Raw genomic sequence first — 57,671 nt, 5'->3', positions numbered from 1 at the left:
GGCGGGGTCCTCTTATCATAGGCTTCTTATGCAAAGGAAACTGTGATTAATATTTCATTTCAGCATAGAGAGGATATTGATCTGTAAGCTCAGCCACCAAACGGCCTGCTTTTTCAAGCGTTGCCTCGTCTTTCGGCTGCTTCAATGTCATGGCTATAATTTTCGCGATGGTCACCATCGCTTGCTCATCCATACCCCGGGAAGTAACCGCAGGGGTACCGATACGGATACCGCTGGTGACGAACGGGCTGGTCGGATCAAACGGGATGGCATTCTTGTTCACGGTAATGCCGATGGAGTCCAGAACTTTCTCCGCGTCTTTACCGGTGATGTCCAGATTACGGGTGTCCACAAGCATCAGGTGGTTATCGGTTCCGCCGGATACGATGTTCAGACCTTCCTCGATCAGGGTATCGGCCAGCACTTTCGCGTTCTTTACGACGTTCTCTGCATACGTCTTGAAGGACGGATCCAATGCTTCGCCAAGCGCAACGGCCTTGGAAGCAATGACATGCATGAGTGGGCCGCCTTGGGAGCCGGGGAATACCGCTTTATCGATCGCTTGCGCCCAAGCTTTTTTGCACAAAATCATACCGCCTCGAGGTCCGCGAAGCGTCTTATGCGTCGTTGTCGTTACAAAATGGGCATGCGGAACCGGATTCGGATGAAGTCCTGCCGCAACGAGACCTGCAATATGGGCCATATCGACCATAAACAACGCACCAACATCGTTCGCGATGGCAGCAAGCTTTTCAAAATCAATGATGCGAGGGTATGCACTTGCACCCGCCACGATCAGGCGAGGGCGATGCTTGAATGCCGCTTTGCGGACTTCGTCGTAATCGATAAGGAACGTGTCTTCTTGCACGCCGTAGGCAACGAAATTGTACAGAAGGCCGGAAGCGTTAACCGGGCTTCCGTGAGTCAAATGGCCGCCATGGGCCAGGTTCATGCCGAGCACGGTATCTCCAGGTTTCAGGGCTGCCAAATATACCGCCATGTTCGCTTGGGCACCGGAGTGCGGCTGAACGTTGGCATGCTCGGCTCCGAACAGTTCTTTGGCACGGTCACGGGCGATATCTTCCACGATATCCACACGCTCACAGCCACCGTAATAGCGTTTGCCAGGGTAGCCTTCCGCATATTTATTCGTCAGAACGGTCCCCATGGCTTCCATAACCGCTTCGCTGACAATATTCTCAGAGGCAATCAGTTCAATGTTGCTGCGTTGACGCTTCAGCTCCAAATCCATCGCTTCCAATACAGCCGGGTCACTCTTCCGCAAATGTTCCATCATGTTCATATCCTCCCATAATCAATCATTATTTTTTCTTGCAAATTCAAAACTACAAGTTGTCATCATTAAAAAAGCGAGTTCTCATTCGAATCAATCGCACAGCGTGGAATCATCCCTCTGCTCAAGCCGGTACACCGCGCGTTCTCCGCCAATCAGCTTCGGGCGGGTATAAGCCGCGGTTACGCGCGCCTCTCCGATATAACGCTCGCTCGGCCTGAACGGAACCGCCACTCTCCGCAAATGCATGCCGATCAGCGTCTCGCCGATATCGACACCCGCATGGGCTTCAATCGATTCCGCAAGGCAAGGCTCCTTCATGCTGCGGTAAGCTGCGGAAGCCATCGACCCGCCCGCTCCCGGAATGGGAACAGCCGCCACTTCCGTCAAGCCCAGCCGCTCAAGCAGCTCGCGTTCCATGACAAGCGCACGGTTCAGATGCTCACAGCATTGATAGGCCACAGCAAAACCGAATTCCGTTTGAACCTCGGCAATGCCCTGAAGGAGCTGCTGAGCCGTTTCTAAAGCGCCTCCTGTACCGATCCGTCGTCCGACCACTTCACTGGTACTGGCTCCGATGACCAGCACTTTACCAGGGCCTAAGACGGCCGCTTCGGCCAGTTCGCGGACAATACGCGCTGTCTGTTCGTTCAAGGAAACCTTGGAGATATCCGTCATGTCACAGTCCTCCCGATGATTTTTTCACAGAAGATGCTTCATTCCCCTATCACGATAGCCGCAGCTGCTTTACGCGCGCGTTCACCTATCGCGATTCATTCTTCAGGTAACGCTCCTCGATGGCCTTGATCTTGTTCACGCGGCCGACATGGCGCTCGCCATGACTGAAATCCGTTGTCAGCCATGCGCTGACGATTTCGGCGGCAAGTCCGGGACCGACGACACGCTCACCCAGCGCAATCACGTTACTGTCGTTATGCTCGCGAGTCGCTTTGGCTGAGAACACATCATGGGTCAGCGCGCAGCGAATACCCGGCACCTTGTTGGCCGCAATGCTCATGCCGATGCCCGTGCCGCAGATTAGAATGCCGCGATCCGCTTCACCCGAGACGACCTTCTCGCACACCGGTAGGGCATAATCGGGATAATCCACGGAATCGGAACAGCCGCAGCCCAGATCCTCCACCTCGTGTCCAAGACCCCGAATGACTTCCACGATTTCCTCTTTCAGACGAATGCCGGCATGATCCGTACCCAATGCAATTTTCATCTATGAAAAACCCCCTCGTATGTTCGCTTTTGCGTTTTAGCTTGTTTCATTATAACCCAAACTCCACGCAAAAGACGAAAAAAGAGCAGTCGGCGCACGTATTGTGCTCCAAATGCTCTTTGCCCAGGCGACCGGCCGTATATTCCGATGCTCCATCGTGGTTTCATCCACTTCGTCGCCAGTTACACCGGATCTTTTGTTTTTCACCTTCATCTTAAAGCAATACCTTGTGAAAGGCAAGCGGCTTTTTTAGCCATTTGAGCACGGATGTACTCTTCGATTCCGTCTAAGCCGACCCTATTTATGCTGATCCGCTTCCAGCTTGTCCAAGAGACGAAACAACGCCGTCCGAATCTCTGCAGCCGTCGCTTCATATTCCTCCCGCGAGCCTCCAAAAGGATCGGAGATATCGAAGCTCGGGATACGCTGTCGCAGCTCAATCAGACGCTCCCGGTCACGGTCGCTGACATCGCGGCCCAGAGATCTGGCCAGCTCAAGCGCTGCATACAGACTATCCTGTTCCCGCAGATCATCCAGCACCCGGCGGTCATCCTCAACAAACTCTTTCAGAGTGTGCATCTTGTCTGCAGCATGCGGGAACTGCCTTATCGCATACTGCTTATGCGACTGGGTCAGCGTCAGAATCAGGTCTGCCCACTCCACCAGGTTCGCGGTCAATGGTTTGGACACCAAGCGTTCTTGGATATCCTGGTCTCGCAGTATGGATTCCGCATGATGGGACACCGGCATTCCATCCACGGCCGAGACACCGGCGGACTTCGTTTCCAGCGGGACGCCCCGTTGTTTGGCAAGCTTGCGCAGCATGCCTTCAGCCATCGGACTGCGGCAGGTATTTCCCGTGCAGACAAACAGTATATTTTTCACGGTCCCATTCCTCCCGTTCGTAGGTTCTTTGGGGTTATTGTAACAAATATAACGTCAAAAGATAAACATCATGCCAAAGATGACCAAAATCAGCCCGCCCAGCATTTCACCGTACTCCCCCAGCTTGTTGCTTACCTGACGGCCAAGCAGCAAGCCGAGAATGGACAGCAAACCGCCCACGATCCCGAAGGAAATCACGATCAACAATACATCATCCACAAACATCCCGAGCGAAACGCCTACCGAGAAGGAGTCGATGCTGACGCTAAGCGAAAACAGCAGCATACCTAAAAATGCGGTAGGATGGATTCGCTGTCCTTCTCCGCCCCGCAGGGCGTTATACATCATATGCCCGCCGAGCAGAAGCAGCAGCCCTCCGGCCGCAAGCCCTGTGACGTGACCCAGTAACATGCCTACATAGCGGCCGGCAAATAAACCCAGCAGCGGCATCAGCATGTGAAACAACGCGATCATGAAACTGATGCCCAGCATATGGCCTAAGCGCATACCGCCTCTCATTCCAACTCCGATTCCAAGCGAAAATGCGTCTAGCCCGAGTGCAACCGCCATCAGCAGAATCGCCGCAAGCTGTCCCGATTGGACAGACGCCTCCAGCATGCCCATTCCCCCAAGTCCCATGGTCTTGTACACCATATGCGGACAAGGGGTAAATGATGCCAAAAGCGTTCATTCGGCAGCTCAATTCACATCGATGATGTGGTGTCCCGCGGCCTTCAACAGCCGGTTCATGACGGCTGCTCCGAGGCCTTGCTCCGGACACGCTTCGGCCAGAATGAAGGTCGCGCCTTCGTCATCGAACCGGCGCAGGCCGGCGTACAGACGGCGGGCCACCTCCTCCGGCGCGGCCAGGCTGCCGAGCGAGACGGCAACGTCCGCGCGGTAGTGACCGATGTGCTCGTCGAATGACAGCACGCCGGTCACCTCCCCGCGCCGGGCGGCCGCCTCAAGCTCGGCCGCGATGCGTGCCGACACGGCGTCGGCGCACGGGCCCTGCACCACGCACATCGCACCCTTCGGTGCGTAGTGCGTGTACTTCATGCCCGGCGAGCGCGGCGCCGGGCTCTCCGCATCCCCGGCGGCGCGATGCAGCGCCGGGTCCATGCGCACGCTTGCCGCAACGGCGGCAAGCTGCTCGGCCGTGACGCCGCCCGGGCGGAGCACCGTGACGGCGCCGTCTTCGCCGACTTGTACCACCGTCGACTCGACGCCCACCCCGGCAGGGCCGCCGTCGAGCACGCCGTCGATCGCCCCGGCCAAATCCTCCAAGACATGGCTGGCCAGCGTCGGGCTTGGCCGACCGGAACGGTTCGCGCTCGGCGCAGCCAGCGGACGCCCGGCGGCGCTGATCAAGGCCAGCGCCACGTTGTGATCCGGCATCCGCACGGCAACGGTGTCGAGCCCTGCCGTCACACGTGGGGATACTGCTCCCGGTTTAACGGGCAGTACCAGCGACAGCGGCCCAGGCCAGAACCTTGCCATCAGCGCCCGTTCCGTCTCATTCACATGACGGACCAAGCCGTCGAGCTGAGTCAGCTCCGAAATATGCACGATCAATGGATTGTCCGACGGCCGGCCTTTCGCGGCAAAAACGCGCTCAACCGCTTCGGTATTGCCGGCGTCTACGCCAAGCCCGTAGACCGTTTCCGTCGGAAAGGCCACCGTTCCGCCGAGCTCCAGCACCTGCCCCGCTTCCCGCAATGCCTGCTTCGCTTCCTTCTCCGAGCCCAAGCCCTCCCTGGAAAGCGAGTTCGAGACGTGCCACACTTGAGTTGATTTTGCAGCAGCATGGCGGAAGCCGTTCTCCCGCTGCTGGTTAGGTTCCATGCCGTTCTGTTCCATACCTATCCCAATCTTTCTGTATATGAAATATATAAACTTCAATGCGAGTTTTGCCTATGTCCCAAAATAAAAAGCGCTTTTCGTTCTTCAGTCCCGTGCCGGTCCCCATTCAAACCAGTCGCGCCAAAGAGAAAGCACTCTTCTACATTAAAGTTTATCATACCGGGTCAGGATTGAAAATCAGCTTACTCATAATCCTAGAACAAGCTTACCACCCAGTTCCAAATGCCAAGGAACATATCCCACAAGAAGAAGCGGACCTCCGGTTCGCTATCGCCTGCATTCTTCGGTGCTTCCTCTTGGGAAGTTTCACCAGCCTCTGCAGAAACCGTTTGGATACCTGTGTCAACAGGCTGCGCCGCCGCATCCCCGCTGCCACCATCGATGAAACAAAGCGGTGGGAACAAGACGCACCACCAGTTCTGCCCTTGACCTTCCCCTAATGTGATTCGCAGCGCATCGTAATCGCCGGCCGGATACACCGTGCCCCCGTATAACTTCGTCGGGAACGGCACGACGCCAAGCTCTACGGTGTAACTGTACGTAATTCCTCTTTTCTTCAACTCTTCACCCACCAATTGGCGGATTTCCGGAAGATGCTGCCGGGTTAATTCTTTGGCGTCTTCCAGGCTTTGCGGGTTCTCCAGCTGCAGGACCCAGAGCTGCATTTGCTCAACAACCGAATCACGAATCTCTCGTTTGACCAGCTGATCGGACGGGCTATCGGAATTCGCCAGAATGCGAAGACGTATCGATTCCTGGGGGATCGGACCGCCAACAACGGAAGCGTCAATCTGCTGTCCTTCCCAAGCCATGATGACCATAAACATACACGATAAGAGCACAACCATTTTTTTCACGATAATACGGAGGGTTTCACTATAATTTTTCATCTCGGACAACCGCCTCTCTATGACGAAACTCTATGATGCTATCAGTATGTCCGCCGGAAAAAGATATAAACGTAGAATCTAGCAATTTGATATAAAAATCATAGATGGGTGCGGCACGAACCAAAAAAGATGCGATCCCCATTCGGAATCGCATCTTCGCCAAGCTCGATTATTTATTGTCTGTTCTCCATGCCCACATTTTTAAACTAGAGATGGAGCGGTTATTGAGCTTCCCGCAAGGAAAAGTTTAGGCCTGCTTAGAAGCCGCCGGGCGATATGCATGCGGATCCGGCATATCTTCCTCCACTTCCTGTCCATGCAGCTTCACGCTCATGGCTACCCCCAGACTGGCCATACTGATCACAAGGGAGGTTCCCCCGTAACTGATGAAGGGCAGCGTGATCCCGGTCAGCGGCATTAAGCCGATAAACATGCCGATATTTTCGAAGATCTGATATAAGAACATAGCCACGATCCCTATAATGAGAAACGGTCCCGCACGCTCCCGAGATTCCAAGGAAATCAGGATCAGCCGATGGATCAGGATGAAATATAACAGAAGCAGAACGGAAGATCCGATAAAACCGAATTCCTCGGCAATCTGCACAAATATGGAATCGGAGTACGCATAAGGAACTCTGCCCGACTGGATCGACGATCCCTGCATGTAACCCTCGCCGCTCATACCGCCCGAGGCGATGGCAAGCTTCGCATTCGTTGTATGGTAGCTTGCCTTGGCGGTCGCCTTCTCCGGATAGAGCCACGGATCAATCCGTTCCACCCAGTGCGGCTTCAAAATTTTCGATTCCAGCAGCTCATCATGATAATGAATATAGGCCTGTGCTCCTCCAAAGGCCACGCCTGCCACAAGCGCAAGCCCAATGAGCGCATGGGAGAACTTAACGTTCCCGATCCAGAGCAGCCCCAGCAAAATCACGACATAACTGAGCGCGTTACCCAAATCATTCTGGGCCATGACAAGCACAAAAGGCACAAATGCCAAAAGTCCAATCGGAACAACGTCCTTCCAGAAGGACAGCAGCGGTTTGTTTTTGCGCACCAATACAAAGGAAAGAAAAATAATCAGGATCAGCTTGAACAATTCGGCAGGCTGTATACTTAAACTGCCAATGTAAATCCAGCCTTGGGCGCCGTTGATATCCTTACCGATAAACATAACGAGGACCAACACGGCCAATCCGCCCAAGTAAATATATTTAGCATATTTAATCAACAACCGGTAATCCAGCAGGCTTATTCCAAAAAAAGCAATGAAGCCGACAATGTAAAAAGCAATCATGCGGAGATGAGAGCCCTCGAATTTGGTGTCAACGGTTGTGCTGTATATCGACGTAATGCTGATACCCATCATCAAAACCAGTACGAAAACAATAACGTAATCCATCTTCTTAAATTTCTGAAGCATGCTTTATGGTCCCCCTGTGCCCGGAGCTGTTAGCCCCCCGGTTTGCCTATACAGGCATATAACGATTATTCGGAAAGAAAGTTTGACAAACGCTTATCGTTGATACAGATGATATCCGTTAAAAACGTCTAACGGCAGCATTACAATGGAGCGTTTCAAGGAGTATGCCTACTGGCCCCTAATGAATTATTCTAAAAGATTTCCTTCTCTAATACAATTCACGGGCCCTCCTGTAGATACCAACAAAAAATACAAAAGAGATGCTGCTTTCGATAGCATCTCTTTTGATTCTAAATCCGATAAATCGAATCAAGCCTGTTTAGGTGGTGCGGAACGGTACGTTTGAGGATTAGGCATATCTTCCTCCACTTCTTGTCCATGCAGCTTTACACTCATGACGACCCCGAGACACGCCATGTTAATGATGAGCGAGGTCCCGCCATAACTGATGAAGGGCAGCGTAATCCCTGTCAAAGGCATCAATCCAATAAACATGCCGATATTCTCAAAGATTTGATACAGGAGCATGGCAACAATACCGATGATTAGAAACGGCCCCGCTTTGTCCCGGCTTTCCAATGAAATCAAGATCATCCTGTGAATGAGGATGAAATATAACAACAACAGAACGGAAGAACCGATAAAGCCATATTCCTCTGCAATTTGCACAAAAATCGAATCCGAATACGTATAAGGTACACGTGAGGATTGTACGGAGCTTCCCTGTAAGTACCCTTCTCCGCTCATACCGCCTGAAGCGATGGCCAGCTTCGCGTTGTTTGTATGGTAACTCGCTTTCGCCGTTGCTTTCTCCGGTATTAGCCATGGGTCAATCCGTTCCATCCAGTGGCCGCGGCTCTCCATGATTTTTGATTCTTTAATCTCATCATGGTAGTGAATATAGGCCTGTGCTCCACCAAAAGCAATACCTGCTACAAGCAGCAGCCCGATAAGAGCGTGCGAAAACTTCACATTACCGATCCATAACAACCCAAGTAATATGACAATATAACTTAGTCCATTACCTAAGTCATTCTGAACCATGACAACAGCAAACGGGATAAACGTCAAGAGCCCAATCGGTACGATGTCCCGCCAAAAAGACAACTTCGCTTTATTCTTACGAATAAGAATATAGGTAATAAATATAATCAGCACTAGCTTAAACAATTCCGCCGGTTGAAAATCCACGATACCGAGATTAATCCAGCCCGTGGCATTATTTTTGGTCTGGCCGATGAAGGACGGAAGCAAAAGGGTTAATAACCCGCCGATGTATATGTGCAGTGCGTATTTATTCCATAACCGATAATCAATCAAACTGAGCCCGAAAAAGGCTGCAAATCCGAGGATATAAAAGATCGCCATCTTGATATGGTGTTTTTCGAATCCAGTGGTGTCGAGCGTGGCACTATATATCGATGTAATACTGACAACCATCAGCATCAACAGTACAAAAACGATAACAAAATCAATCTTCTTGAATTTCTGAAGCATGCTTTGGTCCCCCTGTGCCCGGAGCTGTACACACTGATTTGCCAATTGAGGTAATGTAGCGATCTGAACAACAGCAATAATGTAATCGGCTCAGCCCATCATCTATTTTAAAAGAAATCCACCCAGAACACAATTAACGGGATATTCCCAAGACATGCCTGTCAATCCCCGCCAAATCCGGCACCGTGACGATTTCCTCCCAGTGCCCTGCACTTCGCAGAAGCTCCGCCACATCCTCGGCCTGACCCATACCCAGCTCAAAAGCGATCAGCCGTGGCGGGGCTGTCAGCAAGGGCAGCTGCGCCATCATGATCCGGTACGGATTCAATCCGTCCGGCCCGCCGTCCAGTGCCGTTCGCGGCTCATAATCGCGGACTTCCGGCTGCAGCCCCTCAATATCCTCCGCCGGAATGTACGGCGGGTTGGAGACGAGGATGTCCGGGGCCATGCCCGCGAATGGCTCCAGCAGGTTCCCCTGCCGGAACTCGACATCGGCGTTCAGCTGCTTCGCATTCCGCGCGGCAACTTCCAGCGCATCAGGCGAAATATCGCTCGCATGCAAATCCCATCCTTCTGACTGCAATGCCAACGTGATGGCAATGGCCCCGCTGCCGGTGCCAATATCAATGGCCTGTAGCCTATCGGTTGATCGCGGAGTGAGCTCCTGCCCATGCTTCAGCACCGCTTCCACCAGCAGCTCCGTTTCCGGACGCGGAATGAGAACCGCTGGCGTAACTTCAAACGGCCGGCCGTAAAATTCCTGTTCGCCGATAATATACTGCGCAGGAACGCCTCGGGCTTTGCGATTGATCGCTTCTTCCAGGGCGTGGCGGCGGTCCGCCGGAAACGGCTCCGCGAGCGCCATATAGTATGAGGTTCCCGACAATCCCAGCACATGCTCCAGCAGCAGCTGCGCATTCCGCTGCGGTTCCATTACCCGCATGCCGTCTAAAAAAGAAGAAGCCTCTACAAAGGCTTCTCTTATGCTGCGCTGCGGCGTTAATTCGAATATCGTCCGCTTCAAAGCGTTATACTCCTTTTTCCATCATCTCAGCCTGCTCCGCAAGGGTCAGCGCCGAAACGATCTCTTCAATCTCCCCGTTCATCACTTGATCCAGCTTGTGAACGGTAAGTCCGATCCGGTGATCGGTTACACGGCTTTGCGGGAAGTTGTACGTACGGATCCGCTCACTGCGGTCACCTGTACCTACCTTGCTCTTCCGCTCCCCGGCATACTTCGCTTCTTCCTCTTGGCGCATCATATCAAAGATACGAGCACGAAGCACCTGCAGCGCCTTATCTTTATTGGAGTTCTGCGATTTGCCGTCTTGACACGTAGCCACAATCCCCGTCGGGATATGCGTTACGCGTACCGCCGATTTGGTGGTGTTAACGGACTGACCGCCTGCACCACTGGAGCAGAAGGTATCCACGCGGATGTCCTTGTCATGGATTTCGATATCCACTTCTTCCGCCTCCGGCATGACCGCCACGGTGGAGGTGGAGGTATGGATACGACCGCCGGATTCCGTAGCCGGAATACGCTGCACACGGTGCGCACCGCTCTCAAATTTCATTTTACTGTAAGCGCCGCGGCCATTGATCATGAAGATCACTTCCTTGAAGCCGCCCAGATCGTTCGTGTTGACATCCATCAGTTCAACCTTCCAGCCCTGGGTATCCGCATAACGGGTATACATCCGGTACAGGTCGGAAGCAAACAGTGCCGCCTCGTCGCCGCCGGCCGCGCCGCGAATCTCGATGATGACGTTCTTATCATCATTCGGGTCCTTCGGCAGCAGCAAGATCCGAATCTTCTCCGCCAACTCGCGCTCGCGCTGGGTAAGCTCCTCGATCTCCATTTTCACCATTTCGCGCATGTCGTCGTCCAACTTTTCGCCCTGCATGGTTTTGGCAGCTTCGAGTTCTTCAATAACATTTTTATATTCAACATAAGCCTCATAAGCAGGCTGTAAATCGGATTGTTCTTTGGAATAATCCCTGAGCTTCTTGGAATCATTAGCGACATCAGGATCGCACAGCAGCTCACTTAACTTCTCGTAACGATCCGCAAGGGATTGTAATCGGTCCAACAAAGGAATTCACCTCTCTAAGATATATTCCTGAAGATATGTCTTTTTGCACTCCATTTCGCATCAACAATGAAGTGTAAACGACTTTTTATTTTACCATGAAACGACGTATTTGACTAGCAGGCAGTTGACCGGACGATAAAGGTTCTCCCCTTCAAAAAAACCACGGTCCCATGCACAAAGTGACATGGAGCCATGGCCTTTGAATCGTTCAATTGCTACACATTGAAACGGAAGTGCATAACATCGCCGTCATTCACAACGTACTCTTTACCTTCCAGACGAAGCTGTCCGCGTTCCTTCGCGCCGTTCATCGATCCGGCCGCAACCAGGTCATCGTAAGCTACGACCTCCGCACGAATGAAGCCCCGTTCGAAGTCGGTATGGATCACGCCTGCCGCTTGCGGAGCCTTCGTTCCTTTGCGGATCGTCCAGGCACGTACTTCCTGCACGCCTGCCGTAAAGTAGGTGTACAATCCCAGAAGACTGTAAGCCGCCTTAATGAGACGGTTCAAACCGGATTCTTCCAGCCCCAGCTCCTCAAGGAACATCGCCTTGTCCTCGCCCTCAAGCTCGGCAATCTCAGCTTCAACCTTCGCGCTGATCGGAACCACGATCGCGTTCTCCGCAGCCGCGAAATCACGAACCTGCTGCACGTAAGGATTGCTGTCGGCTTCCGCAACGCCGTCCTCGCTCAGGTTAGCCGCGTATAACACCGGCTTCAATGTCAGCAGGTGCAAATCACGAACAATCAGCTTCTCATCATCGCTCAGCTCCACGCTCCGCGCCGGTTGATCGTTGTAAAGAGCTTCCTTCAGGCGCTCCAGCAGTTCTACCTCCTGAGCATACTGCTTGTTGCCGCCCTTCATGTTCTTCTTCGCGCGGTCGATCCGCTTCTCCACGCTGTCGAGATCCGCAAGGATCAGCTCCAGATTAATCGTCTGGATGTCGCTGACCGGGTTCACTTTACCGTCAACGTGGGTAATGTTCTCGTCTTCAAAGCAGCGAACAACATGAACGATGGCATCCACTTCACGAATATGGGCAAGAAACTTGTTCCCGAGACCTTCCCCTTTGCTTGCCCCGCGAACCAAGCCCGCGATGTCCACGAATTCAAAAGCGGTCGGTACCGTTTTGTTCGGCTGAACCAGTTCGGTCAGTTTGTCGAGGCGCTCATCCGGCACTTCCACGACGCCGACGTTAGGATCAATCGTACAGAACGGATAGTTGGCCGATTCGGCGCCCGCTTGCGTGATCGCATTAAACAATGTTGATTTGCCGACGTTTGGCAAACCGACGATTCCTGCTTTTAAAGCCATTTATGTGACAACTCCTTATCAGGTTTACTTCTTTATGGGTAAGTATTACACAGCTTCGGTTCTTATCGCCGGAGCTACTAATCGCCTGTTAAACAATCTTATTAATTATAGCAGATACCCGATAGACTTCAACACGAATATACTGCCATCACTTTAATGTGGATCCCGCCAATCACCCCGGCCATTTAAACACGAATCAGCCGTTTGGTTGACTTCAGCGCATCGATATTCGCCGCGCCGATTCCGAACATCGCCGTCCGCAGCTCCAACTCCACCTGGGCGAGCCGCTGATCCAGCGCTTCCACCGAATCGACCGCCGATCCCAGGAGTCCACGCCCGAAGCCAGCCAGATCGGCGCCAAGCGAGAGCGCTTTGGCCGCATCGACGCCGCTCTGCAGCCCGCCGCTGCCGATAAGCGCACAGGTTGGCGCAGCTTCGCGCACCTCCACGATGCATTCCGCGGTAGGATTGCCCCACCCGGCGAAAGCCTCAGCCGCAGCGCGGCGAACCGGATCCGGGCTGCGGAATTTTTCAACCTGGCTCCATGAGGTACCGCCCGCACCAGCCACGTCGATGAAGGCCGCCCCGACATTCAGCAGGTTCCGCGCCGTTTCACCATCGATTCCCCAGCCGACTTCTTTAATGCCAACCGGTACCGAAAGCGTACGGCACAGATCCTCAATTCGCCCAAGCAAACGGCCAAACCGGGTATTCCCTTCCGGCTGAAACACCTCTTGAAGTCCGTTTAGATGAAGAACCAGCATGTCCGCGCCCGCGATATCCACCGCCCGCTGACAATCGTTAAGGCCAAAACCATAGTTCAGCTGCACCGCTCCAAGGTTGGCGATAACCGGGACGCTCGGCGCACTCTCCCGGACACGGAAAGTAGGAGCAAGCTCTTCCTTCTCCACCGCGGCGCGCACGGAGCCTACCCCAAGGGCCCAGCCGCGCCGCTGCGCGGCTTCAGCCAGACGTCTATTGATCTCTCCGGTGGCTTTGCTTCCGCCAGTCATGGAGCTGATCAGAAAGGGTGTTCGTACGGAAAAATCAAGAAATGTAGTGTCCAGCTTAATATCGTCAAAATCGATTTCCGGCAGTGCGGAGTGACGGAAGCGGTAACGTTCAAAACCTGTGGTTACTCCCACGGAGCCTACTTCCTCATTCAAGCATAAACGTACATGCTCTATTTTCCGTTCGCCCGTGGACACTTCCGGCATCAGCCTGCCCTCGGGTCTTTCCAATCCTCTGCCTGAAATGGTTTCAGCAGGTTTACCCGCAGTCTCTTTATGTTCTGAATTCATCCCGTGCCTCCTTATCCACTTCGCTCATCTTTTAAATTAACCATATATAAGCATATCATTGGCATCACAGGTTGTCCCGGCTGCATGGATATGCACATCATCCTTAAGCAAAAATATAAACCACTCGATCTTCACCCATTCTACCGCATGTTTTGAAAAAACAAACCCGAATATCATTCTACCCCGGCTTCCTAGGATCAACTCAGGCTCCAAATCTCACACTTTCTGAATTGCAGAAACGAAGAGTGCGTCAGAGCAGGACTTTCATGTTAATTAACGGTATATGACAGCGATAGGAGGATGGGCTATATTGGGTTTCCACCATTTCATTCATCACCGCAATTCAGAGGATCTACATACAACCGATGCAGGCGATCCAGGCACGCAGCTCGTACCAGGGAAACCGAATATCAAAAGCTCCCGAACGCGAACAACGATTTTCATCTGCCTTGTCCTTCTTATACTCTGGCTCATCGGCGTAATGGTCTATCAGACTCATAAGCCGCTACCGAAGGGAATCTCCTATGAAAGCCCGCTCTACCAGAGCGACGTTAAAATGTGGACCGACCTGACCTATCCCGGACCGGACGGTCAACCGGTACATGATCGTGAAATCGGACCACGCATCGGTCAAATTATCGATGAATCCCGAAAGTTCCTGGTTATCGATATGTTTCTGTTCAACGGCTACACCCATAAAGGTCAGGAATTCCCCGAAGTCAGCGAAGAGCTTGCCCATCGCCTTGTTGCCCATAAGAAGAAAAATCCCGACATGGATATCTTCTTTATTTCCGATGAAGTGAATACCGGGTATGGCTCCTATTCGCTGCCGGAATTCGAGGCCATGAAGGCTGCCGGCATTCATGTGATCATCACCGATGTCGACCGGCTGCGGGACTCCACACCCGCCTATTCCGCCGTATGGCGTACGTTCGTCCAGTGGTTCGGCCAATCGGGCCAGGGGACACTCCCCAATCTGATGGCAAGCGAAGCACCTGATATTACGGTCCGCTCCTATCTGAAGCTGCTGAACGTGAAGGCCAATCACCGTAAAGTCGTCATCAGCGAGAACACCGCTCTGGTCACTTCGGCCAACATCCATGACGCCAGTGCGTTCCACTCCAACATCGCCTTCGAAACGAGCGGGGACATCATCGGGGATATGCTTGCAGCCGAGCAAGCCGCCGTTAACCTTACAAGCCCCATCAAACTGCCGGAGTATGAGCCGGGCTCTAAGCCACCCGTGCAACCTTCTGATCAAGCAAACGATGTCGATGTTCGTTATTTGACGGAAGGGAAAATCTATAAATATGTTCTGGAGGCCATTGGGCAATCACAGCCCGGGGACACGCTCTGGATGGGGATGTTCTATCTGGCTGACAGCAACGTCATGGACCAGCTTCTAAAAGCCTCGGACCGCGGCGTTGATATACGCCTCATTCTGGATCCGAACCAAAACGCCTTCGGCCGGGATAAGATCGGCATCCCCAACCGTCCGGCTGCCGCTGAGCTCATCAAGAAATCCAAGGGGAACATCTCCATTCGCTGGTACAACACCGGTACAGAGCAGTATCATACCAAGCTCATGTACATTGCCAAACCGACAGGCAAGTCCGTGATTACCGGCGGGTCAACCAATTTCACAAAGCGGAATCTGGCCGATCTCAATTTGGAAAACAACCTGTGGATAGCCGCACCTAAGGATCATCCGCTCGCCCAGGACCTGGACCGTTACTTTCATCGGATATGGTTCAATGAAGGCGCAGCCTTTAGTCTCGAAGCCGAGGCTTATCAGGGAAAAACGACATGGATGAAGGACATCCTGTTTAAACTGCAAAAATGGCTGGGTTTCACTACCTTTTAAAATTCTTTCAATATTATGTATGTGCGCGCATAAAGGGCCGGTATGTATCGCCAGTTACCCACCTCCACCGCTTACAGCAGAGGTGACATCAGCCGGGCAGCCGACTCCAGCAGCCGGGTCATGATTCTTTTTTTACGGGTATGATTGCGGTCGTACAGGATGGCGGATTCCAGGTCCTGCTCGAAATCGGATACCAGCCTGCCTACGCTTTCCGTATGAACGAGTAAAGCATTAACCTCAAAATTAAGGTGGAAGCTCCGCATGTCCATATTAGCTGTGCCAATGGTTGCGACTTCGCCGTCAACGATCAGCAGCTTTGAGTGCATAAACCCTTTTTCATATTCATATACCCTTACCCCGGCATCCAGCAGAGCCGGAAAATAGGAGTGGGAAGCCAGGAAGGGCAGCCATTTGTCCGGTTTCGACGGAAACAGAATCCGCACATCAAGACCGGACAAGGCGGCAACTCTGAGCGCGGTGAATATGTCTTCATCCGGTATAAAATACGGCGTAGCCAGCCATACCGACTTGCGAGCCGACACAATCATGGAGAAGAAGATGTTTTTCAGGGCTCTTCGCTCATTGTCCGGTCCGCTTGCGATAATCTGGACGGCACCGGCACGGTTCTCCAGCAAATCCGGTGAATAATAGATCGGCTCACTTGGCTGCTCCCCCGTCATGTACTGCCAATCCTGCAAAAAGACGACCTGGAGCGTTCGGACAGCCTCTCCGCGAACAAGCATATGGGTATCGCGCCAGAAACCGAATGCCTTACTGCGGCTTAAATACTCATCCCCCACATTCAATCCGCCCACGAATCCGACACTGCCGTCAATAACAACGATTTTGCGGTGATTGCGGTAATTCACGCGGCTCGTGAAGAATATCGTCTTGGGACTGCCGAATACGGCAACCTGTATGCCCGCATCCCTCATCTCCTGCAGAAAGGTAGGCGGCAGCTGCAAGCTGCCAACGGCGTCCACCATGAACCGCACGGCAACCCCTTTTCTCGCCTTCCGTATCAAAATTTCCTGGATCTGCGTTCCGATGGCATCCGGCCGGTAAATGTAATATTCCATATGGATATGATGCGTTGCCTGTTCCAGCTCCGCGATCAAGGCCTCGAAGGTCTCTTCCCCATCGGTCAGCACCCGCGTTTCGCTTGAGAAGGAAATCGGCGTACGCGCCAGCCGGGCAGACAGCTGAAGGAGCTGCTGCACTTCCGGCTTGAAGCAGGAGACGTCCGGAGTGCTTTTGCGAAGGACCTCGCTGGTGTATACCAGGCCGTCCTTCCGTGCTTTTTTGTCGTACTTTCTCCGTTTGAAATAATTCTGTCCAAACAAAAAATAAAAGACAAGCCCGACGATCGGGACGAGTGCCAGCAGCAGAATCCAGGCCATGGTGCTGCTGGGATGACGATTCTCCATAAAAATCATGAATCCGATGGATACTACGGTTAAGGTGGAGAATATCCCGATAATGGTCCCGGTCGTCTTCCCGAAATAATCCATGCCAAAATAATAAAACGCGAACAAAAGCGCGGTGATCAGTACAGCCTCAATTCCCTTTCTCATGTCCGTTTACCCCTTGTTTATTCATCGTTTTTCGTCTCTTTTGTATGTACGATGCCGATCACCCATATTCTACATGATCTCCCCCAGGAACTAAAGACTGTTCTCTATGAGACGACAAGGCTCGATGCTCAAAAATAATATATTGACAACGCTAAAACTATTTGCTAAAAATTAAACTAACGATCGTTAGTTAGGAGGATGATTATGAGTGCCGCCAACATTAAACAATCCGCCCTTGCCCACTTCGCCAAGAACGGTTACGAAGGGGCATCGCTGAAACATATCGCTGATGATTGCGGGATTAAGAAGCCCTCGATTTATGCTCATTTTTCAAGCAAACAGGATTTATTCCTGCAGGTGCTTCAGGACGTATTCCAGCGTCAAGAGGACTTGATGGTAGCGTATTTCCTCGACCATGCGGATTGGCCGCTGGAGCAGCAGCTGCACGGATTTCTAGAAAGCCGTCTGCAAGCTTATCGCCTGGATGATGAAGTCCGGTTCTTCTTGCGGATGGCCTTCTTCCCGCCAAGCGCGTTGTATGACGAAGTGATGGGGATGGTGTATCCATTGCTGGACCAGCAGGAAGAGAACCTGTCAAAACTGCTTGCCGCAGGTTGCCCGGTGCACGGACGCATCATCCGTTATCCGCGGAATGCCGCAATTGCCTATATGACCTTGCTGGATGGAATCCATCTGGAGACCGTGTACGGCGGAGAAGAACGGGCCATGAGACGGCTCGTGGCCGCTTGGCCCGTGTATTGGTTAGGAGTAACGAAACAAAGGTATACCCACAAGAGTTAATGTCTCCTGTTCTACGCATGATAAAAAGGCTTAAGGAGAATAGGAATTGGTAGCCATGAGGGGTTACTGTGTTTTCATAAAAGGAGTGACAATCATAATGAATCGCAACTGGGTTTTTGTGCTGCTTGCTGGATTGGTTGAAGTGATATGGGTTATGGGTTTGAAGCATTCCTCTAACATCTGGGAATGGCTTGGAACCGTAGCCGCCATTGCAGTCAGCTTCTATCTTATTATCGAGGCAGCCAAACGGCTGCCGGTCGGAACGGTGTATGCCGTCTTCACGGGAATCGGCACAGCCGGAACGGTCGCTTCCGAAATGCTGTTCTTCGGAGAACCGTTTAAACTGCTTAAGGTGCTTTTGATCTGCGTGCTGCTGGCAGGGGTGATCGGCCTTAAGCTGGTTACGGCGGATCATGCAGAACCGGAGGTGACTAAGTAATGGCCTGGGTTGCTCTTGTATTTGCCGGATTATTCGAAATCGGCGGCGTCATCGGCATCAAAGGCGTGTCGGAGCGAAAGGGATGGCGCTATGTACTGATTTTGGCCGTATCTTTTGCCGCCAGCTTCTCCCTTCTCTCCTACGCCATGACCGTACTGCCTATGGGGACTGCTTACGCTATCTGGACGGGAATCGGGACCGCGGGCGGCGCGATCACCGGGATGTTCCTGTTCGGGGAACCAAAGGAGTGGCGGCGGGTGCTGTTTATTGCCATGATTCTGTGCTCAGCTGTTGGTCTGAAATTGATCAGCTAAATAATTTCTACAAATTTCATAAGTTTTCAGAACCCATGAAAAGGGACGACCGTAGTAAAGTTGAAACGGTCGTTCTTTTTCATATATAATAATTCTTGACCTAATGGTCAATCCAAGAACCGTAAAGTTCTCAAGCGAGGTGAGCTTTTGATTGGCTGATAAAACGGCAGAAAAACGACAGCAAATTCTCATCACTGCGATGCAGCTGTTTTCCGCGAAGGGCTCTTCGGTTACCTCCATGCAGGAAATCGCCGAAGTATGCGGGATGTCGAAAGGCAGCCTCTATCTTCATTTCAAGTCCAAAGAGGAACTGGAAAAGAGCATTTACGAGCATATCGCAAGCCGGATAAAAGACGAGATTCTCCGGGTCGACCACGATCCGCTGCTTGCGCCTAAGGAACAGCTGCGCAAGCAGACGGAAGTGCTTTTGATCCATTTTCTGGAGATCCGGGAATATCTCCTGAAGCAGTTCCATGATCAGATGCCGGGGAAACCCCCTTTTGACAAGGAAAACATGCGGCAGGAAATGCTCGCTGCATTGCAGTGGTTTAACAATAAGCTTAAAACCATTTATGGACCGGACGTAGAGCCGTATACGATGGAGATCGGCATGTTTATGGCCAGCATGCTGGGTTCGTATATCCGCTTTCTGTTCATGCCGGGATTTCATTTGAATGTTGGAATCACGGCAGATCACCAGATCCAGCTGCTCGATGACATCGTAGCCAGCATTCTTCGCAGACGGCCGGAGCCGCTGATCCCGATGGAGGCGATTGGCCAATTGGGACAATTATGCCAAACCGACGTTCGCAAACAGCGCCATCCGCTGATCGTCATAAAGGCGATGAAAAACGAGCTGAAGCAGATCCAGGGCGAGGCGGAGGACCGGGAAGATGCGATGGAATCCCTCAATATTATGGAGAAAGAGCTGCTTGCCCTCCAGCCCAGCAGGGCCGTTCTGAAAGGAATGCTTGCTAACTTGGAGGGGATCGAAGAAATCGAAACATTGTATACCGAGCTCAAAGGCACTATTTTGACTGTGCTTGAAAGCTATCTTACGCCCGGCGGCATGATGCAGGGAAATTCGTTCAAATTAGAGACATAGAGTTATGGAGAGGAGAGAGAATCGCCTAATGAAAGGAATTATCAATTTCTCGCTGCGCAACAAGTTTGCGATCTGGCTGCTGACCATCATCGTCAGCTTCGGTGGGTTATACAGCGGACTGACGATGAAGCAAGAAACCATTCCGGATATTAACGTCCCGTTCTTAAGTGTCACCGCGATCTATCCCGGTGCAGCCCCTGAAGGTGTTGTGGAGGATGTCACCAAACCGCTTGAGACGAGACTCCGCAATATCGACGGCGTCAAAACCGTAACCTCCACTTCCATGGAGAATGCAGCCAATGTCATGGTTGAGTTTGATTATGGTAGTGATCTGGACAACGCTACGGCTGCTGTTCGTGAAGCCATTAACGAGGTAAAGCTGCCCGATGACGCCCAGAAACCTACCATATCCAAATTCAGCATGAGCTCCATGCCGGTTGTCTCCCTAAGTATTGCGAACAAAGACAACATGGCATTGGATGAATTGACACGCATTACAGAGAATGACATCGTTCCGGAGTTGGAGGATTTGGACGGAGTTGCTTCCATCCAGGTAGCCGGACAATTCGTGAACGAAGTACAGCTTAAGTTTAATCAGGACAAACTGAACGAGCTCGGCCTGACGGAGGATACCGTCAAAGGTATCGTGCAGGGTTCCGCGCTGTACGTTCCGCTCGGCATGTTCGAAATGGAAAAATCCCAGAAGGCTGTTGCCATTGATGGCGGCATCATCGGCATTGACGATCTGAAGAATATCGCTATTCCGGTTATTCCGGGTGGCGGCGGCGCAGATGCATCTGCCGGAGCGGGTGCTCCGAATGCCGGGGCAGGTCAACAGCCATCGCAGCAGCCTACCGGTGACGCAGCTGGGGCAGGTCAACAAGGCGCTCCTGGAGCCGGTACGGCTGCCGGAGGACCAAGCGGTGCTCCGGCCGTTCCAACCGGCATTCCAACCGTAAAACTCAGCGAGATTGCCAAAATTGAAGTTATCGGAACCTCGGAATCCATCTCCCGCACCAACGGGAAGGAATCGATCGGTATCCAAATCGTGAAAGCCAACGACGCCAATACGGTTGACGTTGTCAATCAGGTCAAAGACAAGGCCGAAGAATTGAGAGGCCTTTATCCGGGCATGGATCTGACGATCATGCTGGACCAAGGCAAGCCGATTGAAGACTCTGTTCATACGATGCTTTCCAAGGCATTATTCGGCGCGCTGTTCGCCGTTCTGATCATTATGATCTTCCTGCGCAACATCCGTTCAACGATTATATCGATTATTTCGATTCCATTGTCCTTGCTGATTGCGGTTCTGTGCCTGAGACAAATGGATATCACCCTAAATATGATGTCGCTCGGTGCCATGACCGTTGCCATCGGCCGGGTTGTCGATGACTCGATCGTCGTAATCGAGAATATCTACCGGCGTATGTCCCTCTCGACCGAGAAGTTGACGGGCCGAGCGCTCATTAGCGCTGCTACACGTGAAATGTTTGTACCGATCATGTCCTCCACCATCGTAACCATCGCGGTATTCCTTCCGCTTACCCTGGTCAGCGGTATGGTCGGAGAGCTGTTCATGCCATTTGCATTGACGATGGTCTTCGCACTGCTCGCTTCCCTGGTCGTGGCGATCACGCTTGTGCCCGCCATGGCGCACAGCCTGTTCCGCAAAGGCTTGAAGAACAAACATGATCATGCAGAGAAACCGGGCGCAATGGCCCGCGGATATCGTTCCATTCTGAAATGGACGCTCAATCACAAAGCCATTACATTCCTGGCAGCCATCGTATTATTGGCAGGAAGCTTGTTCCTGACGAAGTACCTTGGAGTTAGCTTCATTCCTGAACAGGAAGACAAATATGCCATGGTGACATATTCCCCTGAACCTGGCGTCATGCTGGAGGATGTAGAGGAACGCGCATTACAAGCAGAGAAATTGATCCTGGATCAGCCTGGCGTGCAAACGATGCAGTACTCCATCGGGGGCAGCAATCCGCTTGGCATGGGATCGGCCAATTCCGGATTGTTCTATATTATGTATGACCCGGACACGAAAAACTTCGAAGATGTCAAAAAAGCGCTTGTCGAGGATCTTGCTAAGGAAGTACCTGATGGTACTTGGTCCAATATGGACATGGCGGCCGGCGGCTTTGGCGGCAGCCAGTTAACGGTTAACGTCTTTGGCGATTCTCTGGAGCAGATCAAGCCGGTGGCTGATCAAATCGCAGAGCTCGCAAACAAGGATACCGCAACCTTTGATAATGCAGAAACCAGCTTGTCCGATGCGTTCGAGCAGTATACGCTGGTTGCCGACCAAGAGAAGCTAAGCTCCCTTGGCCTGACAGCAGGACAACTCGCGATGAAGCTGGCTCCTGTACGGGAACGTCCGGTCTTGACCGAAGTCAAAATTGAGGACAAGACTTACAATGTTTACATTGAGACGGACAGCAAAACCTATAAGAGCATTAAGGAAATCGAGAACGAAACCGTCACCTCTCCGCTCGGGATCGAAGTACCGATCAAAGATGTGGCCAAGGTGGAAAAAGGAACGACTCCAGATTCCATTATGCGCATCGACGGGAAAATGGTTGTGACCGTCACAGCCGATATCTTGTCCAGCGATGTTGGTTCGGCCTCCACCAACCTGGAGACTGAAGTGAACAAGCTTGAGCTTCCAGACGGCGTATCCGTCCAGTTCGGAGGCGTCACCGAGCAAATCAACGAAACCTTCGGACAGCTTGGACTCGCTATGCTGGCAGCCATTGCGATTGTATACTTTGTGCTTGTGGTTACATTCGGTGGCGGTCTCGCACCGTTCGCCATCCTGTTCTCACTGCCGTTCATTGTCATCGGAGCCATTATCGGCTTGCTCGTCACAGGCGAGACATTGAACGTGTCTGCACTCATGGGCGTACTCATGCTGATCGGTATCGTCGTGACCAATGCGATTGTATTGATCGACCGCGTGATCCATATGGAACGCGAAGGAATGAGCACCCGCGAAGCCCTGCTAGAAGCCGGGGCTACCCGTCTTCGTCCAATCTTGATGACGGCACTCGCAACCATCGGCGCTCTCCTGCCTCTCGTATTCGGCTGGGAGAACAGCGCAGGCATCATCTCGAAAGGTCTCGGCATTACGGTTATCGGCGGTCTGATCAGTTCGACGCTGCTCACGCTCGTAGTGGTACCTATCGTGTACGAGTTCCTGATGAAGTTCAGCAAGAAAAGAATCGAAGATTAAGTAGAACACCAAAGCCCCGGCTTCCTACACTAGGAGACCGGGGCTTTTTTTGATGACGATGATGTTGTCTTGCTCGCTAATGTACCAGCACAGCTTCCCTGGAATGCTTCCACGTCTTCAGCATGTTCAGATCCTGTGCGAGGAACTCCTCCAGCAGACTGAATACCGACTGATACAGCGGACTTTTCGTGGATTCCTTCAAATCTTTGCAGAGAGATGGCACCCATGACAACAGATGCTCCTCCAGAAACTTCTCTTGAACCTCCATCAATTGCAGCATGCTATGTTCACAATACGTATTGTTCAGCATACGGTCATGAAGCAGTGTCATAAATTCCAGTTCAATGGCTATATGATCGTCCGCTTCGCCGTGCAGTTTATTAAAGGCAACACCGACGGATGCATAACAATCGGCTAAATCCTGAGCGCATCCATCCTTCGTATAATGAGACTCTGCCGCCTGACGCTGTTTGGACTGCTGAAGCAATCGACGGTATTCCGCCCCTTCATATTCGCAAATCCGAACCAATTCCTCAGGTGAGCGTCCACATAAATATGTCATCAGGTCCGTACCGGCCTTCGAACATTCCGCAGCCTTGCTAATTCCACTTCCGCGGCTCCATTCCGCAATCATAGACAAGCTGGGCCAATTGCCCAAAAAATCAATCAGCAGCTCGTAGACCGTCCCCCGGTTTTCAAGCCATCTGTGACAGACGTCAGGCACCTCCAAAGTTTGAACAGGTGATATCGCCATATCGAACCTCCTATTGGTAACCTTTCTTGTTGGATGTGATATCCTTGACAGTATATCTTAGATGAACGTCTAATGAAAGCAGTTTGAAATGATTTCCGAAAATTTCGGAAAAATCAGGAAACTTTCGGAAATCTAGAATGTCACTACTCGCTTTCAAGGGGAGAAAGCTTTTGTCCACAGCTTCAATATACTGGATCCCGAAAGCGTTTTCTGTGATTCTTCTCACAAAACAATGGCCGTTTTGCCGCAGCTTGTCCTGCCGGCATGACCCAAAAGGTGCATTGACTCCCGTACGGGGAATAGCTACAATGTGACCATGCATGCTATAAAGGGGGATTTCCATGATCGAACCGCTTAAAGATTCTTTCGGTCGGGTCCATGATTATATTCGTATCTCAGTGACGGATCGATGCAATCTTCGTTGTGTCTATTGTATGCCGGAAGAAGGGGTGGAATTCCAACCTCACGATCAGATTATGAGCTATGAAGAGATCGCAGCGATCATGCGCGTCCTTGCCCCTATGGGCGTCTCCAAAGTACGCCTTACCGGCGGCGAGCCGCTGGTGCGCAAGGATCTGGAGTCCTTGGTCCATATGATTGCTTCCATTGATGGAATTCAAGATATTTCCCTCACCACCAACGGGATCATGCTCCCATCCAAAGCTCGTCTGCTTAAGGAAGCGGGACTTACCCGAATCAACATCAGCCTGGATTCGCTTCATGAGGAGCGATACGCCCGCATCACGCGCGGCGGTCAAGTGCGCAAAGTGCTGGAAGGCATTGAAGCCGCTTATGAAGCCGGCCTGGATCCCATCAAACTGAACATGGTGTTAATGAAGGGCTTCAACGAAGACGAGATTCGCGACTTTATCGCGCTGACGCTCGATCGTCCCCTTCATGTCCGCTTTATTGAATACATGCCGATCGGCCAAGCATCCGATGCCTGGCGAGATTCATATATGCCGCTGAGCCGGGTATCCGAAGTGTGCCAGGAGGCGGGTTGGACCATTCAAGAAGAGCAGGGGCCATCCGGCAATGGGCCCTCACAAAATATGAAGGTGGTTGGAGCTACAGGAACCTTCGGTCTGATCCATCCGGTCAGCGATCATTTCTGCGATTCCTGCAACCGCCTCAGGCTGACGGCTGACGGCCACATCAAAGCTTGCCTGTACTGGTCCGACGAATTTAACGTGCGCCGCGTCGTCGATGATCCTTCCGCGGTGGCGAACCTGTTCCGCAAAGCGCTGGGCGCCAAACCGCTGAATCATGAAATGGCGCTCGCGCTCGAGAAAAAAACGCAAAGCCATACCCCCACCGTCCGGCGTATGTCACAGATCGGCGGATAAACCATCTGCTGTGCGTATAATAGCCGAAGGCAGTCGTTTTATCTATATTAAAATCCCCGCCAAGCATTTAGATGGCGGGGATTTTTTTAGGATGAGTACCGGTTTCATCAACCTTTGCACCTTGATGCTGCTATGAGAAACTCTACTATTGTTCCTCAGGAAAGTCCGAGTTCAGCAGGCCGCCTGCTGCCTCGTATTCCCCAGGCGTGTTCATATTAAATAAAATCCTGCGCGGATCAAGGCCCGTCATTGCCTCTAATTGCTCCTCGTGCACGAAGACGGCATCCAGCTCCTGCACCCACTCTACCATGCGCAATTGTCCCTTGATCAGCCTGCGTTCAAGGCCTTCTGCGGTTTCTTTGCGATAAGCCGCCAGCAGCGGATGCACCCTACCATCTACAACGGGGATGACCGCGGCGGCTGTGTGCTGCTTGTTCGCCAGATCCAGTAGTCCCCGAAGGAAACGCTCATGGATATGGGGCATGTCGCACGCAGCAACCATGTTCCATGTGCTTTGGGATGACTTGAGCGCTGCATGGAGTCCCGCCATCGGGCCTTGCCCGACATAAAGGTCGGGAACGCATTCCAGTCCGAGAAATGGATAAGAGTCCGGGGCATTGGTGGATAGGATTACCCGTCCGCTAACCTTGCCAAGCGCCTGAACGGTTCGTTCGATTAGACTCATTCCCTCTATGGGCAGCAGCGCCTTGTTTCTCCCCATTCTCCGGGAGGCTCCACCTGCAAGCACGATACCCGTCACCTGGTCCGGCGGAAGGCCGACATCTATGGGTTGACCGCTCATATGCTCTACCAGCCTTTCTTACACGTTGTAAAAAAACTTGATTCAGTTTATAGGTTAATAACCAGAATAATGGAAAATCATTTAAAAGATGGTTTGTATCCCTTTTCAATGCGTGATACATTGAAAGGAAAGCGGCTTATTTTTCGTTGCCGCGATTTTGGATTGCATTCGGTTTGAAAGGAATGACCTACTTGCGGAATATGGACAATGCTCAACCTTCGCTGACATCGCTCAAGCTGTTCAACTTCTTCATTTACGGAACCATGGTCATCTTCACCGGTTTCTTCCAGTTATATTTGCAAGACATCGGCATGAGCAAAATCGAAATCGGCAGCCTGATGGCCATCGCGCCATTTGTGTCCATCTTCGCAAATCCGTTCTGGGGATTCTGGGGTGATCGGGCAGCCAACATTAAACGCGTGCTGCTGATCATGATGACCGGTACACTGCTGCTGGTTCAGTTCGTATTTCAGGCGAATACCTACGCAATGATATACATGACGATGATTTTCTTTTATTTCTTCCAGACTCCGATGTTCTCACAGACGAATTCGCTGATTCTAACCTATATTGAGGGGACGCAGCAAAAATTCGGTTCGTTCCGGCTATGGGGGTCCCTGGGGTGGGCGCTGACGGCAATTGCTGCAGGACCTGTCATCGACCGGCTCGGATCGGGACGCATCTCCATCGTGTTCTCGATCATGCTGCTGGTGGCGGCGTTGTTCATGTTCACACTGCCCTCCATCCAGAAAACAACGGCGTCGGCATCGGTTAACCTTAAAGGACTCAGCAGGCTGTTCCTGAATTCCTATTTTGTCTGGTTCATTCTATTAGGCATCATGGTATCCATCCCGAACACAGCCAATAACACCTTTATGTCCCTATACATTCTGGAGCTTGGCGGTACCAAGCAGATGGTGGGCCTGGCGATCTTCTTCTCGTCGATATTCGAAGTGGTGATCTTCATTCTGTTTGACCGCTTCCTGAAGCGTAAAATCAATGTCCTGGTCGGCTGCTTGACGATTGTCAGCCTGCTCTTCGCCCTCCGCTGGCTGCTGATGGCGGAAGCCAACAGCGCGCTGGAGGTGGCCTTCATCCAGCTGCTGCACTGCGTAACCTTCGGCGGCTATTTCTATGTCGGCGTACAGCTGACGATGCTGTTTGTTCCGACGCCGTATCGCGCTTCCGGACAAGCGATCTATACCTTAAGCTGGAGCGGCATATCCGGCGTCATCGGCGGTCTCGCCGGCGGCTGGATGTTCCAAAACTTCGGGGCGCAGATCATGTACTGGACCGGCACGATGCTTGCCATTGTGGGGGCCATCGGCTTTGGCTGGATGTGGTACAACCTTCGCAAGCACGGGTATCAGCCGCTGCATCCGGACGATCCCGAAGGCGACGAGATCGAGGAGTACGCGGCGAGTTAGAACGTGGTTTGTACGCAAGCCATTCCAATTGCAAGCTGGTATCACCGTAATATAACAAGACTCGAATGAATCCTGTAACGGATCTTCGAGTCTTGTTTACGTTATAAGGGCGCGAGAGACATCTTCTACGCCGTCCATGCGGTTTATGTTGATTAGCTCTTCGGAAGCTGGAACGAGCTCTTCAGGGAGACCACGCGGTTAAATACCGGACGTCCTGGCTGCGAATACTTCGAGTCGACGTTGAAATATCCATGGCGGAAGAACTGGAACTTGTCCTGCGGTGCAGCATCCTTCATATTCGGTTCCACGAATCCTTGCACGATTTGCAGCGAGTTCGGATTGATGTCGTCCAGGAAAGACTTCTCGGCAGTTGCTTCTTCCGCTTCGCCTGCAACCTCCTGCACCAATTCGGCTTCTTCCTCTTCGTCCTTGAACAGCGGTTCGAACAGGCGGAATTCGGCAGGCACGGCCTGCGTGGCCTCCACCCAGTGAATCGTTCCTTTCACCTTGCGTCCGGTAAAGCCACTCCCGCTCTTCGTCTCCGGATCATACGTACAGTGGATCTCGATGACCTTGCCGTTCTCGTCTTTGATCACGTCATTGCACTTGATGAAATACGCATGCTTCAAACGCACCTCATTGCCCGGGAACAAGCGGAAATATTTGCTCGGAGGATCTTCCATGAAATCCTCTTGCTCAATATAAATCTCGCGCGAGAACGGAATCTGGCGAATCCCCATCTCTGGATTCTCCGTGTTATTCTCGGCATCCAGCCATTCGATCTGACCTTCAGGGTAATTCGTAATGACCACCTTCAGCGGGTCCAGCACAGCCATCGTACGCGGCGCCTTCAGCTTCAGATCCTCACGGATAAAGTGTTCCATCACTTGGCGGTCCACCGTGCCGTACGCCTTCGAAATCCCCGTCTCAAACACGAAGTTGCGAATGGCTTCAGGCGTATACCCCAGTCGGCGAAGTCCGGAGATCGTCGGCATGCGCGGATCATCCCAGCCGTCCACAACATTCTCGTCTACGAGCTGCTTCAGCTTGCGTTTGCTCGTAACCGTCTGCGCCACATTCAGACGCCCGAATTCATACTGATGCGGCGTGCTGTCCATCTCGCATTCCGCCACGACCCAATCATAGAATGGGCGTTGATCTTCAAACTCCAGAGAGCATAGGGAATGCGTAACCCCTTCAATGGCATCCTCCAGCGGATGGGCAAAAGCGTACATCGGATAAATGCACCACTTGTCGCCTGTATTGTGATGATGCGCGTGAGAGATACGGTAGATGACCGGATCCCGCAGATTGATATTCGGAGAAGCCATATCGATCTTGGCGCGCAGCACGCGTTCGCCGTTGGCGAATTCCCCTTTGCGCATCCGCTCGAACAGATCCAGATTCTCTTCCACGCCGCGATCCCGGTAGGGACTATTTTGCCCAGGCTCGGTCAGGGTTCCGCGCGTTTCGCGGATTTGGTCGGCGGATTGGTCATCCACGTAAGCTTTCCCTTTCTTAATCAGCAGCACCGCACGGTTGTACATCTCTTCAAAATAATCGGACGCGTACCGCAGCTCTTCCCAATCGAATCCGAGCCACTTCACGTCCTCCTTAATGGAGTTCACATACTCAATGTCTTCCTTCACGGGGTTCGTATCATCGAACCGCAAGTGCGTCCGTCCGCCGAATTCATCGGCCAGCGTGAAATTGATCCATATGGCCTTGGCATGTCCAATATGCAAATAGCCGTTCGGTTCCGGCGGAAAGCGGGTAACGATTTCCTTGACTTTACCGGACTTCAGGTCTTCGGTAATAACATTTTTTATAAAATTGGAGGGGGTGCCCCGATGGTTCTCCACGTTGATCAACCTTTCGTCCTGTAATTTCTGTCTATCTCCTGTATAAACGTGTTTCCCTTAAATATACCTGTAATGCCGCGATTGTTCAAGGAATTCGGCACTTCCGGACCGCAAGCTGCCGACTTGGGATGAGGATTCATATAAGCAGCCCGCTCCCAGCTTTAAACCTGCGCACAGAGATCCTCCCACAACCGAAAATGCCGGTGAGAATCGTTTTGACGGGGGCTTTTCAATAAGGTAGCATGGAGAGAAAAACAGCGATGGAAGGAGGCCTGCAATCATCTTATGAAACCTCGTAAATTCCCCAAAGAACAACGTGAACAGCTGATTGAACTGGTTCAGGAATACTTTGAAACGGAGCGCGGGGAAACCCTCGGCCATCTGGCAGCAGAAGGGGTTCTTGATTTTTTCATGGAAACCTTAGGGCCGCATCTATACAATCAAGCGCTCAGCGACTGCAGAACGGTTGTTAATCAGCGTATGATTTCCATTGAAGAAGATATTTACGCATTGGAGCAAAAAGTGAAGCGGACACGTTAAAGCTACATATACTTCACGATGGAGAACAAAGGAGATACCGTATGTTTGGATACACTTTAGATGACCATGTTGAATTGCGCCCGCTTGCCATCGAGCATGCACGGGCGATGTTCGAAATTACCGATCGGTCCCGGGACCGTCTTCGCAAGTGGCTTCCGTGGGTGGATGCTGTTACCGAGGTCAACGATACCGTCAATTATATCAAAGGCGCCATGAAGCAAGCGGCCGAGAACGGCGGCTTTTCGGCTGGCATCTGGGTCCGCGAGGAGCTGGCAGGCACCATCTCGTTTCATGAGATTGATTGGAGCAACCGCTCGGTCAGCATCGGATATTGGCTGGATCAGCATTTTACGGGGCAAGGGTTGATGACAAGCGCATGCCGGGCGTTCACCGATCACGCGCTGATGCGAATGGGCCTGAACCGGGTGGAGATTCGCTGTGCAACGGCCAACCATCGCAGCCGGGCCATTCCGGAACGGCTGGGGTTTGTCCTGGAGGGAGTCATAAGGGAAGCCGAGAAGCTCCCCCAAGGCTATGTCAACCATGCGGTCTACGGCATGATTCAGAGCGAATGGAAGCGGATGAGGTAATGCGCGATAACGTTCTAAGAACGTCCCATCGGCGCTTTTTCGCAGAACACAGGCCGCACTTAAAAGGATGTTTTTCCTGCAATTATTGAAATTGTTCAGCTTCACTTAGCACTAGAATCCCAACAAAACCGGCTTGTATCCTACGATCAGGACGCAAGCCGGTTTTTGTTGTCTGTATATGTTCCAGGACGTAGGATAACCTTGGCTAAGTGCTTGGCTGGGAGCCCGCGTCTCACTCCTGATGGTCCCGCAGGATCTCCAGCCATTTGCCGAATTGCGCCTTCAGGCTGGCTGACAGCGCATCGATCTCCAGCATGCGGGACAACCCGCGTTCATCCTTCCGCCCATCCTTCATCATTCGAAGCACGTCCAGCACCGTGATGCCGGAAGCATGGGACTCAAGCTGAGCGACCACGGAATCGGCATGGACGTCCCCTTCCTCCAGGACTCGAAAGTAAAACCCGCTGTATCCCGTATTCAATACTCTTGCCGGCATGTCTTTAACGCCATGCTTTTGCGACAGCTTAAAGCAGGGATATCGAGGCTGGCTGACCTGCACCACCGCGTCGCCTATCCGGTATACATCCCCGATGCAAACCTGATCCTCCAGCATCCCCCGCAGCGTCAGGTTTTCGCCAAATGCAGCATACTCCATCTGTTTGCCCAAGGACTGTTCCCAATAGGGATAATGCTCAGAAGGATACGCGCACACCGCCTTATCCACGCCGCCGTGATTGACGAGATCGGCCTGACCATCCCCTTGGAAATTCAACGCACTTAGGAATAAGGGGCCTTCCACAGGCTGCTTATAAATTCCGGTAGACAGGTCCTTTCCCTGGTAATCAACCGTTACAGGCTTTCCCACATTCAGCGATACAATGCCCATGGTCATGGAAAATAACCTCCGCCTTCTTTTCTTTTCATCTACTATATGCAATAGCGTGTACCCTTGTCCAGAAGCCGTTTTAAGTGGCGGGCCAAATAACATAAGGCCAACCAGAAATCCCTGATTGACCTTAACATACGAAACAGCCCGGCAAGCTGCCGGACTGTTCAACCCTATGACTCCTCTCTGCCGCACGTTAACCGGCCTAGAGGGATATCATGATGCGATCATGATAAGAAGCAGCACATTAAGATATCATCGACGTAACGTCCATCCACGTAAAACTCCTGAATCAGCCTGCCCTCTTCCTGAAACCCGCAGTTCCTGTAAAAAGAGAATGCGCCCGGATTGCTGGACAGCACCCGCAGCCTCAGCTTCGAAATGCCTTCCACGCGCGCCATATCCTTCACGGCTTCAATCAGCCGCTGCCCGATGCCCTGCCGTTGATAGGCAGGGTGAACCGCGATGTTCAGCTCCAGCACGTGACGATTACTGCGAAGGCTTGTGGGCGACCGGAATCCGATGTAACCGCACAATTCTCCCTCATGCAGCGCCACGAGCTGTGTGCCTGGCGGACAATGCAGAAGATACTGATCTCTTGAGGTCCACTCCAATGGGGCAGGGGCCGTATTGCGATCCCATACCAGTTCGTCGAGTTCCATGAGTGCAGCAGCATCCTTCATCTCGGAGAACCGGATGGTCAATGTCTCTTGACGGGTCTTCATCGCCATCCCTCACTTTGATAACCATTCTCTCTATTATATCAGACCGGTTTGCTTCTTGCAGACGAGGTTCACGGGTTAGGAATTATTGTTCATGAATAGAGGTGTAAATATCCACGACACAGCCGGTGTCGCCCTCTCCGGCCAATCGTTTGAAATCCGCACCCGCAATACGAACGCCGCCTGCGCGGTATCGGTTCCGGATAGCATCCACTGCCACATCCTGCCCGTTAATCGTGATACGGGTCTGCTCGGCGCGAACCACGTGATAAATGAACGTTACCGCTATCCCCGCATAGTTGAATTGGAACTCCAGGCCATCCAGCGTCTTCGGCAGGACCGGATCAATCACCAGGTCTCCTCCCGCTTCGCGAATGCCAAGCGCATTGGAGATCAGCTGGTTCATGTAGATCCCCGGACCGCTGGAATAAATCCGCCAGCCGCCTTTGACAGGCACGCGTCCGCTGCGCAGCGCATCAAACGATTCCTGCGCTTCATAACGCGTGTTGAACTTCCCGTCCGAGCTGCTGAAATACGCATTGCTCTGACGCAGTTCCGCATTCGGCACAACCTCGGTAATGCCGATCGGGTTGATGCGCTCCAGCCCGCTCCAAACCTCGCTGTTCTTGCCGAGCTTTGCCATCGCCTCCACATAACGGATGTGCGCATGCACATATTGAAGGCCAACCTCCCGGCCAAAATTCGCCGCCTGCTCCGCCCGCTTAAAGTGCGTACTGACGCCGCCGGCATATACGGCCGGGCGGTTCATCAATCTCACGCCGTCCGGACAGAACAGCTGCTCACGGATAATTTCATAATGGCTTGCTGCCTGCTCCGGCGTCAGCAGCTCGCTGATCATGCTGCGCGTCATCGGAAGCAGCCGGTACTGGATTCCCGTTTCCTCATCGGACGGATGCAGCAGGAATCTGCTTTGCTCCTTGCTCTCCATATAGACAAAGCCCGGAATGACTTCGGAGTTCAAGATATACGTATTGAAATCCCGCTGAATTCCTTCCGCGAGTTCCCCCATGGCATCGGACATCACTTGGTCCACACCCTCCATAACGCGGGAGAACTGGTTCAAGGTCTGATAGGTCAATGCCACCGTCCAGCTGCTGACCATGAACTGCTTCAGCTGCGCGTTAGCCGGCTGAAGCGTATCGTCCCAATCCCCGTCTCCATATGAAGACAGATAGGTGTCATGCAGGAAATGATTTTGGATATAGGCCATTTGCTTCTTCACATGCTCAAGCACGGTATACGTCTGCTCCGTAAAATCAAAGCTGTGTTTTCTTGTGTAAGGAACAACCGACTCCAATATGCTGTAATCATGCGTAACGGCCAAGTAATCGCCCAGCACCTTAAGCGGCCATACGATAATATCGCCGTGGCTCTCTTCCTGCTGAATATGAGCATATTGATCAAACATGAACCATTGCGGCCAATTTCCGTCATCCTCATACTGGTGGGAATACACTTCAAGCAGGATCTCGCGTACCTGCTCGTATTTATGCGTAGCCATGAAATATTCGACAGGCCCTTGGCATACATCGCGCGTTCCCCACGCTGCGCCGCCGTATTGTTCCAGGCCGTGCGGTACCGAATAGTGAACGAGCATGTTATGCGTATACCACCAGGCCAGCGCATTTACCTTGAACAAGCCGTCTTCCTGCCCATTCTGCCGGCTCAGATGAAACCCGTTCATGACGGACGCATAGAATGAGCGGTAGCTTGCAATCTCTTCATCGGCTTCCCGCGCCACTAGCGGAGCGCTCGCTGCATCAAGGCTGCCTTGTACCGTCATGGTCCATTCCGTACTCTCGCCAAGCTCAAGTACCGTTAGGGAGGCACTGCCGGGCGCGATATGGCTTGCCAGACAAGTTTCGTCCTTAACCTGCATATCGGCTCCCGTCACGCCAAGACGATAATGCAGTTCCTTGTACACGGAAGCGCTGAGCGATGCCGAATCGGCACGGAAAGTCAGAATGCCGTCTTCCTGAACCATTTGATACGGCACTTCATATTCATTGACATCCATCGTGATCTGCATGGTGACCAGATAACGATAAGCCCTCCCGCTCTCGGAACGGACTTGAAGCGTAACCTCCGGAGCCGCGGCAGACGTGAAATTGGTGATGATCAGCATGTCGCTTTCGGTCTTATAATACCACCGTACATAGTTAAAGCCGATCTCGAACACGGACGGCATCGTCAACAGGCGGTACTCTCCGTCCATCTCGACATAAATCCGCTGTCCGGATGTCCTAGGCACGTTCAGTGCGTTTCGCGCATGACTCATCATTTTGTTAAAGTTCGTGTTCCCCGTCACCAGCTGGGAATTAAACACGCCGTACATGTAAGAGGTTGTCGTGATGACAGGACTGCCCAGCTTTACATTGTTGCCGCTCATCAAGATATGGCCGTGCGGACGCTCTACGCGGAGCTCCTTCTCCTTCATGACGATATGCTCATAAGTATCCGTGAAGAACGAGAGCAGTTCTTCCCCGTCACGCTCCTCTTGGCGGCGTACAGGGTACAAAGCGTTCAGCTCGTCTTCCGTCAGCGGCAATGTGCGCAAAGGTTCCCCGAAGCGCTCGGATCGCTCGATCCGGGGCAGCGAATTGCCCGTCTCCGTCAAGCGGCGCGCTTCAGCCTGCTGCCACGCAGCCTGCAGCTCATCCTGGAATTCAAGCGTTGTGACCGCATCCGGATGATTCTCCTTAAACAAGCCGTAAAATACGAACCGTGCCGTGCCATTCAGCGTTACGCGAGGGGACTGCAGGGCGGTATAGGCAAACTCATATTGATAGACCTCATTCGGCAGGCTCTCCTTGGATAAAGCCTCAGCCCGGTTCGTCTCTTTATAAGAAAGACCAAAGAACTGAAAGCCATCCGTTGCATACCCGACGGCAGAAGTCAGCGCTCCTTGTTGAAGATAAGGGAATACGCCTCCCTGCGGCTGATTTTGACGGGAGCATACGACATACCCCAGATCTTCCTTCTCGAACACAGCATGGTCGATGTATTGGGACAGATAGGCTTCATTGTTTCGAACGGCGCCCGGATGGGCGATGCCGATATCCTGCCCATACACGACGTCGGCTTGAATTCCTTTCCCCTGGAGCTCGACGTCCCAGAACCATGCGCCGGTATCCGTTGGGGTAAACAGAACCTTATAATCCACTCCCTTGACGCTGCCTTCCCATATCACCCGGTTATCCGCATGAGTGACCGCGCTGTTAGAGTGTACCCCGAGCATAGGAACGGCCTCGATGCCGCTTTCGGTATGGATTCTCAGAAACAAATTGTTGAGGGCGCCATCAATCGAATTGGAGAGCAGCTGATTGATCATCGTCGTACCGTAAGTGGCTTGATAAAGATCACCGCTAGGCAAAAAGGAAAACGTCAATTCTCCCGCCTGGAGTACAACTTTTGCATCGTTCATTACATGATTGGCTGTCACAAGTTTCACTTCCTATTCTGCGTAAATGATGTGAGTCGTGTTATTTCCGAAGCCGAAAACGTCTGGTCTCCGTGTCCCGGCTGTTCTTTCCGACCATGATGTCGAACTCGCCCGCATCGCTGGTGAAAGACAAATCCGAGTGATGATAGCGAAGCTGTTCTTCGGTCAGCGTAAACGTGATTTCCTGGCGTTCGCCCGGCTGCAGCAGCACCTTGCGGAAAGCCTTCAGCTCCCTGACAGGTCTAACGACCTCACCGGATCGGTCTCGGACGTACAGCTGAACGACTTCTTCACCAGCCCTGTCGCCGGCATTCGTTACCGAAACCGTGATTTCAAGCGGGTGATCCGGGGACATTTCTTCCGCCGACAGGCTCATGCTCCCATAGAGAAAATCCGTATAACTGAGGCCGAATCCAAACGGAAGCAGCGGCTCATTCGGAATGTCCAAATATTGCGATACATAGCGTTCCTGCGCATCCGGCGCATCCTTTGGCCGCCCGGTATTATAATGGTTGTAGTATACAGGCACCTGTCCGACGGAGTAAGGGAACGACATGCTCAGACGTCCGGAAGGGTTCTGCTCCCCCATAAGCAGTGCAGCTACGGCCGCTCCGCCTTCACTTCCCGGGAACCAGGCTTCCAGTACGGCATCGACCTCATCCAGCACGCCGTGCAGATCCAGCGGGCGCCCGTTGAACAATACGGCAACCATCGGCTTCTCCAGCGTTTTCAAATGCCGGATCAGCTCGAGCTGCGGCTGCGGCAGGGTTATAAACGCACGGCTGCCGGCTTCTCCGCTCATCTCGGAATCCTCGCCCAGCGCCAGCACGATCACGTCGGATGCCTTCGCAGCCTTCATCGCCTCATCCAGCTGCTGTCCGGTCATAGCGCTCACGCTGCAGCCCTCGGCTACCGTCAGCGCGCCGGAAGGCAGCTTGGCGTGCAGTCCCTGTTCCAGGGTTACCGCATCTTCCTTGGAGCCTGTCCATGACCATGGCCCAAGAATATCACCGCTGGTGGCGAACGGACCGATCAATGCCACATGCTGCTCACCGCGCAGCGGCAGTAGCGAGTTGTTTTTCAGAAGAACGCAGGATTTCGCCGCGGCCACCCGGGCTGCCTGGCGGTGTTCTTCGCAGAACACAATCTCCCGCTCCGCCTGTGGATCGGCTCCCCGCACAGGGCGGTCGAACAGTCCAAGGCGCTTTTTCAATGACAGAATACGCAGCACCGCTTCATCGATCAGGCTCTCGTCTACCCGGCCTTCTCGTACCATGTCCGGTAAATGATGAACGTAGCTGGACGTCATCATCTCGATGTCCACGCCCGCTTCGATGGCTCTTAACGCTGCCTCTGCCTCGTCCTCCGCTACCCCGTGAGGGATCAGTTCTTTGACCGCTCCCCAATCGGAGATCAGCACGCCGTCAAAGCCCCATTCGCGGCGCAGCAAATCGCGCATCAGCCGTTTATTGCCCGTAGCCGGTATGCCATCCACGGTATTAAAGGCGGTCATGACCATCTCGACACCCTCATCCAGCGCAGCCTTGTATGCAGGCAAGTAATATTCCCGCAGCTGACGCTCGGACATGTCCACCGTATTGTAATCGCGGCCGCCTTCGCCTGCTCCATACGCGGCAAAGTGCTTCACGCAAGCGGCCAGCCGGCTGAGATCCCCGCTCAGGTCATCCCCTTGGAAACCTCTGACAAAGGCTCTGGCAAATTCACTGTTTAAATAAGGATCTTCACCGGTCGACTCCATCACCCGTCCCCAGCGGGGATCGCGCACCAGGTCCACCATCGGTGCAAAAGTCACATGCAGGCCGGATACCGCGGCTTCGCGCGCAGCGATTTCCGCACTCCGCTCCGCGAGGCTAGGGTCCCACGAGCTCCCCATGGCGAGCGGCACCGGGAAGATTGTTTTAAAGCCGTGAACGATATCGGCCATCATCAGCAGTGGAATTTTCAATCGATTTTTACGCAAATGTGCCTCTTGGACGGCTATCACTTCCTCCGCACCCGCCAAACCCAGCACGGAGCCGGCATTACTTACGATGTCATCGGTGATGCCAAGCGATTCCATCGGTCCTGTAATCTGCCCCGATTCTTGAGCACCTTCGAAAAAAGGGACGGCCAGTTGTATAAGCTGCGCAATTTTTTCCTCCAGCGTCATCTGCTCTACCAGAGAAAGTAGTTGTTGATCTGCCATTTCCCATCCTCCTTTGTCATTGCCATTCACTTTATCGTTAATTCGAAACGTTTTGATTTTCTGAAATCAATCATTATTTGTTATATAATCATATATTCCATAAAGGTTTTTTGCTTACTAATCAACCATTTAAAAAACGATGAAATCAGCGCTAATTCGTGCATCTAATCGAAACGTTTCAATAGATGCGGACAAAAAATTCAGGGCAGGGGCAGCCAATCCAGCACACGCTGAATTTTGCGATCCCAATATCCCCATTCATGACCACCGGGTTCTTCCTCATAGGTGATGTGAAGCCCCAGGCTGTCCGCATATCGTCTAAAGGTTTGGTTATCGTTATACAAAAAATCTTCTGTCCCGCAGCACTGGTACAACATCGGTTTATCCCCTGTATATGCCGCGAATTCCGTGGCCAAAAACAACAAATCGTCCCGGCTCCCCCGTAAACCGTCGATATGGCCGAAGAGGGTTCGAATTTCTTGCTCCTGAAAGCCCGGTCCTGCAGCACGACTGGCGAGATCCAGCCCACCCGATAGGCTTGCGCCTGCCGCATAACGATCCGGATAACTCATGGCCAGCTTGAACGCTCCGTAACCCCCCATCGAAATTCCGGCGACAAAGGTATCTTCCCTTCGTCCGGACACCGGAAAAAAGGATAGAACGAGCTGTGGAAGCTCCTCGCTCAGGAAGGTAAAGTAAGGCAAGCCGTTTGCCATGTCCATATAATAGCTTCGTCCGACTCCCGGCATCACGAGCGCGATGCCTTTATTCTCGGCGTATCGTTCGATGGACGACCTGCGCATCCATTCGGTCTGATCCGCTCCTCGGCCGTGAAGCAAATAAAGCACCGGCAGTTTCGAAGAAGAACCGTACGGCATCAAAGCGGCTTGCGGTAGAAAAACCTCGATGCCTGTAGACAGTTTCAGTGTTTCGGAATAAAAATTACACGTGATCCATGCCAAGTTCCTCATCTCCAATCCGGTCCGTTAATTCTCTACTTTGCTCTTTCCTGCAGATGCCCGTTCCATCATCTCGGTCGTCAGCATATAAGACTGCTTCACGGATTCACCGCCCAATATTTGAAACAGCAAATGGGCTGCAAGCGATCCCGCCTCGCTCTTAGGCTGCTTGATGGTGGTTAGCGGCGGATTCACGTATTCGGCTAATTGAATATCGTCATATCCGATGACGGATACATCATCAGGCACCGATATGCCGCTCTCCTCAAAAGCCTTCAATCCTCCGATGGCCATCTCGTCGTTGCCGTAGAACACCGCCGACGGGAGCGACCCCTGCATAATCATCATCTTGGTCGCATTGTAACCGCCCTCGCGCACGAAGTTTCCGCTGAGACGCCATTTCGACTGTTCCTCCAGCCCTGCCTCGGCAAGTGCCCGTAAATATCCCTGATAACGCAAATGGTTATCGTACGAATCCGGCGAGCCGCTGATGTATGCCACATGCCGATGGCCGTTCTCAAGCAGATAACGGGTGGCCGTGTATCCTCCTTGTTCCCCATCGACCAGCACATTGACCAGGTATTCGCTGCACAATGGACGATCCATCACGACAATCGGAAATTGGGGACCCGAGGTCTCGATCAGAACTTCATCCCGGATATTAGGTGCAAGTATGATGGCACCGTCCGCCCTTTTCTCTCTCAGAAATTTAACCGCCGTTGAATCTCTGCCACCCATCGAACTGCAGGCGATCAGATCATATCCGTTGGTTAAAGCGACTTCCTGTACGCTTCGGATCAGCTCAGAATAATAAGGCCCGGATAGATCCGTGAGAATAAGAGCGATTGTCTTGGTGCGGCTCCGCTTCAAATCCATGGCAAATCCGTTCTTCCGATAATTCAACTGCCTTGCTGCATCGAGCACCTTTGATCTTGTCTTGGAACTCACTCTGCTGTCGCCGCTTAACGCGTATGAAGCCGTTGACAAGGCGACTCCAGCGAGCTTTGCCACATCCTTTATCGTTGCCATTTCCTTTCGCCCCTTCTACTACTTAAAAAACTCTATCTATTTTATTTCATGCCAGAGATCGTATATCCTTCAATAATATGTTTTTGGAAGAAAGAAAATACGATGATAATCGGAACAACCATAAATGCAGCGCCTGCCATCTGGAGGCCGAAATCAGATCCGTGCTGCCCTTTCAGAAGCTGCAGACCCACCGAAAGCGTATAAAGCTTTTGATCGTTTGCCATAATGAGAGGCCACAGGAAGCTGTTCCAGGCGCCAATGAACGCCAAGATTCCCTGTACAGCAAACACGGGCTTCGTGATCGGAACGATCAGCTGGAAGAAGATCCGCAGCTCCCCTGCTCCATCAAGCCTCGATGCTTCAATCAGATCCGTTGGGATGGTGGACATAAACTGTCGGAATAGAAAAATACCGAAAGCCCCGACCAAGCCAGGCAGCACAATGCCTGCCATCGTGTTGGTCAAGCCCATTGCATTGATCAGCAGATATACAGGGATCATGGTAACTTGCCCCGGAATCATCATCGTTGCCAGCACCAGATAGAAAAGCTTCTTATTGCCGGGGAACTCGTATTTAGCGAATGCATATCCTGCAAGCGCATTGAGGAACAGACCGACAAAAGACCAGAACACAATGATAAGCGTATTTTTCAGGTATACGATAAAGTCCAGCTTCGTAAATAAATCCACATAATTTTCAATCGTAAATTCTTTCGGTAATAACGTCGGCGGAACCGCCGTAAATTCATTTTCCGGCTTGAATGAGGACGTGATCATCCATATAAACGGAATCATCATGAGCAGTCCCCCTGCAATGAGCAGCACCGTCATGACTGTTTTCTCAATTCTTTTAGCTGCCATACCCTGAGCCTCCTTCAGTTACGATACGGAACATTACCTTGAACCTGAACCTTAATATTCGACATCTTTCTTCTTGACTGCGAATTGTACGACCGTTACAGCGATAATGATGATGAAGAGCACAAACGATCCTGCAGCCGCATAACCAAAATTGCTCAGCTGGAAGCCATTGTTATAAATAAAGAGAGCCATCGACATCGTGGAATTAAGCGGTCCGCCCTTGGTCATAACCAGCGGCTCTTCGAAGAATTGAATCCAGCCGATCAGCGTCGTAATGGTGACAAAGAAAGTCGCAAAGCTAAGCAGCGGAACCGTGATATACAACAGTTTCTTCCACTTGCTCGCACCATCGATCTCCGCTGCTTCATAATAGGAGCGTGGAATGCCCTGCAGCGCAGCAAGGAAAATGATCATATTGAGTCCGATGGATTTCCATACGGCCAGCAGAATCAGCGATAGCTTGGCTAGTGCCGGATCTGTCAGCCACTGCTGAGCCGGAACCCCGAACCAGGACAATATATGGTTAAAGAGGCCGTAGTGGCTGTTATACAAGTAACCCCAAACAACCGCGACCGCTACAATATTCGTAATGGAAGGCATATAATACACGACGCGGAAAGTCTTAAACAACCATCCCGTGCCATAGTTAAGCAGCAATGCAGCGCCCATGGCAAGCATTACGACAAGCGGAACTCCGATAATAACATAGAACATGGTGTTAAACATGGATTTCAGAAAGACCGGATCTTTAAATACATTCATAAAATTATCGAAGCCAACGCCTTCAATGTTTGAATAATTAGCGAGACCGGCAAGGTCAATATCCGTGAAGCTGATGACAAGCGCAATGATGATCGGAATGATTGAGAACGTCAGAAGCAGGACCAGTGCGGGCGCAATAAACATATAAGGATACTTATATTGGTTAAAGCGCTTGATAAAGTTCTGCAATGTCATTCACCTCCTGCAAGTGTGGGTTTCCTCAATTAGAGAATAACGCTCTTTGGAAGCAGTCAGGCTTGTTTCATCCTTCGGAGAAACAAGCCGGGCTGCGTTAAGACGCACTCTTTATTTTTTGTTTAGAATTTCAGTAGCTTTCTGATTCAAAAGATCCATTTCTGCTTTGATGTCAGCTCCGCCAAGGGTAATTTTCTCAAATGCCGCAATGGCTTCTTGGGAGATAGCATCCCACTCCTTAATGAACGGAACAGGCTTAGCGCTTTCGAGCTGTTTTCCGAAGGTAGCAAAAATCGGATCTTCAAAGCGTTGGTCTTCCCATGCACTCTTAACAGCAGGCAGGTTTTTGGCCACATCATAGTTGGTCAGCTGCGATTCTTTTTCACTCATGAAGGAAATGAATTTAACGGCTTCATCTGCATTTTCGGTTGTGTTGAATACCGACATGTTCGCTCCACCGAGGAACGATGCATTGTTTTCTTTAGCCGGAAGTGTTGTCGTAGCCCATTTGCCTTCAATCTCAGGCGCCTTGTCTTTAACGCCCTGAATCATCCAAGGACCGCTGATAAACATCGGGAATTGCCCGTCTTTAAATGCGGCAAACAGATCCAAATCGCTGGCAAGCGGCGTCATACCCGTATCGTAGAAGCTCTTCAGGTATTCCATGGCTCCCATGAATTCCGGCTCGTTAAAATGCGGGGTCCGGTTCTCATCGATCATATCGCTTCCATTCTGCCAAGCAAACATGGACAGATAGTTCATGTCTTTAGCATCAACGGTAATAGCGTAATTGCCGTCTCCTCTAGCTGCCAGTTTCTTGCCGGCATCCTTCATTTCATCCCAAGTCTTAGGACCTTCCGGATAGCCTACTTCAGCCAAAATGTCCGTACGGTAGAACAGTACGCGCGTTTCCACATACCATGGGATGCTGACAACCTTGTCATCATAACTCATGGTTTGCACAGCACCGTCAAAATAATTTTCCTGCTTCAAGTTTGGATACTGCTCAAGATACGGCGTCAGATCGAGCAAAGCTCCAGCCTGAGCAAACTCTGGAATCCAGGTTGTTCCCATCTGCACGACGTCAGGGCCGCTTTTGGATGCAACCGCTGTTAGCAGCTTGTCATGCGCGCTGCCCCAAGGAATCAATTGAACGCTTACTTTAACGCCTGGGTTCTTCTCTTCATATTCCTTAATCAGAGTTTCGTCTGATGTGTCACCCATCAACCAAACTTTCAGCTCTTTCTTGCCCTCGCCGCCTGCGCTGCCTCCGTCTGCTTTCTCAGACCCGCCCGAACATCCGGCTAATACGACGGAGAACATCAGCAATGCTGCCAACGTCCACAATATTGATTTTTTTCTCATTCTACATTCACCCCGTTTTTAATGTTTACCACCATGCGAAACGTAATGCAAAACCGAATTGAAAGCACTTACTTCGAAACGTTTCGATTTTATTCGAAAAAATAAAGACGCCGGATAAAGGTCGTTTCTATAATCCTACTGTCTCTTCATTCCCCCTATAAAGCACCTTTCCATGGTCATCCTAGGGATAAACATGCTCTTGTGTATTCATAATAAAAAGATTGCTTGCTTGATATCTTCAAAAAACGCATTCTGTTTTGAAACGTTTCGACAAGTTCATTATAGCTCCCTCTGAGAGCGATTTCAATATCCTTTTTATTTTTTTGTAAGGCGTTTCTTTGACAAGGGGTGTAAGGCTTGAACCGCGGACAAAAAAGCAGCAAGCTCCGAAGTAGGCCTGCTGCTTCATCCTATATCCTGGAATTATTCCAGCTTTTAAAAACTTGGGCTAGGCGTTAAGGTGACCTGCATTCTTGTCATGACCGTCATGATGCAGCGGGATGTCCTTACTAAGCCGGGCATGTACCGCAAATGACAGAAATGACAACACGGCAACACCTGCAGCCAACCATGCCACCGGCGTCAACCCGCCGCCGTCATACATCGTTCCCATCGCATATGGCCCAATCACCCGGCCCGCGGCACCCAAGCCGCCTGTCACGCCGATATAGAACGGAGCGGCTTGTCCTGCGCGATCCGAGATAAAAGCCGGGATCGCAGGCGAAATCAACATCTCGCCCAATGTGGCCAGCACCATTGCGAGGATCATGCCTGGATAACTGTGCACCGTCACGATGACGACATAAGCTGCCAGATAGAACAAAGCGCTTGCCGTCATCTGACTGCTCTCCGTACGGGCCGCCCAGCGCTTAATGGCATTCGTGACCGGCTGCGCGGCAAAAATCAAGATCCCGTTCAGCGTCCATAAATAACCGTATGCCGTCTTGGACATTCCCTCCGAGATGATAAATGGAGACACCCCTGTGTTCCAGATGGAATTACCGAACCACAGGAAGAGCGAACCCAATCCCATAAAGAGATAGATTCGGGTGTTCCCGAGCAATGCCCAAGCCCCGGGGCCCGCCGGCAGCGGACTCTTAGGCTGCGGATGATGGGCTTCTTGCGATACGCCCGTTCCCCCCAACTTCGTCAAGTAGGACAGGAAGAAAATCGCAAATCCGAAGGACGTGACACCGTTTAAGATAAAACTTAAATGATAGGATATCTCCGCCAGGAAACCGCTCATGGCCGTTCCCAAGGCTACGCCGATATTATTCGCGACATAGATGACATTAAACAGTTCTCCCCGCCGATCGGCAAACCGGAAGCCGATAAATGCCTGAATGGCCGGCATCGATACCGCGTTACAGAATCCGATGAAACCCATCATCGCGATGAACAAACCCCATAGTCCATTGATGAACGGAAGGGTGAACAACCCGAGCGCATTCAGCAGCAGCGAGCCCACAATGAGCTTTTTCACCCCGACCCGGTGATACAGCGCGCCGCCAAGGAGTTGACCGGCGATCCCCCCCATCGACTGAATCAGAATGACAAAGCCTGCATCCTTCATGCTGCGTCCCAGTTCATCGAATACATACATCGTTGTCAGCGGCCACATCAAGGACCCGCCTGCAGAGGCAACGAGACTTGCAACAAGAAAACCTTTTACTTCCTTAGGGTACTGCTCCAACCATTTCATGTTTATTATCTCCCAGCAGCCTCGTTAGCAGTATATTTACGCATATAACCTAAAATAGCCCCACAAAGTGGAGCCTACGCTCCGATGCTTATTCCAAATACTTTGCGGGGACCCCAAAAAACTTTATAAATTTTAATATGTTAAAAAAAAGCCCACTTGGGCTTTTTCTAATTCTTCTTGAATAAAGAGGCGAACGCCATCTTTTTGATGCTCCAATAATCCTGTAAGAATGAACATTGCTTGTCATTTCTTATCGCCCAAATCCTAGTATCGCTTGATAGATCCATTGTTAGCAAGCACACTCATTGACGCTTTACCATAACAGCGAATGCCGGGCCGCTGCTGCCATATCGGCCCTTCCCTAACGAATCTCGGGCGCTCACTCCATTTGCCGGCTGCAAGCAACGAGCCCCTTCTTTTAAACACGTTCGGAAGAAGGGCAGCTCGTCGAGGTATATCAAGCATTAATGTCGCTTCACCTCTACCACCGTTGAGAAGAAGGTAGCGCCTTCGCCCATATCCGACAACCTGTCGGGCGTAAGGGCATTGGCGCGCTGCTTCCTGCCTTCCCCTTCCCACCACAAGCCTTGGCTGACCACGGTGCCAGGCAGCATTTTATCCGTCACCTTGGCCCGGACTTCGTAAGTACCGCGGTCGTTATACACCGTAACCATGTCGCCGTCCTCTACACCGCGTTCCTCTGCATCCTCCGGATGGATCTGCAAGGCAGGCTCCTTCTCCAGCTTCTGGTGCTTATCCACATTCGCAAAGGTCGAATTCAGGAAGTTGTGGTTCGGCGGCGAAATGAACATGAGCGGGAATTTGTGCCCGCGACCGCGCCTTACGCCGTCATATCCTTCCTTCAAAGGCACGTAGGTTGGAAGAGGCGGAAGACCAGCTTGCTCCAACTGCGCGGAGTAAAGCTCAATCCGGCCCGATGGCGTCGGCAAACGATCCAGATATGCTTCAAGCGGTGTCATGTCAAGCTTCACATGGCGGTGTTCCTTTAGCTTGTCCAGCGTGACGCCGTTCAGATAAGGGTTGTCCGGGAAGTCGAGCGCTCTTGCCATCATCTCCTCTTCCGTCTCGCGGAAGGCAGTGTCGGTGAAACCCATGGCCCGGCCCAGCAAGGAGAACAGCTCCACGTTGCTCTTGCTCTCCCCGAGCGCCGGAATGACCGGCTCCTGCAGCTGGATGTACTGATGCCAGTAAGAAGCGAACAGATCCGTATTCTCAAATGAGGAGGTTGCCGGAAGCACGATATCCGCATACTTGGCTGTATCCGTCATGAACAGATCATGTACGACGGTAAACAGATCCTCCCTTGCAAACCCTTCGCGTAACCGCCCGGTGTCAGGAGCGACCACCAGCGGATTGCTGCAATAGACAAAGACCGACTTAATCGGCTGTTCGGTCATGGCAAGCGCCTCGCCGATCCGGTTCATGTTAATGGTCCGGGCATTCGGATTCGGCCGGAGATCCGGACGCTCCAATGCATCGCTATCCATGCTGTTGTAGCCGCCATTCGACTTGGCAGCCCCTCCGCCCCGCTTCAGCCATTGTCCGGTCAACGCGGGAAGCGCAGCGATGCTGCGCACCGTCAAGCCGCCATTGTCGTGATGCTGAAGACCGTTACCGATATGAATATAGGAAGTATCCGCCCGGCCGTACAGTTCGGCCAGCTTCTCGATATCCCCTGCTGGGATGCCGGTAATGGAGGATACATGCTCCGGCGTATAGTCTTTGACATGCTCACGCAAGGCTTCATGCCCGTGCGTATACCGCCGGAGGAACTCCTCGTTCACCATGCCGTCACGGAACATGATGTGCATGAGGCCGACGGCCAGTGCCGCATCCGTGCCCGGAAACAACGGAATGAACCAATCCGACCATTGCCCCGTTTGGTTCTTATGAACATCGATCACAACGACCTTGGCACCGGCCTTGCGCGCTTTCTCCGCTAGCACGACCTGGTGCATATTGGTGCTGACGATGTTGCCGCCCCAGACGATGATGACATCGGCATGAACGGTATCCTCCGGGACGGTTCCTCCATTAAACCCCATGACGGATTTCCAACCCTCATTGCCTGCGGAATTGCAGATCGACTGCTTCAGGCGGCTGGCGCCCAGCCTGTTGAAGAATCTCCGATCCATGCCGTCCACGCTCAATATCCCCATGTTGCCGTAGAAGCTGTAAGGCAGGATGCTCTCAGAGCCATGCTCCTCGATCAGCTTCTTGTAGCGCCCGGTAATCTCTTGAATCGCTTCATCCCAGCTGATTCGCTCGAAAGCCCCCTCGCCCTTGGGCCCTACCCTCCGCAGCGGATAAAGCACGCGCTCCGGATGATACACCCGATGTGCCATATTGCGGACTTTATTACAGATGGCTCCCTGCGTAATCGGATGATCCGGATTGCCGGTAACCTTCACGATTTTTCCGTTCTCTTTATGCAGCAGCAGGCCGCAAGTATCGGGACAGTCCAACGGACATACCGCCGGAAACACGCCATTTTCCTGATGTATCATCGCTTGAGTCATTTCGTTCATTCCCCCTTGTACACGCTGAATCATATCCCCTTATCTTAAAAGAAAATCAGGGCTCCAGTAAAGTCTTACATTTTTTTCTGCAGCGGGTGATTCACTCTACTTCACTCCGGGTATATTCCTATCAAGAGCAACGAAGAGGAACCCAGACCCTTTCTCTTCCTTGCCGAATCATGGACCACTCCCAAAAAATTCGCCATGCCAATGTCTCCTCCCCCGAGACCGGCATGGCGAATTTGTTTGTATTGGCGTTCTATCGCATCACATTCGAGCTACCTGCAACTTACATATCATAGAAAGTCATGATTTCTGTAGCAAACCTGCAAAAAACAAAGCCTGTCAAAGCCACATAATTATGTAAGCGCTTATCTGTCATTTTTTATAAATAATTCTGCTTAATTTTTCGTTGGAGGGTGTTTTACAAAAGATTTGAGCAGGCGTAATATACTATTCAGCTTCGATATCATTCTTCATATTCACATGATATTCGCTTAATTTCCAATTTGGAAAGCGGGGGAACCACACGTATGGATGGATATCTATAGGATCTGTCAACCATACTATGGGGTGAATCCTGATGCAGCGCGAACGTACGCCGCGACTATTATCAGGTAGGGCGACTCTCACCGCCCGAATCCGACAGCTAACCTCGTCAGCGTTGATTGGGAGGGTTGTGAACTTGTGATCAAACACAGGGTTCTAACCTGTGTTTTTTGTTTGCCAAAATTCAGCATAGGAATGGTGACCGTTCGTATGTCCAGCCCATGAAACACACCGATTGAAGTCCATTCAGTCAGCTTCCATCATGAACGTAATCTTAATCGGCGGTGAAAAACCATGTTATCTTCAATCAAGCGATTCCTCATCGGAAGACCGCTTAAATCAACGGAATTGGGCGAGCAAAAGCTGAACAAAACCAAAGCGCTGGCCATCCTTTCATCCGACGCCTTGTCGTCCGTGGCTTATGGACCTGAACAAATTCTGATCGTCTTGATGACCGTTGGCGCCGCTGCCTATTGGTATTCCATACCGATTGCCGTCGGGGTCCTGGTCTTATTGCTGGCACTTATCCTATCGTACAGACAAATTATTTTCTCATATCCGCATGGCGGCGGAGCCTACGTGGTTTCCAAGCGAAATTTAGGCATGTATCCGGGACTGGTTGCCGGCGGCTCCCTGCTGGTCGACTATATCCTGACGGTTGCGGTCAGCGTATCGGCGGGGACGGACGCGATCACGTCGGCTTTTCCGGAACTGCACGCCTACAATCTGCCCATCTCCATCGTGTTCGTTCTGTGTTTGACCGTACTCAATTTAAGAGGGGTCACGGAGTCGGCCTCCATATTGGCCTATCCGGTTTACTTGTTTGTACTCGCGTTGTTTATCCTGATTGGCGTCGGAGTATTCAACATCGCTACAGGCCATGCATCTCCGGATCTGCATACGCCGATCGGCACGCCTGTCGCCGGGCTAAGCTTGTTCCTGCTCCTGCGGGCATTCGCCTCGGGCAGCTCTGCCCTGACCGGCGTTGAGGCCATTTCCAACGCCATCCCGAATTTCAAAGATCCTGCTCCGAATAATGCGGCCAAAACCTTGGTGGCAATGGGATCCTTGCTGGCCCTGTTATTTTCGGGCATCGTATTCCTGGCCTATTACTATGGGGTTAGCCCCAGCGAGCAAGTCACTGTCGTTTCCCAGATTGCCGAGCATACCTTCGGACGAAACTTTCTGTATTACTTCATCCAAGGAACAACGGCCCTCATTCTGATTCTGGCCGCCAACACGGGTTATTCCGCTTTCCCGCTGCTTGCCGTTAATCTGGCGAAGGATAAATTCATTCCCCGAATGTTCACCGTCCGGGGAGACCGTCTGGGATATTCAAACGGAATCATCATACTGGGTTTTCTCTCGATTCTGTTGCTGCTCGCTTTCGAAGGCAAAACCGAGCATCTGATTCCGCTGTATGCCGTCGGCGTGTTTATCCCTTTTACCCTCTCCCAAACGGGGATGATGGTGAAGTGGATTCGGGAAAAGCCCGAAGGATGGATTGTCAAACTGATCATAAATACCACCGGCGCATGCATCAGCTTTATCGTGACGATGATTTTCTTTTTCACGAAATTCGCCCAAGTGTGGACCGTCTTGATTTTCCTGCCGCTGATCATTTGGATCTTCACCCGAATCCATAAACATTACGAGGCCGTAGCAGACCAGCTGCGAATTACGACCTGTGAGCCTGTTAAGCCGATTGAGGGAAATGTTATTATTCTGCCTGTGGCGGGAATCACCCATGTGGTGGAGAACTCGCTGAATTATGCCAAATCGCTGGGAGCAGGCCAAATTATCGCGGTGTACGTGCCGTTCGAACGGGAGGACGAGGCGGCCTTCCAGGAAAAATGGAAGAAATGGCAGCCGGACATCCGGCTGGTGACCCTGCATTCGCCTTATCGGAGCATCATTCAGCCGCTGACCAAATTCATCGATACCGTGCAGCGGAAGGCTAGCGAATCCGACTACCAGGTTACCGTTGTCATCCCGCAGTTCATCCCCAAGAAGGGCTGGCATAACTTCCTGCACAATCAGTCCAGCTTGCTCATTCGCGCACATTTACTCTATCGGAGAGATGTGATTATCACCACGGTACCTTACCATTTAAAAAAATAGCGGGTTTATTCCTTCTGCGACTTATACAAGGAATCCACTCGCCAACAACGTTAAAAAAGCTGCGATCATCCGATCCCTATCCTTAAGGGTGCGTGACGATCTCAGCTTTTTTCCTCCACCTTGGCTTACCAGGCTTCGGTATTACGAAACATTCTGCGCGGAGTGAACCTGTTGAGCAGTACCGGTAGCCGGCGCAGACGGCAGCGCCTTATCTTGTTCGCCGCGAGGGATGACCTCAGCTTTATCATCCTTCTTCAAATACACGGACCCGTAGGCAGCTCCCACAAACAGCGCACCTCCGACAAAATTGCCCAGCCAAACCGGAATGAAGTTTACCAGATAATCACCCCAGCTGTAATATCCCTCAAATATCGCTGCCGGAATGAGGAACATGTTGGCCACCACGTGCTGAAAGCCGATGGCTACAAACGCCATCGTTGGAAACCAGATTCCGAGAATTTTGCCGCTCATCTGGTCGGATCCGTAGGACAGCCACACGGCGAGCGCTACGAGCCAGTTACAACCGATGCCCGACAAGAATGCTTGCAGGAAGCTGTCGTCGAGCTTATGACCCGCCATATCCACCAGCTTCTCCAAATAAACGCCGCTGCCCGTCAGACCGGTCACATGGCCGAAGAAATAAGCGACGAACAGTGCCCCTGCCATATTGCTTATCGTGACAAGAGCTAAATTCCGCATCATGTCCTTCGTGGAAATCCGCTTCTTGAATCTGGCCAGGGACACGGCCATCATGTTGCCCGTCAGCAGCTCTCCGCCCGCTAGCAATACAAGAATCAGTCCGACAGGGAATATCGCCGCGCCTATAAAACCGGCAATGCCTCCCCAAGCCTCAGACGCTCCGGCAATCACGCGAATATCCAGCAAAAAGCCGAGCGCGATAAAAGCCCCCGCCAAAAATCCTAATATCATAACGTTCATGACGGAGTTATGCGCTTTTTTCACCCCGTTCTCCACGGTGATCTCCGCAATGCGATCAGGTTTGTAATAGGCCATGGCCGCTCCCCCATTTCTCCCGCATTCCGTCCTGAAATCTCTCGAATGCAGCGTCTGATGTTTCTGTTACAGTTACAGTTACAGTTACAGTTACAGTTACAGTTACAGTTACAGTTACAGTTACCCATATTGTACCGCAGCCTCCAAAACAAGAACGTGAATTATATCACGAACGTATGCATCAGGAGTGGACATCCTTGTGTCCTGGCTCCTCTTGATCATCTTTGAGTGTACTGTGGTCATTTAACTTCATATGGATAATATAATCACAGTACCTTGTCCAAGGGTGAATCTTGGGGTCCTCTAGAGGACCCCGATCATTCGTCCGATCCGAGCGAGCGGTACATGTAAAATAGCGGTGTCGGAGATGATCCCGACACCGCTTGGTTTATTGCTTATACCAACCACCATGCTCAAAACCTGCAAGCCTTCGCCTGTTTACCACCATTACATTCTAACCTGCAAGCCTATGCCTTGGCGGCAGTCTCTACGGTTACAGGCGTTTCCTTTTCCTGAACCGGAACGTTCGAGATCGGAAGTTTCATGCTAATGAAGGACGACAGCAGGAAGAGCGCACCTGCCGTGAAATACACGACCACAATGGAGGTTGTCGACATATACCATCCTGTAAACCCGGAGCCGATGAGCAGCATGCCGGTAAAAACCGGCGTCATCACGCCGTTCAGCCGGCCGATAAATTTCTCTTCCACCTGCTGCATCATCACGGCCATCAATACCGTCTGCGCCATCGCCATCAGCACCCCGGTTACGAAACGCATCGTGCCGGTCAGGATCGGCCACTGGGACAGCACCTCGACAAAGGTTGAGAGTCCAAGGAAGGCAAGGCCGGCGAACAGCAAGTAGGAGCCTTTCACTCTCCCTGCAATCACGGCGGCCAGCACGCCGCCAATCAACATGCCCAGACCCTCTAACGCGGTGAACCACTGAACGCTGGACATTGCCAGCTGTAGACGCTCCGTGATGACAAAGATATCGAGCGGCTGAACAAGTCCGCTGCCGAGCGCCATTAAAACGTAAACCACCAGCAGCACCTTCAGCAGCCGACTGGAGCCGATGTAAGTGAAGCCTGCCTTCATGTCCTTCATAAAAGAACCGGTCGATTCCGAATTCTTAGCGGGTTCATCCACACTGGAAGGGAGAAACGCCAGCACGATCGCCGAAGCTCCGAATAGAACCAACAAGCTGATTAACGAGGCCTGCAATCCAAAAGCTTGATAGATCGTCGTGCCGACCATCGGTCCCAAAATGATGAACAGCGACATCGAGGTCTGGGACAAAGCCGTGGCCGCGGGCACATGCTCATCCGGCAAGCAGCGCTTGATGATCTTCATGGACGAAGGCTGCGAGAATTGGGATACAACGGCCGAGACCAGGGTCACCGTAAACACGGCCTGCCAATATCCTGCATACACAACAAACAGGATAAGCAGTATGGATAAAAAGCTTAGAATGTCTCCCCAAATCATCGTTCGCTTGGGACGCCAGCGGTCTGCCAGCACGCCGCCAATCATGGAGATCACAAAAATGGGCGCGTATTCAATTACGGTAAGCAGCGATACGGCGACCGGGTCATGGTTGCTCTTCTCCATAATGAAGAACAAAAGCGCCATGTTGCGGATCCAGATCCCGATATTTTGCATAAAATCCGAAACCATCAGCAGCACGAACGCGCGGTTGCCAAACAAATGCCTCATAGTTCATCCCCCTACTAAAACCGACCATTCGGTTTAATTATATATATGAAAACGCCAGCTCCCGCTTGTAAACCAAGAGAAGCGTTTCCGATAAATCTTCCTATCGTTCACTACGCTAAGAGCCTTGACCTGATAACACACCGTTTAAAAAGTACGTCACTCCTTTACGGTATAGTAGCCTCGATTCCTCCTGAGAACGTTCAAAGTGCAACATCGACATCCCATCGAGCAGCGATGCGAATATGATGGATATTTCCTCTACATCCTCTGCCGGTATTCGCCCTTCGCTTACTCCTTCAGCAAAAATTTCGCGGTAAAGCGTGCGCGGACCTTGCAGGATGGCCAGCATCTCGCCCACAATCGTCTTATTCTCCGGCTGATTGATATAGAATTCCTCCGCAATCTTGGTCAGCGGATTCTGGAAGTCATCGACCATATGATCGGCAATGCCGTACAGCTTCTCCTCGAAGCTGGCGTAACGGGCTTTTTTATCGTTCCAGGCTTCCATCCATTCCTGATTCTGCTTAGCCAGCAGCTTGACGAACAAATCTTCCTTGCTCTCAAAGTGATAGTAGATGCTTCCCTTGCTGGCACCCGTATACTTGACCAGTTCATCCATGGATGTTGCCGCATACCCGCGCTGGATGAACAGTTCCTTCGCTTTATCCAGAATCAAATCCCGCTTTCGCTGCGCTTTTTCTGAAGACATCGGTGTAAGCACTCCTTGTTTGGAAATAATAGTCCGCCATCACAAACGGAAACCTGATTCCCTTACTAAAAATGAATCCAAAGTTGATGAACGCTACTCACGATAAAAAACCGACTGTACGGTTTAATCATACTGAAAACATTCCCGCATGTAAAGCGACGCCTTGGCCATCACATAGAAAAAAGGACTTTGCCTGCGCAAAATCCTTTCCTCATTCGTTAATCCCGAAACAACCATGCTAATTATTTTTTATTCCACTGACCAAATGGCTCTTCCTTCTTTCATCGGATCGCCATAACTCAGCTGCAGCCCCTTTACACCCTGCTTCACTTCGTACGGAATTTCACCTGTCAGCTCGCCGCCTGGGGCAACGGTGCCGTCCAGCATCTTTACATCATCCGTAATGGGAACCGTATAGTTAAGATCGCTCGAATCCGTCAGGGAAAAAGATAGCGCGGAAGAGATGACCAGCGGCTCCTGGCCATTGTTCTTCACGGTAATCTCAACCACCTTAAACGTATGGCCCGGCTGGGGCTTTAAGTACTCGTCCCCTTCGGACTCACGTACGCTGTTCAGCGTAATGACCGTGCCATGATAATCCACCGTATCGCCTACCGCGGCAGGTTCGCCGATCGGCTTCACCTCTGCATTGTCGGCAGGTTGATCCTCCCCTTGGGTTGGTTCTGCAGGCGGCTGCTCTTCCGATGCCCCCGTCTGACCTGTCTCCCCGCTATCCACAACAGCCGGCGGACTCTCTGCTGGCGGATCCGCCTGATCATTGGAACAAGCAGCCGTCAGCAGCATGGAGAACAATGCAGCCGAGGCCAGCATTACTTTTTTATTCATACTTTATCCTACCTCCTGAAAGTCGATATCTACATGTCCGGATATTTTCCAATTCGCTGTCAAAATCCATAATCCTTCAAAAACAAGAAAAAGACCCCCGATTCAGGGGTCTTCTTGATGAATGGATTAAGAATGCACCGGTGCTTTTGTCTCGACCGCCGGCAATGCCTGCAGTCCAGCCGTGTTAAGGAAATTCCACGGTTTGTTGTAATGCGGCTGGAAGAAGAAGTCGATGAAGGCCAATTGATCAATCGTCATCCGATTCTGTATGCATACCGACAGCGTATTAATGGATTGCGTCATATCCGCTTTGGAAATGACCTGTGCCCCCAGCATCCGGCGGCTTTCCTGCTCGTATACCACCTTCAGCGTAACCTCTTCGAAGGTAGGCATGAATTCCGGACGGTAATGATCCGTAATGGTGACCTTCTCCACCTTCAAGCCTTCGTCCTTGGCGGCTCCTTCGGTTAATCCCGTCGAGGCAATGTTGTGCTCGTATATTTTCAATCCCGACGTACCTTGCGTTCCCATATATGGGGTCGTCGGCTGCACAAGGTTGCGTGCAACGAGCGTACCCATCCGGACTGCGTTAGTTGCCAGCGGAATGTACATCATTTTACCGGTCGGGTTATAGTGAACGGAGCAGCAATCGCCTGCTGCATATACATCCTGCTTGCTGCTTTGCATATATTGATCCACGACGATGGCGCCGTTCTTCAGCATCTCCACCTGCCCCTTCAGCAGCTCCGTATTCGGACGGAAGCCGATGCAGAGGATTACCAGATCCGTGTCGATCTCACCTTTGTCTGTGATGACCTTATTCACCTTCCCATCCTCGCCTTGGAAAGAAGTCACGGTCTGACCCATGGCCATCTCGATCCCTTTTTCACGGAAGGATTTCTCGATCTTGCCACTGAATTCAGGATCCAGATATTTGTTCAGAATGCGGTCGGCACTATCAATCAGCGTAACCTGCTTGCCGTTCTGCTGGAAGGCTTCGACAAGCTCCACACCGATATAACCGGCGCCGACAACCGTAATGTGTTTCGCTTCCTGTGCTTTTTCAATGATCGCATTGGAATGATTGTAGTTTTTGCAGAGCAAAATATTATTCAGATCGATGCCTTCAAGCTTCGGTACGATTGGCCATGATCCGGTTGTGATAATCAGTTTGTCATAGGTATCATCAAAAGTTTCCTGTGTGACCAGGTTCCGAACTTTCAAGGTTTTCTTGTCCGTATCCACCGAGATGATCTCATGCTTCATCTTGGTTTCGACACCCAGCTCGTCGAGCTTCTGAGGCGAAGAATAGAACAAACCGTCAGGGTCTTTCACAACGCCTCCGACGTAAAGCGCGATGCCGCAAGACAGGAATGAGATGTTATCATTACGTTCATAAACGGTGATCTGTGCATCCGGGTAAAGTTTAGCGGTATTCACGATGGCGGACGTTCCTGCATGGGTACAACCGATAACTGCAACTTTCATGGTTTTTCCTCCTCCAAGTATGAAGCTTATATTTGATTAAGATGAGCTCTTTTGCCTGGATTCATGCTTGGTAACGCTTGTTGAGCATGAATGTGGTGACGGGTAACATCTCTTGTGAATGTTTTCACTTCATGTCCTTATTATAATGTGATAAATTTCACAGTTCAATAGGTAATTGTGTTATTCACAGATTGTTCATAATTTCACATAGTTAAGATGATAAAAGTTGTTGACCTAAACAGTATGACGACCCCAGCGCCAATGCCCTAGGTTAAACCAAGAATATAGGTTCGGTATCAGGGTAAGCTATATGTGTCCGGCCTCACGGAGTTAATTCAAGCGATCTTCCCTATCTTATTACGTGCTGCCTTGAAGGATCTTGCTTAGGCTGATTCTAACGGAATGATGCAATGATATATCCAAGAAAAACAGGACTGTTCTCTTCAGAGGAATATCCCCAAAGAAAACAGCCCTGTTATGTTATCGTTGCTGCCTGCCACTAACCAAGCAGGGATTCAATGGCACCCTTCATCGATTCCGGTGTATCTCGCGGTTCGAACCGCTGAACCACCTTGCCCTCGCGGTCTACCAGAAACTTTGTGAAATTCCAAGCGATCTCTCCGCCTTCATTCGGTCCTGGCTGCTCGGATTTCAAATATTGAAATAACGGATGCGTTTCTTCCCCGTTCACGTCAATCTTCGCAAAGATTGGGAAATTCACGCCATAATTCAACTGACAGAACGATTCGGCCTCTTCACTTGTACCCGGCTCTTGTCCGCCAAACTGATTGCACGGGAAGCCAAGAACCTGCAGCCCTTGCTGGCTGTATTGGTCATACAGCTGCTGTAGCTCTCCATACTGCGGCGTAAGTCCGCACTGGCTTGCCGTATTGGCAATAATCAGAACCTTACCGGAATACTGATCGAGTGAGACTTCCTGCCCTTTCGGGTTTGTTGCATGGTATTCGTAAACTGACATCTTCGAATCTCCTCCCCGGTCTATATGTATTGGATGCATGGCTTTCCAAGCTCTACAGCCTAGCCAATCTCCCTCCATCATACCGAATAAATGGCCCTAAACCAAATTTCGGTTCCAACGCCTCTACCCTGTCGCCCGCAAATCCTTTATGATGAATGCATAACCTCTTCAAACAAGAGATAATACATAGGCTAATAACAGCTGTTTAATCAGCAAGTAAGCAGGGTAATGATTAAGGTTTGGAAAAATATCGAATGGTTCTTATTTCAACAACAGTAAGTGAGGAAAAGAAATGAAACTGTATCCCGAAATGTTTGTATCCCCATGGCATCTCATTGTCATTGTGCTGGCACTGATTGCCTTCATCGGTTTAATAAAAGGGGGATATGACCGAAAAACCGTGCTTCGCAGCACTGGGCTATCAACGCTGGCCTTCTATTTCATACTGACGATCCCCATTGGCCTTATCAGCCAGGAATCCCTGTATAAAGAAGAAACGATGCTGGCCGATTTGGATCAGAATTATGAGGACAAGAAGGCGGGTTCCGAGCTGCAAAGCTTTAAAGACTACATCGTGGTCCATACCGGAGCCTATAAAAACGAGGATGATGTAGACATTGTCATCTATGCCGGCAACTACCATGAGAGCCAAACATTTCATGGTCACATTACCCTTTTCGTGTACGATAAGAACGATGAGGAAGTCTTCACCGAGATGTATAAGAACGTAACCCTTGCTCCTGGTGAGAAGAAGAAGCTCGACAGCACCTTTACCAGCCATCCTATGGAAACCTACAGGTACCGATACGAAACGCACCCCCAAATGTGAAGGGTGCGTTTTTCTCGTCCCGTTTTAAGTTGACAGATGGTCTCCGGGCTGGATCCCCACCTTATCGTTATCGGAAAGAGGCTGACACGGCCCCGGCATCGGGGGCAGGTTCTTCGCATCCCGACCTTTGCGCACATACCGGATGCCCAAATAGAAAAGACCGACCACAGGCAATGACAGCATGGCTATAGCAAGGAGCATGCTGGACATTTGGTACGAGGGATCCGTTTCGATCTCGGAAAAGTCCAAAAACATAAACGATATAAAGGTAACC

Annotated in this window: 47 protein-coding genes and 2 riboswitches (1 of these 49 running past the window's edge); of the genes, 12 read left to right on the top strand and 35 right to left on the bottom strand. The window is 51.6% G+C overall.

Features of this window, described 5'->3' with window-relative positions; all coding sequences use genetic code 11:
* Window positions 1-46 precede the first annotated feature (46 nt).
* The 13 genes from OHJ21_RS30155 to fni all read right to left on the bottom strand — a co-directional run bounded on the left by OHJ21_RS30155 (window position 47) and on the right by fni (window position 13,796).
* On the bottom strand, window positions 47-1,297 hold the full coding sequence (locus tag OHJ21_RS30155) for a serine hydroxymethyltransferase (RefSeq protein ID WP_071218864.1): 1,251 nt from the start codon (window positions 1,295-1,297) through the stop codon (window positions 47-49).
* A 90-nt stretch (window positions 1,298-1,387) separates the two neighbouring features.
* Window positions 1,388-1,972, bottom strand: a complete 585-nt coding sequence (locus tag OHJ21_RS30150) for a TIGR01440 family protein (RefSeq protein WP_100540963.1) — start codon at window positions 1,970-1,972, stop codon at window positions 1,388-1,390.
* An 85-nt stretch (window positions 1,973-2,057) separates the two neighbouring features.
* Window positions 2,058-2,522 carry a ribose 5-phosphate isomerase B gene (gene rpiB, locus OHJ21_RS30145; protein WP_071218862.1) on the bottom strand — a complete coding sequence of 155 codons (465 nt, stop codon included), beginning with the start codon at window positions 2,520-2,522 and terminating at the stop codon, window positions 2,058-2,060.
* A 114-nt stretch (window positions 2,523-2,636) separates the two neighbouring features.
* Window positions 2,637-2,718, bottom strand: a riboswitch (ZMP/ZTP riboswitch).
* 101 nt (window positions 2,719-2,819) lie between these two features.
* Window positions 2,820-3,407, bottom strand: a complete 588-nt coding sequence (locus OHJ21_RS30140; RefSeq protein ID WP_100540964.1) for a low molecular weight protein arginine phosphatase — start codon at window positions 3,405-3,407, stop codon at window positions 2,820-2,822.
* Between the two features lie 54 nt (window positions 3,408-3,461).
* On the bottom strand, window positions 3,462-4,025 hold the full coding sequence (locus OHJ21_RS30135) for a manganese efflux pump MntP (RefSeq protein WP_100540965.1): 564 nt from the start codon (window positions 4,023-4,025) through the stop codon (window positions 3,462-3,464).
* Between the two features lie 81 nt (window positions 4,026-4,106).
* Window positions 4,107-5,267, bottom strand: coding sequence for an L-threonylcarbamoyladenylate synthase (locus OHJ21_RS30130; protein WP_486022036.1), 1,161 nt, complete (start codon window positions 5,265-5,267; stop codon window positions 4,107-4,109).
* Between the two features lie 197 nt (window positions 5,268-5,464).
* Window positions 5,465-6,160 (bottom strand): stage II sporulation protein R, encoded by a 696-nt coding sequence (spoIIR, locus tag OHJ21_RS30125; RefSeq protein WP_326110960.1) that lies wholly within the window; start codon window positions 6,158-6,160, stop codon window positions 5,465-5,467.
* Between the two features lie 247 nt (window positions 6,161-6,407).
* Window positions 6,408-7,586 carry an FtsW/RodA/SpoVE family cell cycle protein gene (locus OHJ21_RS30120; protein WP_100540968.1) on the bottom strand — a complete coding sequence of 393 codons (1,179 nt, stop codon included), beginning with the start codon at window positions 7,584-7,586 and terminating at the stop codon, window positions 6,408-6,410.
* Window positions 7,587-7,895: 309 nt separating this feature from the next.
* Window positions 7,896-9,083 carry an FtsW/RodA/SpoVE family cell cycle protein gene (locus OHJ21_RS30115; RefSeq protein ID WP_100540969.1) on the bottom strand — a complete coding sequence of 396 codons (1,188 nt, stop codon included), beginning with the start codon at window positions 9,081-9,083 and terminating at the stop codon, window positions 7,896-7,898.
* Window positions 9,084-9,216: 133 nt separating this feature from the next.
* Window positions 9,217-10,107 carry a peptide chain release factor N(5)-glutamine methyltransferase gene (gene prmC, locus OHJ21_RS30110; RefSeq protein WP_486022034.1) on the bottom strand — a complete coding sequence of 297 codons (891 nt, stop codon included), beginning with the start codon at window positions 10,105-10,107 and terminating at the stop codon, window positions 9,217-9,219.
* Window positions 10,108-10,111: 4 nt separating this feature from the next.
* Complete coding sequence (gene prfA / locus OHJ21_RS30105; RefSeq protein ID WP_326110966.1) at window positions 10,112-11,179, bottom strand: peptide chain release factor 1; 1,068 nt, start codon at window positions 11,177-11,179, stop codon at window positions 10,112-10,114.
* A 215-nt stretch (window positions 11,180-11,394) separates the two neighbouring features.
* On the bottom strand, window positions 11,395-12,495 hold the full coding sequence (gene ychF / locus OHJ21_RS30100) for a redox-regulated ATPase YchF (protein WP_015737759.1): 1,101 nt from the start codon (window positions 12,493-12,495) through the stop codon (window positions 11,395-11,397).
* Between the two features lie 185 nt (window positions 12,496-12,680).
* A complete protein-coding gene (gene fni, locus OHJ21_RS30095) occupies window positions 12,681-13,796 on the bottom strand; it encodes a type 2 isopentenyl-diphosphate Delta-isomerase (protein WP_100540972.1) in 1,116 nt (371 codons plus the stop codon).
* Between the two features lie 310 nt (window positions 13,797-14,106).
* Here fni and OHJ21_RS30090 point away from each other — a divergent pair, with 310 nt between their 5' ends.
* On the top strand, window positions 14,107-15,660 hold the full coding sequence (locus tag OHJ21_RS30090; RefSeq protein ID WP_243390984.1) for a phospholipase D family protein: 1,554 nt from the start codon (window positions 14,107-14,109) through the stop codon (window positions 15,658-15,660).
* Between the two features lie 71 nt (window positions 15,661-15,731).
* Here the strand turns inward: OHJ21_RS30090 and cls are convergent, their stop codons facing one another.
* Window positions 15,732-17,234 carry a cardiolipin synthase gene (gene cls, locus OHJ21_RS30085; protein WP_100540974.1) on the bottom strand — a complete coding sequence of 501 codons (1,503 nt, stop codon included), beginning with the start codon at window positions 17,232-17,234 and terminating at the stop codon, window positions 15,732-15,734.
* A gap of 204 nt (window positions 17,235-17,438) precedes the next feature.
* Between cls and OHJ21_RS30080 the strand changes: the two genes are divergently transcribed.
* The 5 genes from OHJ21_RS30080 to OHJ21_RS30060 all read left to right on the top strand — a co-directional run bounded on the left by OHJ21_RS30080 (window position 17,439) and on the right by OHJ21_RS30060 (window position 23,137).
* Entirely contained in the window at window positions 17,439-18,035 is a 597-nt protein-coding gene (locus OHJ21_RS30080) for a TetR/AcrR family transcriptional regulator (RefSeq protein ID WP_100540975.1), read from the top strand.
* A gap of 97 nt (window positions 18,036-18,132) precedes the next feature.
* The gene (locus OHJ21_RS30075) at window positions 18,133-18,474 is read left to right on the top strand and encodes a DMT family transporter (protein WP_486022031.1); all 342 of its coding nucleotides are present in this window, start codon (window positions 18,133-18,135) and stop codon (window positions 18,472-18,474) included.
* Window positions 18,474-18,788 carry a DMT family transporter gene (locus OHJ21_RS30070; RefSeq protein ID WP_100540977.1) on the top strand — a complete coding sequence of 105 codons (315 nt, stop codon included), beginning with the start codon at window positions 18,474-18,476 and terminating at the stop codon, window positions 18,786-18,788. The genes OHJ21_RS30075 and OHJ21_RS30070 overlap by 1 nt, the downstream gene beginning before the upstream one ends.
* Before the next feature lie 151 nt (window positions 18,789-18,939).
* Window positions 18,940-19,893 carry a TetR/AcrR family transcriptional regulator gene (locus tag OHJ21_RS30065; protein ID WP_100540978.1) on the top strand — a complete coding sequence of 318 codons (954 nt, stop codon included), beginning with the start codon at window positions 18,940-18,942 and terminating at the stop codon, window positions 19,891-19,893.
* Between the two features lie 28 nt (window positions 19,894-19,921).
* Window positions 19,922-23,137 (top strand): efflux RND transporter permease subunit, encoded by a 3,216-nt coding sequence (locus OHJ21_RS30060; RefSeq protein ID WP_486022028.1) that lies wholly within the window; start codon window positions 19,922-19,924, stop codon window positions 23,135-23,137.
* 76 nt (window positions 23,138-23,213) lie between these two features.
* Here the strand turns inward: OHJ21_RS30060 and OHJ21_RS30055 are convergent, their stop codons facing one another.
* Window positions 23,214-23,891: a TorD/DmsD family molecular chaperone gene (locus OHJ21_RS30055; protein ID WP_100540980.1), complete on the bottom strand. Its 678-nt coding sequence runs from the start codon at window positions 23,889-23,891 to the stop codon at window positions 23,214-23,216.
* Window positions 23,892-24,232: 341 nt separating this feature from the next.
* Between OHJ21_RS30055 and moaA the strand changes: the two genes are divergently transcribed.
* A complete protein-coding gene (gene moaA, locus OHJ21_RS30050) occupies window positions 24,233-25,237 on the top strand; it encodes a GTP 3',8-cyclase MoaA (protein ID WP_100540982.1) in 1,005 nt (334 codons plus the stop codon).
* 145 nt (window positions 25,238-25,382) lie between these two features.
* Here moaA and mobA read toward each other — a convergent pair whose 3' ends face one another.
* On the bottom strand, window positions 25,383-26,039 hold the full coding sequence (mobA, locus tag OHJ21_RS30045) for a molybdenum cofactor guanylyltransferase (RefSeq protein WP_100540983.1): 657 nt from the start codon (window positions 26,037-26,039) through the stop codon (window positions 25,383-25,385).
* A gap of 191 nt (window positions 26,040-26,230) precedes the next feature.
* Here mobA and OHJ21_RS30040 point away from each other — a divergent pair, with 191 nt between their 5' ends.
* A complete protein-coding gene (locus OHJ21_RS30040; RefSeq protein ID WP_394059545.1) occupies window positions 26,231-27,466 on the top strand; it encodes an MFS transporter in 1,236 nt (411 codons plus the stop codon).
* Window positions 27,467-27,618: 152 nt separating this feature from the next.
* Here OHJ21_RS30040 and OHJ21_RS30035 read toward each other — a convergent pair whose 3' ends face one another.
* Window positions 27,619-29,337 carry a glutamine--tRNA ligase/YqeY domain fusion protein gene (locus tag OHJ21_RS30035; RefSeq protein ID WP_100540984.1) on the bottom strand — a complete coding sequence of 573 codons (1,719 nt, stop codon included), beginning with the start codon at window positions 29,335-29,337 and terminating at the stop codon, window positions 27,619-27,621.
* Between the two features lie 276 nt (window positions 29,338-29,613).
* Between OHJ21_RS30035 and OHJ21_RS30030 the strand changes: the two genes are divergently transcribed.
* Window positions 29,614-29,868: a DUF2164 domain-containing protein gene (locus tag OHJ21_RS30030; protein WP_100540985.1), complete on the top strand. Its 255-nt coding sequence runs from the start codon at window positions 29,614-29,616 to the stop codon at window positions 29,866-29,868.
* Between the two features lie 41 nt (window positions 29,869-29,909).
* The gene (locus OHJ21_RS30025) at window positions 29,910-30,458 is read left to right on the top strand and encodes a GNAT family N-acetyltransferase (RefSeq protein ID WP_076323950.1); all 549 of its coding nucleotides are present in this window, start codon (window positions 29,910-29,912) and stop codon (window positions 30,456-30,458) included.
* Between the two features lie 232 nt (window positions 30,459-30,690).
* On the opposite strand, the gene OHJ21_RS30020 is transcribed toward OHJ21_RS30025, so the two are convergent.
* The 11 genes from OHJ21_RS30020 to OHJ21_RS29970 form a co-directional block, all read right to left on the bottom strand.
* Window positions 30,691-31,350 (bottom strand): MOSC domain-containing protein, encoded by a 660-nt coding sequence (locus OHJ21_RS30020; RefSeq protein ID WP_100540986.1) that lies wholly within the window; start codon window positions 31,348-31,350, stop codon window positions 30,691-30,693.
* Between the two features lie 221 nt (window positions 31,351-31,571).
* The gene (locus OHJ21_RS30015; RefSeq protein ID WP_100540987.1) at window positions 31,572-32,069 is read right to left on the bottom strand and encodes a GNAT family N-acetyltransferase; all 498 of its coding nucleotides are present in this window, start codon (window positions 32,067-32,069) and stop codon (window positions 31,572-31,574) included.
* A gap of 82 nt (window positions 32,070-32,151) precedes the next feature.
* A complete protein-coding gene (locus OHJ21_RS30010) occupies window positions 32,152-35,529 on the bottom strand; it encodes a GH36-type glycosyl hydrolase domain-containing protein (protein WP_486022025.1) in 3,378 nt (1,125 codons plus the stop codon).
* A gap of 40 nt (window positions 35,530-35,569) precedes the next feature.
* Window positions 35,570-37,735, bottom strand: coding sequence for a glycoside hydrolase family 3 N-terminal domain-containing protein (locus OHJ21_RS30005; protein ID WP_100540989.1), 2,166 nt, complete (start codon window positions 37,733-37,735; stop codon window positions 35,570-35,572).
* A 200-nt stretch (window positions 37,736-37,935) separates the two neighbouring features.
* Complete coding sequence (locus OHJ21_RS30000) at window positions 37,936-38,697, bottom strand: alpha/beta hydrolase (RefSeq protein ID WP_326110976.1); 762 nt, start codon at window positions 38,695-38,697, stop codon at window positions 37,936-37,938.
* 24 nt (window positions 38,698-38,721) lie between these two features.
* Window positions 38,722-39,723, bottom strand: a complete 1,002-nt coding sequence (locus OHJ21_RS29995; protein WP_100540991.1) for a LacI family DNA-binding transcriptional regulator — start codon at window positions 39,721-39,723, stop codon at window positions 38,722-38,724.
* Window positions 39,724-39,764: 41 nt separating this feature from the next.
* The gene (locus tag OHJ21_RS29990) at window positions 39,765-40,583 is read right to left on the bottom strand and encodes a carbohydrate ABC transporter permease (protein ID WP_100540992.1); all 819 of its coding nucleotides are present in this window, start codon (window positions 40,581-40,583) and stop codon (window positions 39,765-39,767) included.
* A 51-nt stretch (window positions 40,584-40,634) separates the two neighbouring features.
* Complete coding sequence (locus OHJ21_RS29985) at window positions 40,635-41,540, bottom strand: carbohydrate ABC transporter permease (protein ID WP_207797550.1); 906 nt, start codon at window positions 41,538-41,540, stop codon at window positions 40,635-40,637.
* A 111-nt stretch (window positions 41,541-41,651) separates the two neighbouring features.
* A complete protein-coding gene (locus tag OHJ21_RS29980) occupies window positions 41,652-42,905 on the bottom strand; it encodes a sugar ABC transporter substrate-binding protein (RefSeq protein ID WP_486022021.1) in 1,254 nt (417 codons plus the stop codon).
* Window positions 42,906-43,353: 448 nt separating this feature from the next.
* Window positions 43,354-44,607 carry an MFS transporter gene (locus OHJ21_RS29975; protein WP_486022019.1) on the bottom strand — a complete coding sequence of 418 codons (1,254 nt, stop codon included), beginning with the start codon at window positions 44,605-44,607 and terminating at the stop codon, window positions 43,354-43,356.
* A gap of 464 nt (window positions 44,608-45,071) precedes the next feature.
* Window positions 45,072-47,147, bottom strand: coding sequence for a molybdopterin-containing oxidoreductase family protein (locus tag OHJ21_RS29970; protein ID WP_486022018.1), 2,076 nt, complete (start codon window positions 47,145-47,147; stop codon window positions 45,072-45,074).
* Window positions 47,148-47,631: 484 nt separating this feature from the next.
* Window positions 47,632-47,827: riboswitch (cyclic di-AMP (ydaO/yuaA leader) on the top strand.
* Between the two features lie 163 nt (window positions 47,828-47,990).
* On the opposite strand from OHJ21_RS29970, the gene OHJ21_RS29965 reads away from it, so the two are divergent.
* Complete coding sequence (locus OHJ21_RS29965) at window positions 47,991-49,817, top strand: APC family permease (protein ID WP_100540997.1); 1,827 nt, start codon at window positions 47,991-47,993, stop codon at window positions 49,815-49,817.
* Window positions 49,818-49,958: 141 nt separating this feature from the next.
* On the opposite strand, the gene OHJ21_RS29960 is transcribed toward OHJ21_RS29965, so the two are convergent.
* The 6 genes from OHJ21_RS29960 to OHJ21_RS29935 form a co-directional block, all read right to left on the bottom strand.
* Window positions 49,959-50,831, bottom strand: coding sequence for a formate/nitrite transporter family protein (locus OHJ21_RS29960; protein WP_100540998.1), 873 nt, complete (start codon window positions 50,829-50,831; stop codon window positions 49,959-49,961).
* Window positions 50,832-51,298: 467 nt separating this feature from the next.
* Window positions 51,299-52,546 carry an MFS transporter gene (locus OHJ21_RS29955; protein ID WP_100541000.1) on the bottom strand — a complete coding sequence of 416 codons (1,248 nt, stop codon included), beginning with the start codon at window positions 52,544-52,546 and terminating at the stop codon, window positions 51,299-51,301.
* A 115-nt stretch (window positions 52,547-52,661) separates the two neighbouring features.
* Window positions 52,662-53,255 (bottom strand): TetR/AcrR family transcriptional regulator, encoded by a 594-nt coding sequence (locus OHJ21_RS29950; protein WP_100541001.1) that lies wholly within the window; start codon window positions 53,253-53,255, stop codon window positions 52,662-52,664.
* 249 nt (window positions 53,256-53,504) lie between these two features.
* Window positions 53,505-54,101, bottom strand: coding sequence for a DUF4352 domain-containing protein (locus OHJ21_RS29945; RefSeq protein WP_100541002.1), 597 nt, complete (start codon window positions 54,099-54,101; stop codon window positions 53,505-53,507).
* 126 nt (window positions 54,102-54,227) lie between these two features.
* Entirely contained in the window at window positions 54,228-55,589 is a 1,362-nt protein-coding gene (locus OHJ21_RS29940) for an FAD-dependent oxidoreductase (RefSeq protein ID WP_100541003.1), read from the bottom strand.
* A 499-nt stretch (window positions 55,590-56,088) separates the two neighbouring features.
* Window positions 56,089-56,568, bottom strand: coding sequence for a glutathione peroxidase (locus OHJ21_RS29935; RefSeq protein ID WP_100541004.1), 480 nt, complete (start codon window positions 56,566-56,568; stop codon window positions 56,089-56,091).
* A 292-nt stretch (window positions 56,569-56,860) separates the two neighbouring features.
* On the opposite strand from OHJ21_RS29935, the gene OHJ21_RS29930 reads away from it, so the two are divergent.
* Window positions 56,861-57,397, top strand: coding sequence for a hypothetical protein (locus OHJ21_RS29930; protein ID WP_100541005.1), 537 nt, complete (start codon window positions 56,861-56,863; stop codon window positions 57,395-57,397).
* 24 nt (window positions 57,398-57,421) lie between these two features.
* Here OHJ21_RS29930 and OHJ21_RS29925 read toward each other — a convergent pair whose 3' ends face one another.
* Window positions 57,422-57,671, bottom strand: the 3' end of a protein-coding gene (locus OHJ21_RS29925) for a PH domain-containing protein (RefSeq protein WP_100541006.1). 1,004 nt of this gene lie beyond the right edge of the window; 250 of the gene's 1,254 nt are visible here — the last part of the coding sequence; the start codon falls outside the window, past its right edge — the gene reads right to left on this strand; the stop codon is at window positions 57,422-57,424.

Origin of the sequence: Virgibacillus sp. LDC1 (assembly GCF_025792345.1) — a bacterium.
GTDB classification, from domain to species: Bacteria; Bacillota; Bacilli; order Paenibacillales; family Paenibacillaceae; genus Paenibacillus_AQ; species Paenibacillus_AQ lautus.
Note: the sequence above shows the minus strand (reverse complement) of the source record. Positions and strands in the feature narration are given on the sequence as shown.

What these genes read in the sequence shown, in the direction of transcription:
- OHJ21_RS30155 (WP_071218864.1), bottom strand. Translation starts at nt 1,297, where the DNA reads ATGATGGAACATTTGCGGAAGAGTGACCCGGCTGTATTGGAAGCGATG.
- OHJ21_RS30150 (WP_100540963.1), bottom strand. Translation starts at nt 1,972, where the DNA reads ATGACGGATATCTCCAAGGTTTCCTTGAACGAACAGACAGCGCGTATT.
- rpiB (WP_071218862.1), bottom strand. Translation starts at nt 2,522, where the DNA reads ATGAAAATTGCATTGGGTACGGATCATGCCGGCATTCGTCTGAAAGAG.
- OHJ21_RS30135 (WP_100540965.1), bottom strand. Translation starts at nt 4,025, where the DNA reads ATGCTGGAGGCGTCTGTCCAATCGGGACAGCTTGCGGCGATTCTGCTG.
- OHJ21_RS30130 (WP_486022036.1), bottom strand. Translation starts at nt 5,267, where the DNA reads ATGGAACAGAACGGCATGGAACCTAACCAGCAGCGGGAGAACGGCTTC.
- spoIIR (WP_326110960.1), bottom strand. Translation starts at nt 6,160, where the DNA reads ATGAAAAATTATAGTGAAACCCTCCGTATTATCGTGAAAAAAATGGTT.
- OHJ21_RS30120 (WP_100540968.1), bottom strand. Translation starts at nt 7,586, where the DNA reads ATGCTTCAGAAATTTAAGAAGATGGATTACGTTATTGTTTTCGTACTG.
- OHJ21_RS30115 (WP_100540969.1), bottom strand. Translation starts at nt 9,083, where the DNA reads ATGCTTCAGAAATTCAAGAAGATTGATTTTGTTATCGTTTTTGTACTG.
- ychF (WP_015737759.1), bottom strand. Translation starts at nt 12,495, where the DNA reads ATGGCTTTAAAAGCAGGAATCGTCGGTTTGCCAAACGTCGGCAAATCA.
- fni (WP_100540972.1), bottom strand. Translation starts at nt 13,796, where the DNA reads ATGAATTCAGAACATAAAGAGACTGCGGGTAAACCTGCTGAAACCATT.
- cls (WP_100540974.1), bottom strand. Translation starts at nt 17,234, where the DNA reads ATGAGAAAGGGAATTGAGGCTGTACTGATCACCGCGCTTTTGTTCGCG.
- OHJ21_RS30080 (WP_100540975.1), top strand. Translation starts at nt 17,439, where the DNA reads ATGAGTGCCGCCAACATTAAACAATCCGCCCTTGCCCACTTCGCCAAG.
- OHJ21_RS30075 (WP_486022031.1), top strand. Translation starts at nt 18,133, where the DNA reads ATGAATCGCAACTGGGTTTTTGTGCTGCTTGCTGGATTGGTTGAAGTG.
- OHJ21_RS30070 (WP_100540977.1), top strand. Translation starts at nt 18,474, where the DNA reads ATGGCCTGGGTTGCTCTTGTATTTGCCGGATTATTCGAAATCGGCGGC.
- OHJ21_RS30060 (WP_486022028.1), top strand. Translation starts at nt 19,922, where the DNA reads ATGAAAGGAATTATCAATTTCTCGCTGCGCAACAAGTTTGCGATCTGG.
- OHJ21_RS30055 (WP_100540980.1), bottom strand. Translation starts at nt 23,891, where the DNA reads ATGGCGATATCACCTGTTCAAACTTTGGAGGTGCCTGACGTCTGTCAC.
- moaA (WP_100540982.1), top strand. Translation starts at nt 24,233, where the DNA reads ATGATCGAACCGCTTAAAGATTCTTTCGGTCGGGTCCATGATTATATT.
- mobA (WP_100540983.1), bottom strand. Translation starts at nt 26,039, where the DNA reads ATGAGCGGTCAACCCATAGATGTCGGCCTTCCGCCGGACCAGGTGACG.
- OHJ21_RS30030 (WP_100540985.1), top strand. Translation starts at nt 29,614, where the DNA reads ATGAAACCTCGTAAATTCCCCAAAGAACAACGTGAACAGCTGATTGAA.
- OHJ21_RS30025 (WP_076323950.1), top strand. Translation starts at nt 29,910, where the DNA reads ATGTTTGGATACACTTTAGATGACCATGTTGAATTGCGCCCGCTTGCC.
- OHJ21_RS30020 (WP_100540986.1), bottom strand. Translation starts at nt 31,350, where the DNA reads ATGACCATGGGCATTGTATCGCTGAATGTGGGAAAGCCTGTAACGGTT.
- OHJ21_RS30015 (WP_100540987.1), bottom strand. Translation starts at nt 32,069, where the DNA reads ATGAAGACCCGTCAAGAGACATTGACCATCCGGTTCTCCGAGATGAAG.
- OHJ21_RS30005 (WP_100540989.1), bottom strand. Translation starts at nt 37,735, where the DNA reads ATGGCAGATCAACAACTACTTTCTCTGGTAGAGCAGATGACGCTGGAG.
- OHJ21_RS29995 (WP_100540991.1), bottom strand. Translation starts at nt 39,723, where the DNA reads ATGGCAACGATAAAGGATGTGGCAAAGCTCGCTGGAGTCGCCTTGTCA.
- OHJ21_RS29990 (WP_100540992.1), bottom strand. Translation starts at nt 40,583, where the DNA reads ATGGCAGCTAAAAGAATTGAGAAAACAGTCATGACGGTGCTGCTCATT.
- OHJ21_RS29985 (WP_207797550.1), bottom strand. Translation starts at nt 41,540, where the DNA reads ATGACATTGCAGAACTTTATCAAGCGCTTTAACCAATATAAGTATCCT.
- OHJ21_RS29980 (WP_486022021.1), bottom strand. Translation starts at nt 42,905, where the DNA reads ATGAGAAAAAAATCAATATTGTGGACGTTGGCAGCATTGCTGATGTTC.
- OHJ21_RS29975 (WP_486022019.1), bottom strand. Translation starts at nt 44,607, where the DNA reads ATGAAATGGTTGGAGCAGTACCCTAAGGAAGTAAAAGGTTTTCTTGTT.
- OHJ21_RS29970 (WP_486022018.1), bottom strand. Translation starts at nt 47,147, where the DNA reads ATGACTCAAGCGATGATACATCAGGAAAATGGCGTGTTTCCGGCGGTA.
- OHJ21_RS29965 (WP_100540997.1), top strand. Translation starts at nt 47,991, where the DNA reads ATGTTATCTTCAATCAAGCGATTCCTCATCGGAAGACCGCTTAAATCA.
- OHJ21_RS29960 (WP_100540998.1), bottom strand. Translation starts at nt 50,831, where the DNA reads ATGGCCTATTACAAACCTGATCGCATTGCGGAGATCACCGTGGAGAAC.
- OHJ21_RS29955 (WP_100541000.1), bottom strand. Translation starts at nt 52,546, where the DNA reads ATGAGGCATTTGTTTGGCAACCGCGCGTTCGTGCTGCTGATGGTTTCG.
- OHJ21_RS29950 (WP_100541001.1), bottom strand. Translation starts at nt 53,255, where the DNA reads ATGTCTTCAGAAAAAGCGCAGCGAAAGCGGGATTTGATTCTGGATAAA.
- OHJ21_RS29945 (WP_100541002.1), bottom strand. Translation starts at nt 54,101, where the DNA reads ATGAATAAAAAAGTAATGCTGGCCTCGGCTGCATTGTTCTCCATGCTG.
- OHJ21_RS29940 (WP_100541003.1), bottom strand. Translation starts at nt 55,589, where the DNA reads ATGAAAGTTGCAGTTATCGGTTGTACCCATGCAGGAACGTCCGCCATC.
- OHJ21_RS29935 (WP_100541004.1), bottom strand. Translation starts at nt 56,568, where the DNA reads ATGTCAGTTTACGAATACCATGCAACAAACCCGAAAGGGCAGGAAGTC.
- OHJ21_RS29930 (WP_100541005.1), top strand. Translation starts at nt 56,861, where the DNA reads ATGAAACTGTATCCCGAAATGTTTGTATCCCCATGGCATCTCATTGTC.